The following is a 54773-nucleotide window of genomic DNA, read 5'->3' as shown; positions in this document are numbered from 1 at the left end:
TCATCACTTCAAACTCTTCGGGGGTGAGTGCGCCGGGCTTGAGCAGGATGCGGTCCGGAATGCCCACTTTGCCAATGTCGTGCAGCGGGGCGGACTTGAAGATCATGGCGATGGCAGCTTCGCTCAGATCCTCTGCAAAGCGCGGGTGGTTTTGCAGCTTGCGCGCCAGCGCCTCCACATAGTGCTGGGTGCGGCGGATGTGGTTGCCGGTTTCGTTGTCGCGCGTTTCGGCCAGCGAGGCCATGGCGCGGATCGTCACGTCCTGCAGTTCTGCCACCTGGCGGGTGCGGCGCGCCACTTCCTGCTCTAGGTAATGGTTGTGGTGGGCCAGCAGGTCTTTGGCTCGCTTGAGCTGCAGGTGGTTGCGCACCCGCGCCAACGTGATGGCGGGGTTGATGGGCTTGGTGATGTAGTCCACCGCGCCCAGCTCCAGCCCCACGGTTTCGTCGTCTGACGCGCTCATGGCCGTGAGGAAGATGACGGGAATGTCTTCGGTCTCGGGGTTGAACTGCAGCCGCCGCAGCACCTCGTAGCCATCCATGTCCGGCATCATGATGTCCAGCAGGATCAGATCGGGCTTGCTCTCGCCCGCCACAATTTGCAGGGCCCGCTCGCCACTGGGCGCTAGTTTGACCTTGTAGTCCGCGCGCAGCAGGCCGCTCATCAGCGAAAGGTTGTCGGGCGTGTCATCGACCACCAGCACCGTGCATTTGCCGTTGGGTTCGAGTGGGCTGTTCATGGCGGACCTCCTTGTGTGTTGTCGTTATCAAGCTTGCTGGCGTTCACGCGTTGGCCTTGGCATCAGCGTGTTGTACGGTGCGCAGGGCGGCCAGGGCTTCAACCAGCTGGTAGTTGTCCAGCGCGCGGTCCATTTCGGCATACACCGGGCCGAGGGCCGCACGCAGGGCAGGGGCCGATTCTTTGAACAGCTCGATGGCGTCTGAGTCGTCGTCGGCCAGCAGGGCATCGAGCCGCTCCAGCAACTGCGAGGTGGCTGCGGTGGCGATCGGTGTTTCTGGCACATCGGCCGGCTCAGCAGCCTCCCAGGGCAGGGCACTTTGCAAAGCTGCCACCAGGGCACTACAGGCGGCATCGGTTGGCTGAAGCAGGGCTTCGATGGCGCCATCGGGCTGGCCTTGTGCCAGGGCCTGTTCCGCCGCCTCGGCCAGTGCTGCCAGGGGGCTGGCACCGATGGTGCCTGCCGTGCCTTTGAGCGTGTGCATGCTGCGCTGCGCGGCATCGCGCTGCCCCGCCGCCAACTGGCTGCGCGTGGTGGCAATGGCCGATGCCTGCCCCGCCACAAACTTGCGCAGCAGGGCTACGTAGGCGGCCCGTTTATCGAGCACACGCCGCAGGCCTGCGGCGGTGTCCAGCCCGTGGATGCGCTCCAGCGGGTGGTCCGCGGGTGGCGTGGTGGCATCGGTGCTTAACGGTGTGCCATGTCCTGCGGTCGGGGCTGAGGAGGGCGCCTCGCTGGTGCGCGGTGCAATCCAGTGCAGAAGTGTGGCAAACAATTCGTCTGGATCAATGGGCTTTGCGATGTGGCCGTTCATACCCGCTTGCAGGCATTTTTCGCGGTCGGCGCTCATGGCGTTGGCCGTCATGGCCAGCACGGGCAACTGGGCCCAGGCGGGGTTTTCGCGCAGAAGGCGGGTGGCGGTCAGGCCGTCCATGACGGGCATTTGCATGTCCATGAGCACGGCGTCGTAAGCAGTTTGGGCGAGCTTGTCGAGTGCTATCTGGCCGTTGTCTGCCACGTCCACCACCAGGCCTGCATCGGTCAGCAGGTCGGCCCCCACTTGTTGATTGAGGTCGTTGTCGTCCACCAGCAAAATCCGAGCGCCCCGGATGGCCTGCAGCACCGATGCGCTGCTGGGCGGTCGGGAAGATAGGGGGGGCTGGCGCACTTCGGCGCTCAGGCCGCCCAGGGCCTGCATGGCCGCATCCAGCAACTCTGATGGACTGACGGGCTTGGTGAGCATGAGCTCAATGCCGCTGCGCTCCAGCTCTTTGCGCGCCTCTTCGCGCCCATGGGCCGTGACGATGACAGGCACGGGCGGCTGGGGCAGTAGTGCGAGCTGTTGGTGGGTCTCAAACCCGTCCATGCCCGGCATCTTCCAGTCGAGAAACGCGATTTCAAAAGGCGCACCGGCCGCTGCAGCGCTGCGGGCCAGGGCCACGGCCTCCTGGCCGCTGCGGGCGGTGGTGACGATAAAGCTCATGCGCGCTAGCAGCACCGACAGGATGTGGCGGGCCTGGTCGCTGTCGTCGGCCACCAGCACCCGGCGCCCGCGCAGGTCGGGCGAGGGCAGCAGAGGCTGCTGGCGGGCCTCGCCCAGCCCCAGGCGGGCGGTGAACCAGAAGGTGCTGCCTTGCCCGGGGGCGCTGGTAACGCCTACGGCGCCGCCCATGAGTTCTGCCAGGCTTTTGGAGATGGCCAGCCCCAGGCCGGTGCCGCCGTATTTGCGGGTGGTGGAAGAGTCGGCCTGCTCGAATGAGCGGAACAGCCGTGACTGCTGCTCGGGCGTGAGCCCGATGCCGGTGTCTTGCACCTCAAAGCGCAGCACCAGGGCGTTGTCGTCTGTGCTGTCCTGGCGCACGCGCACCACGATCTCGCCCTGGTCGGTGAACTTGACGGCGTTGTTGGCGTAATTCACCAAGATTTGCCCCAGCCGCAGCGGGTCGCCGCGCAGGTTGTCGGGCAGATCGGGGTCCACGTCAAACATCAGCTCCAGCCCCTTGGCAGCGCATTTGTCGCCAATCAGGTTGGCCACGTTGTCCAGCACGCCGCGCAGGTCAAAGTCGAGTACTTCCACTTCCAGCTTGCCTGCCTCGATCTTGCTGAAGTCGAGGATGTCGTTGATCAGCCCCAGCAGGTGGTGGCCTGAGCGCTGGATTTTTTGCACGTAGTCGCGCTGGCGCGCCGTCAGCTCGGTGCCCAGTACTAGGTGGCTCATGCCGATGACGGCGTTCATGGGGGTGCGGATTTCGTGGCTCATGTTGGCCAGAAAGTCCGACTTCATCTGCGATGCGTCTTCGGCCTTGGCCCGGGCAACCACCAGTTCTTCCTCGTGCTCGCGCAGGGCCTCATTGGCTTGCTGCAGCTCTGTGGTGCGCTGGGCCACGCGCGCTTCCAGCGCTTCTTCGTTGCGTTTGAGGGCTTCGAGCAGCTCGGCTTGGGCCTGCATGGCCTGGGACTTGGCGCGCTCGCGTGCCACAAACTGGCGCGCCATGGCAAACGCCAGCAAAAACGTGAGCAGTGCCTGAAAGCTGGTGAGCCCGGTGGTCAGCAGGGTTTGGTGCTGCACTTCTTCGTTGCGCTGGTCGCCGAGCAAGGCCGACAGGCGCGACGCGTTCAAAGCCAGCTCCTGCACCGTCTCGCGCAGCTCCGCCAGCTGCGTGCGCAAAAGGCGCATGTTTTTTTGGCCTGAGGGCACATCCACGCTCTGGCCAAAATAGCCATCGCCCGCGGCCACAAACTGCTGCAGCGCCCGCAATGCCTGCCCATAAATAGGCTCGTTTTGCATCAGGGTGCGGGCGGTGCCGCTTTCGAGCGCGCTGAAGCGGCTGAGGAACAGGTCGTAGCGCAGGGCCACGGCCTCCAGCGAGATGCTCTCTGGGGCCATCACAAACTGGTTCAGCGCGTGGTCCAGGCGCTCGTATTCCACGTTGAGCTGCAAAAATGACCACAGCGCATTCACGTCGCCACGGCGCATCACCGCTTCCACGCTGCGGTACTGCTGGTACTGCACCGCCGCAATGGCCACGTAGGCCAGCACCAGGCTGGCGATGATGAGTTTCAGGAAGTGCTTGCTGCGCAGCATGCGGTCCTCCTGATGGCGTTAACGGATGCGCAGCGCGTTGAGCTGCCAGGCGGCGCGGTTGTAGTACAGCTCGGTGCGCAGCTCGGTCTTGGTGTCAAAGGGGTAGATGATGAACAGCGGGCCTTTTTCTCGAATGGGCATGGGGCGGTTGTTCATCAGCCGGGCCACGATCACCTCATGCCGGTGTACATCGTCCATCGGGATTTCCGTCTTGTAGTCATTGAGTGCTACCGCCGTGATGGCATTGCCCTTGCTGCCCGCAGCGGCCAGCACATCACGCAGCAGAGGGCCTGTGAACGTGACGGCGTCGGGGTACCACGGGGTGCGGGTGGTGAAGGTGTGCTGGGGCAGCTTCTCCAGCATGGGCATATCAAACTGCGCCTTGGCACCCTGGTTGGGTGCGCTGATGTTGCCCTCTACCGTGAGCACCACGGGGCCGGTGGGTTTGTCTAGCGCCTGGGCAACATGGCTTACCAGCAACAGTGGCACGGCGCAGAGCAACGTGCGCAAGGCCCAAGCACACAGCGCGCTGTGTTTGCGGTGGTCGGCAGCCATATGACTCTCTCCCTGTACGTAGCGGCCTTGCTGCCTGGGTGGTGCAAGCTTCTTGGCGATATGTAAGTTATATCAGCCAATTGTTAACTACGTAAGGGAAATTTGCACGAGGGGCCGGTGCGTGGCATCCGGTGCAGGCACCGCAGCCAGCCGCCACTTGGGCGGCATGAGTGCGGGTTTTTGCTGTAAAAATAGTAGCTGCTAACGCTTTATTATTAGGCGTTAGCGCCCATTTTTATATTCAATGGCTGGCAACTGCGAGCTTGTCCCAGGCCGCCAGGGCTTCGGCGGTGTACATGAGCGAGGGGCCGCCGCCCATGTACACGCACACGCCCAGCATCTCTTCCACCTCTTGGCGTGTGGCGCCCAGTTTGAGCAAGGCCTTGACGTGAAAGCCGATGCACCCCGAGCATCGCTGGCTGACGCCAATGGCCAGTGCAATCAGCTCTTTGTGTTTGGCGCTCAGCGCGCCCTCGGCCATGGCGGCCTGCGCCAGTTGTGAAAAGCCCCGCATGGTGTCGGGCTGGGCCTTGCGGAAGGTAGACAGGCTTTCATTGATGCCTTGCATCAGGCCTGCGTGGTCGAACGTGCTCATGGAGGGGGCCTTTTCTGGCTTTTTTATGGGTTATTTGTTCAGAGGACACGTGTTGATGCCCAGCAGGGTGTACGCCGGGCAAAAGCGGAACAGCCCCGTGGCCAAGGGGATCACGCCCAGCCAGCCCCACCAGCCCACCGTGCCAGTTGCGGCCAGCGCAATCAGCACTAGGCCTGCCACGATGCGCAGCACGCGGTCCACGGTTCCTACATTGAATTTCATGGTTTCTTTCCTTCGGGTTGTTGGGGCGCTTTCGAGGGCGCCCGGGTGATGCCTCTGCAGCACGGCGTTACAGAGGGTTGTGTGAGGCCTGGCCGCGTTACAGGGCGTTCAGCGGAATCTTCAGATAAGCCACGCCGTTGTCCTCGGCCGGGGGCAGGGCGCCTGCGCGGATATTGACTTGCACGGCTGGCAGGATCAGCACGGGCATCTCCAGCGTGGCGTCGCGGCGGGTACGTAGGCTGACAAATTCAGCTTCCGTGACGCCATCGTGCAGGTGGATGTTGTGCGCCCGCTGGTCGGCCACCGTGCATTGCCACGTAGGCTGGCGGCCAGGCGGCGGGTAGTCGTGGCACATGAACAGGCGCGTGTCTGGTGGCATGCTCAGCAACTTTCGCACCGACTGGTAGAGGTTGTGCGCACTGCCGCCGGGGAAGTCGCAGCGCGCGGTGCCCACATCGGGCATGAACAGGGTGTCGCCCACAAAAACCGAATCCCCCACCTGAAAGGCCATGCAGGCCGGGGTGTGACCAGGCACCGACAGGGCCTGGGCTTGCAGTTTGCCGATGGCAAACACTTCGCCATCCTGGAGCAGGTGGTCGAACTGGCCGCCATCGGGCTGGAATTCAGACTCCAGGTGAAAGATGCCTTTGAATACTTTTTGCACCTGCGTGATGGCCGCGCCAATCGCAATTGTCCCGCCCACTTTTTCCCGCAGGTAGTGGGCGGCGGAGAGGTGGTCGGCATGGGCATGGGTTTCCAGAATCCACTGCACCGTGAGCGCCTGTTCTGACACAAAAGCCAGCAGCGCATCGGCTGAGCGGGTGGCGGTGCGACCCGACTTGGCGTCGTAGTCCAACACCGAATCCACCAGGGCGCAGTGGCCGCCGGCTTGGTCGTAGACCACATAACTCACCGTCCAGGTGGCTGCGTCAAAGAATGCTTTCACGGTGGGGTTCACGTTGAATGCCTCACGCTTTCAATTAAGTTGAAGATAGTATGTTGACGGATATATTGTTTGTCAATAGACTATCGTCAATGAAATTAAAAACCGGAGCCGATGCAGATGCCCATGACCGCTGAAACCCACGCCACCATGGACCTGGAAACCCTGCGCAGCTCGGCAGATGCTGCTTGCCGCCTGATGAAGGTGCTCTCCAATCCAGACCGCCTGTTGCTGCTGTGCCAATTGACCGAAGGCGAAAAGCGCGTGGGCGAGCTGGAGGCATTGGTGGGCATTGGCCAGCCCACGCTGTCTCAGCAACTGGGGGTTCTGCGGGAAGAGGGCCTTGTCAGCACCCGGCGCGAGGGCAAGAACATTTACTACGCGATTGCCAGCCCCCAGGCGCTGGCGGTGATGGGGGTGTTGTTTGAACAGTTTTGCGCCCCCGCTGCAGCGGCGGCAACCACCGAGGAGGCTTGAGCATGACCATCGATTGGAGCCATTTCACCCCCTGGATGTCGCTGGCCGGTGGGTTGATGCTGGGCGTGGCCGCCGCCGTGTTTGTGCTCGTCAATGGGCGCATCCTGGGCATCAGCGGCATTGTGGGTGGGCTGCTGCGGCCCCGTGCGGGCGATGTGGGTTGGCGGCTGTCGTTTGTGTTGGGCATGGTGGCTGCGCCTGCCTTGTGGTTCGCGCTGGCGGGCTCCGTTTCTGTGCGAGTGGATGCCAGCTGGGCCATGGTGCTGGTTGCGGGCTTGCTGGTGGGGGTGGGCACCCGTTACGGGTCAGGCTGTACCAGCGGCCACGGGGTGTGCGGCCTGTCGCGCCTGTCGCCGCGCTCTTTGGTGGCGACGGCATCGTTCATGGGCGCAGGGTTTGTGGCTGTGTATGTGGTGCGCCATTGGCTGGGCTGAGGCCCTGTGGTGCCCAATCTTGAATGCCTCATTTTGAAAGGCCTGAAATGAAAAGTCGTTTGTCAGAGTTCTTGGTGGGCCTGTTGTTTGGCCTGGGTTTGATCCTGTCGGGCATGACCGACCCCGGCAAGGTGCTGGGCTTTCTCGATCTGGCCGGGCTGTGGGACCCGTCGTTGGCCTTTGTCATGGGTGGGGCCATTGCTGTCGGTGCTGTTGCATTTGCCGTGGCCAAAAAGCGCACCCGCAGCTTTTTGGGCGGGGCCATGCATGTGCCTACGGCGCGGGATGTGGACAAGCGCCTGGTGCTGGGTAGCCTGCTGTTTGGCGTGGGCTGGGGGTTGGCGGGCTTTTGCCCCGGCCCGGCTATCGTCTCGGCTGCCGCAGGCCAGCCCAAGGCCTTGGCCTTTGTCGCCGCCATGCTGGCGGGCATGTGGCTTTTTGAAGTGTTGGAGCGCCGGGCCCAGCGGACTTCCAGCAAGGGGCATTGAAATGACACCTTCCTTCATCGCTGTGACGCAAGACTTTGCCGTGTCACCCCAATTGCAGGCGCAAGACATGGCGTACGTTGCATCGCAAGGCTACAAAACGGTGGTGAACAATCGCCCGGACGAAGAGGGCGGCCCCACCCAGCCGCTTGCGCAGACTTGGCCCGGGCTGCGCAAGCGGCGGGCTTGCAATATGTTTATCTGCCCGTGGTGGGTGGCGCCATCACGGCCGAGCAAGCACAGGCCATGGGCGAGTTGCTGCACACCATGCCTGCTCCCGTCCTGGCGTTTTGTCGGTCCGGGGCCCGGTCCGCCCAGCTGTTCAGCCTGGCGCAGGCCGGGCGTTGAGGGCCTGGGTTGTGCAGGTTGTGGGGTTTTCAGGCCGGGTCGTCCTGGCGGTCCAGCAGCGAGGCTGCGGGGTTGCTGCCTGAAGCCCTGAAGTAGCCCAGCACGCTCGCCACACTCCGGTGGCCCGTCATGGCCATGGTGTCTGTGAGGGGGATGTTTTGCTTGGCGGCTTCAGTCACAAAGCCTGAACGCAAAGAGTGCGCCGAGTACACATCGGGCAACCCTGCAGCAGCGACACGCTGGCGAACAATGTCGCGCACGGATGCCCCGGACAGCGGTGCGCCCACACTGTTGCCTTTCTTGACCTGCCTAAAGATGGCGCCTTCTTGAATGCCAGACGCCGTCAGCCATGCCTGCAGGGCTTCAGCGGCCAGGCCTTCCAGGGGCTTGTAATTCTCGGGCCGGTCTGCTGCGCTTTGGTTGGTCTTGGAGCGGGTGAGGGCGTAAGTGAACGATGTGGGCCCTGTCTTGCGCAGGCTTTTCATATCGGCTGCCGCCACTTCAGAGCGCCGCCGCCCACCCGTGGCCCATGCAAACAGCAGCAGAGCACGGTCGCGTTGCCCTTTCAGACTGGTGTCGCAGGTCTCCAGCATGGCCATCAGCGGCGCTTTGGTCAGCGCATCTTTCTTTTGCGGCAGGGCGCCGCGTTTGCCGTAGGCGCGCCTGGTTTTGCTCAGCAGCTCGCGCACTTTGGGGTCCTGGCAAGGGTTGTCCAGCCCGCGCAGTTGGTGTGCTTTGGACAGTACGGCCACGCGGTGCACCAGCGTATTGAGTGCCATCGGGCCCAGCTTGCCTTTGAAGCCCGCGCCCACCAGGGCTGCATCCAGCGCGGTCGGTAGCTCGTGCGCTAGGCCTGTCTCGGTGGTGCGTTGGGCGTGGTCCACCACAAACTGCAGCACCACGCTGGGCGTTACAGGCAGTGCAATGGGCCGCCCATAGCGCAGGTTGAACCAGGCTGCCCAGTACCGCAGCGCTGAGCGATAGCTGGCCAGCGTGTTGGCCGATTCCCCCTCGCGCAGCAATTCGTCCACGGCGCGAGCGGTCATTTCGGACAACTTGCTGGTCTCTAAAGCAGCCGTAGGGCTGTGCATCGGGTGGAACATGCTGCAAAACTCCTATGGTTTAATATTTAATACATATAATGTATTGTGTGATATGAATATGTTATTTTACTCTCGATAACAATCACTTATCGATGGTAATTTTAAGAGGAAGAAGCCATGCAGTTCCATAGCGTGCGAGGTGGCCGGGGTGTTCAGATGGAAGAGGTCTGGGCGGCCGCAGATACCGTGCTTGCCCAGGGTGAGCGCCCAACGATTGAGCGGGTGCGCCAGCAACTGGGGCGGGGCTCGCCCAACACGGTCGGCCCGATGCTGGACGGTTGGTATGGCTCGTTGGCAAAGCGCCTGGGCGCAGGGCCTGTGGAGGATGCGGGTGCTGGGGCCGAAGCAGATACGCTGCCAGCCCCCGTGCTGCGTGCTGCCAAAGCACTGTGGGCGCGCGCGCTTCAACAATCGCAAGAGCACGCCGCACACGGTTTGGCCGCTGCCCAGGCCAACGTAGATGCACAAGCCCAAACGCTCTCCGCAGAGCGGGACGCCCTGGCTCAAGATGCGCAGCGCTTGAAGGACCGTACCGAGGCCTTGGCGGCCGCGATGCAGGCCAAGGACCAGCAAATCAGCAATCTGGCTCGGCAACTGGAAGAAATGCAGCAAATGCTGGCGCTGGGCCATGCTGAGATAGAGGCGCTGCGCCGCACTCAGGCCGAGCAGGCCGCTGCTGCGCAGCTAGAGCGCCAAAACGGACGCGCCAAAGACGAGGACCATCGCAAAGAGCGTGAACGCCTGGAGCAACGCGCCACAGCACAAGAGCGCCGTTTGCTCGAAGAAATTGACCGGGCCCGCCAGGATGCCAAGCGAGTCGCTGCGCAATGGGCAGAGGACGCCAAGAAATCTGCCAAAACCCTGGCCGACGAGCAAGACCGCGCCAAGGCGCTGGAAGTGCAATCAAGTGCTTTGCAGTCAGAAAACGCTGGGTTGACCCGCGAGTTGGCCGTGGCACGGGATGAGATTTACGCTGCACGCACCCAGAACTCTGAGTTGGGCCGCGAAGCTGCGCAGCTTTTGCAAGAATTACGCACCCATTTGCCTACGCCGAGGCGGTTGCGTGTGGGCTCTGCCAAGACGGCCGTCCAGCCTTTGCGCAGAGGCCGTTGATGGATCGCAAAGGTTTTTTGGGGGCACCCGCTGTGCTGGTTGTGCCGTCGCTGGCCCATTGTTCAAGAGAGTGGTGGGCTCGCTATGAGTGGGATGGCATCCATCTCATTGAATATTTGGTCCTTTCGGCGATTTGTCATTTAACATAATATACATCGTATCTATTGGTGACCATCTCCCAACCATTTTCCAGAACGGCCTCGTTGATACAACGCCAACCAGCACATCGGCGTTGCACCAACATATCACCCCATTGCGGCCATCTTTCCCTATGATGGCCCATCTACCGCACCAAAAGGCGCCATGAACATCGACACCACGTCTTTGATTCGGGATATGGGCATGAACGCGGGCCTGTTGTGTTTTCTGGCCGCGCTGTACAGCATTGCCCTGAGCGCGCTGCGCCATCCCGACCTGAGTATCAGGAAGGCGCGGCAACGCTGGTTGCCCTGGATCACCGGGCTGATGTTTGGGTTCACCGGCATCCTCACCATGCTCGTGCCCCTGCGGCTGGCCGAGGGTGTGATCGTTGACGCTAGATTAGTGATGGCTGGCTTGGCAGGTGCCTACCTTACGCCCCTGGGGGCTGTGCTGTGCGCGGTCGTGCTGGGCGCATACCGGCTTAGCCTGGGTGGTATTGGAACTGGCCCGGCCATGGTCGGTATTGTGCTGACCACGGGCATCGGGTGGCTTTGGCAGCACTACAGGCCTTATTTTTCTACGCAGCGCTTTGGCACCTTGTCCGATGGGTTGTGGCTGGTCGGACTTGGCTTGAGCCTGGCGGCGGGAGGCATGCTGGCAATACAGACCTTGCCGCCTGAGGTCGCTCGGGCAGTGACTGCGCAGTCCTGGGTCGCTGTGGTGGTGATCTACCCCATAGGTACGGTCCTGCTGGGGTTTCTTCTGGACAACGTGCAGAAACTCAGCCAGCGCGAGGAAGCCCTGGAGCAGACCGCCGAAACCTTAAAAGCCATGCTCGCCGAAGCGCGTCAGGCCGCCAGCGTGTTCGTCAACAGTAAAGACACGATCGCCATCGTGCAACCGGACGGCACGGTGCTTGACGTCAACCCGACCTACACCAGCGTGCTGGGCTACTCGCGCGAAGAGCTGATTGGCAAGTCCTCCGCCGTTCTGCTCCATGACGAAGGCGGCGAAGCGCTTTTCTTGCGCCGCGTCGCACAGTCCATTGAGCGAGATGGTCGTTGGCACGGAGAGCTGGCGCGGCGTCGCAAGAACGGCGAAACCTTTGTCTCGGAGCTCACCATCGAAGGGATCAAGGACCCGGATGGCGTCGTGCGCAAGTGGGTGTCGGTGGGCAAGGACGTGACCGAGCAGCGCCGCCTAGAGCAGGCCCTGCAGCAGTTTGGCAACTACGACGCCCTCACCGGCCTGGCCAGCCGCCGCTTGTTCGCCAAGGAACTCAATGCGGCCCTTCACAAGCGCACAGACACCCCCGGCATCCTGGCGTTGTGCATGCTGGACATCGACCAGTTCAAAGACCTGAACGAGCAATGGGGACAGCCGCTGGCTGACCAGTTCCTGCGGGTTTTTGCGCAGCGCCTGAGGGCCGATGCGGGGCCAGACAACCTGATTGGCCGCATAGGCGGCGATGAATTTGCCATTGCCCTGACGGACTGCGCAGATACCGAGTCGGCCCTGCAGCGGCTGGAGGGCCTGCGCCAGTCGCTCGCGCGAACAGCTGTTTTAGACAACGTGCAACTGCGCCTGACCTGCAGCGCCGGCGTCACGTTCTATCCCGCCGACCCGGGAGACGCCGACGGTTTGCTGCGCCATGCAGACCTGGCGCTGTATGCGGCCAAGGAACAGGGCAAGGACCGGATCGCGGTGTTCGACATCCAGCAAGGCCAGCGGGTGCAAGCGCGCAGGCACACGGCCAAGTTGGTTGAAGACGCCTTGCTGCAAGGTGAGATGGAGCTGTACTTCCAGCCCAAGGTCAGGATCTCTGATGGGCAGGTTGTGGGAGCCGAATGTTTGATCCGGTGGCGCCACCCCGAGCGGGGGCTGCTGGCGCCCGGCGTTTTCATGGCGGATATTGTGGGCACGCCGGTAGCGAGCAAGCTGGACCATTGGGTGCTGGGCGCGGCATTCAAGGCCGGGCAAGCGTTGGTCGCCCAGGGCAGCCCCCTGCCCTTGAGCATCAATATCGCCGTTTCCACGCTGATCGACAGCAAGTTCCAGCAGGAGGTCGCCCGGTTGCTGCGGCAGCACCCTTCCCTGCCCCGGCCGTTTCTGGAGGTCGAGTTGCTAGAGACCGAGACTTTCAACGATCTCTCGGCCGTGGCCTATGTCATCCAGGGGCTGGACGATTTGGGTGTGCAATGCTCCATTGACGACTTCGGCACGGGATACTCATCGCTCACCTACCTGCAGCGCCTGCCTGCACAAATCGTGAAGATCGACCAGTCCTTTGTGCGCGAAATGCTCGTCAACGAGCGCGACCGCGCACTGGTGCGGGGCATCGTGAGCCTGGCGCATGCGTTCAATCGCAAGGTGGTGGCGGAGGGGGTGGAAACCCCGGCCCATGCCGAAGCCTTGCGCGATCTGGAGTGCGATGTCTTGCAGGGCTATGGCATTGCCAGGCCCATGCCACTGCAAGACCTGATGGGCTGGATCCGGGCCTGGCAGCCGCCACCGGAGTGGGGGGGCGCCCGGCAGCTGCGGCGCTGAAGGCCCGCGCCGACACCACACAACGCTTGGTGGCAGCGAGCTTCCCCTCAAGCCGCTACCATCCACGCCCATGAACCCTCCAAGCCTAGCCCTCTCGCCCCCGTCTTCTGTTCACTTTGGCCACCAGGGCCGCGTTTGTATCGTTACCGGCGGTGCCCAAGGCATTGGTGAGGCCTGTGTGCGCCGCTTTGCGGCCGAGGGGGCGCACGCCGTTATCGTCGATGTGGATGATGCACGCGGCCAGGCCTTGGCTGCAGAGCTGGGTGCGCTGTATGTGCGCTGCGATGTAGGCGACAAGGCGCAGGTGGATGCTCTGGTGGTGCAGGTGCTTGCGGCCTACGAACGCATCGATGTGCTGGTGAACAACGCAGGCATCTTCCGTGCGGCGGATTTTTTGGAGGTGACCGAGGCGGACTTCGATGCGGTGCTGCGGGTCAACCTCAAGGGGTCGTTCCTGGTGGGCCAGGCGGTGGCGCGGGCCATGGCGGCACACAATGGCGGCCGCAGTGGCGGCGCCATCGTCAACATGAGTTCGGTCAACGGCGTACTGACCATTCCCAGTATCTCCAGCTACAACGTGAGCAAAGGGGGGGTGAACCAGCTCACGCGTGTGATGGCGTTGGCGCTGGCGGACAAGAACATCCGTGTGAACGCCGTGGCCCCTGGCACCATTGCTACGGAGCTGGCTGCCAAGGCGGTGCTGACCAGTGAGGAGGCCAAAAGCAAGATCATGAGCCGCACCCCCATGAAGCGGCTGGGCGAGCCTTCGGAGATTGCCGATGTGGTGGCCTGGCTGGCCAGCGATGCCGCAAGTTACGTCACTGGCGAAATCGTGACGGTGGACGGCGGCCGCATGACGCTGAACTACACGGTGCCCGTGTGAAACGGTGGGCGCCGTGGGTTGGTCGTTACTATGGTATTGATAGCTGCTAGCGCTTATTGATAAAGCGCCAGTGCCCAATTTTCTTCAATATCATGCTTGCGCCACACGCCGCAGCAGCCCCGACATGCTTCGTGGCCACCCCACCCGGCCAAACCAGGCGCCACCCGCAATCGCCCAGGCGTTGACCAGCCCGTAGAGCACCAACGCCACGCCCTGCGCAGCGAAAACGGCCTGCAAGCCGCCGCCCCAATGCAAGGCCAGTCCACCACCGCCCACGGCCACGGCCAGGCGTGCGATGTTGCCGATCACGGGCCACAGCAGGCGCCCTGCCCCTTGCGAGGCAAAGTACAGCACCAGGCCCAGCCCGAAAAAGCCATACACCGGGCCCACCGTGCGCAGATAGAGCGCGCCAGATTCGAGCATGGCCGGGTCGCTGTTAAACAGCCGCAGCCAGGTGGCTGGATTGGTGGCTGCCCACAATCCGATGGCCTCGGCCATGGCAAAGGCCATCGCAGCACCGATCCAGGTGGCGCGCAGGGCGCGCTCGCGCTGGCCGGCTCCGATGCACGTGCCGACCATGGCCACCAGCGGGGCACCCAGGCCAAACACCAGGGGCACCAGCAGGTATTCCAGCCGCGACGCCGTGCCATAGCCTGCGATGGCCGCCGTGCCAAAACCGCCCACCAGCGCCGTTGTCACGCCAATCGCCAGGTTGGTCGCCACGGTAGAAACAGTGCCCACCAGACCCACGCGCAGGATGTCCTTGAACAGCGCCCAGCGAAAGCGGATGTGGGCCAGTGATGGCCGAAGCAGGCTGCGCGGCGACCAGAGGTAGGCCGCGAGTACCACGCTGCCCACAGCGTAGTACGCCATCAGTGCCAGCGCACCGCCCGCAATGCCCATGCCCGGCAGCAGCCCCCAGCCAAAGATGAGCAAGGGCGACAGCGGCACCAGGACCAAGGCGCCCAGCACCGTCACATAGGCAGGCACGGCCATGTTGCCCGTGCCGCGGATCACGGCCGAAAGGGTGTTGAACAGCCAGACCAGCACCGCGCCAGCGAACACCCAGTTGGAATACACCAGTGCGGCCTCCAGCGCCCCGCCCGTGCCGCCCATGCGGGCGTAGAGCCAGCGCCCTCCTCCCACCACGCCCACGGTGAAAACGAGCGCAAACACCGCCGCTATCACCAGTGCGTGCAGCACCAGCGCATCGGCATCCTGGCGCCGGCGGGCGCCCAGCGCGCGGGCAATCGCCGATGCGATGCCGCCGCCCATGGCGCCTGCGGACGTCATCTGCATCAGCATGACCACCGGAAACACCAGCGCCATGCCCGCCAAGGCGTCCGTGCCCAGTTGGCCCACGAAGTAGGTCTCGATGAGCCCGACGCCAGCTTGCGCCAGCATCACCAGCACATTGGGAGCCGCTAGCCGCAGCAGCGTGGGCGCGATGGGCGCCTCCAGCAGCATGCGGGTGCGCGGGTTCAGGGCCTCGGTCATGGGGCCCCCGCGCTGTCGGCTGCGGGCTTGCGCGGCACCACGATGCGCACGGTGGAGAGTTGCAGCACATCGCCATGCTGGTTGCGGGTTTCGCTGCGCACGGTGACCATGCCTCGGTCGGGCCTGGATTTGGAAGGTTGGATTTGCACAACCTCGCTCACTACATGCAGCACATCTGTGGCGCGCGTGGGGCGGGGCCAGCTCAGCTCGCCCCCTGCTCCGATGATGCCGCCCGCAATCGGCAGGCCGCTCGTCACTTGCAGGCGCATGGTCACGGCGGCGGTGTGCCAGCCGCTCGCGGCCAGCCCACCAAACAGCGTGGCGCGGCCCGCCGCTTCGTCGAGATGAAAGGGTTGCGGATCAAACTGGGCGGCGAACGCCTTGATCTGGCCCTCGTCCATGGCGTGCTCGCCGCTGGTGAACTGGTTGCCAACGGCAAGATCGTCCAGGTACAGCGGTTTTGACATTTCAGGCGATGCGGCGGCTGCCGCCAGGTGGGAAGTCATGGCAGTTTGCTTTCGGCGGTGGGGAAAATGAAGTGCGTCGGGTCAGGCGACTGCAGGCGCCGTGCTGCGCGCCAGCGGTGCTTCGCGGATAGGCAGGTTCACCAGCGCAGCCCCGGCAGCCAGCGCGATGTCGATGTACCAGACCCAGTCATAGCTGCCCGTGGCCTGGAACACACTGCCGCCCAGGTAGGCACCCAGAAAACCACCGATCTGGTGCGACAGCATCACGATGCCAAACAGCATGGCCATGTTGGCTGTGCCAAACATCTTGGCCACCAGGCCCACCGTGGGCGGGACTGTGGAGAGAAAGGTCACCCCCATCACGGCGGCAAAAATCATCACCACCGCCGGTGTTTTGGGCACCAAAAGGAAGACCAGCACCGCGACGCCACGCGTGGCATACAGCAGCGAGAGCAGCGACTTCATGCGCCAGCGCCCTACCGCCCAGCCCATGCCCAGGCTGCCAACGATGTTGAACAGACCAATCACCGCCAGGGCCCAGCCGCCCACTTCTGGGGGCAGCCCGCAGGCGGCGATCACGCCGGGTAAATGGGTGGCCAGAAAGGCCACATGGAAACCACACACCAAGAAACCCACCGCCAGATAGCGGTAACTGGGGGTGGCCAACGCCTGGGCCACGGCCTCGCGGGCCGTCAGTGCCTTTTGGCCGGATGCCGCCGCAGCCTGCGCTGCGAGCGCATTGGAATTCCCCTTGAGCGCCCACACCGCGGGCAATGCCAACAGCACCATCACACCCAGCCACTGCATGGCGCTGGCCCAGCCCAGGGCCGCCGTCAGGCTGATGGCGATGGGAGCCATGACGAACTGGCCAAACGAGCCGCCCGCGTTGACGATGCCGCTGGCCAGGCCCCGTTGGTGCGCGGGCACCAGCCGCGCCGTGGCCGCCATCAGCACGGAGGGACCGGCCATCCCTGCCCCACCCGCTGCGAGCACGCCGATCGCAAAAATCAGGCCCCAGGTGCTGGTCATATAAGGGGTGATGAAGGTGCCCAGCGCCACCAGCGCCACGCCCAGCAGAATGACCCGGCCGGTGCCAATGCGGTCGGCCACCGCACCCGCAAAGGGCTGCGTCAGGCCCCACCAGAGTTGGCCGAATGCAAACGCCAGGCTGATGCTGCCAATGCCCAGTGCGGTGGAGGTGTTCAGCGCCGAAAGGAACAGCCCCATGGTCTGCCGCGTGCCCATGGTCAGTGCAAAGGTGCCAGCCGCAGCCAGCAGCACAAGCCACAGTGCCAACGGCGCGGTGGCGCTGGTTTTGGGGCTGGCCTGAGCAGCTAGGCTGTGTGCTTTATTCGCCATGATCGGCCTCCTGGGCAGGCAGCGCCGCCAGCAGCGCGAGTGAATCATCGACCAGCGCATGCAGCGCCATCACCCGTTCCGCGCCCAGGGCGCTGTTCAGTGCCAGTTGCGCGGCTTTCCAGTGGCGCTGTGCTTGTGCCCGTTTATCACGGCCCGTGTCGGTGATGTGCACCAGGCGGCTGCGGGCATCGGCACCGGCCTCCAGCGTCACCCACCCCGCATCGATCAGAGGGCGCAGGTTGCGCGTCAGCGTGGAGGCATCCATCTTCATGGCCACAGCCAGATCGCTGGGGCGAATGGGGCCCAGCTTGAGCACATGCGACAGCAGCGAATACTGCGTGGTCTTGAGATCGCACTTCGCCATTTCGATGTCGTAACGGCTGGCGACGCGGCGCATCAGCTGGCGCAGCTTGAAGTTGGTACACCCCTGCGGCCCCCCCGCCAACGCAGGGGATGCAGCAGGTTCGTGGAGGGTGGTGTCGGCTTGCATGGATTTAATTGTATCTGCAATAATTGCATATGCAATATATTGATTTCCACCACCCCACCCACCAGGAAAACCCATGACCCAGCACAACCACCTTGAACACTGGCTCGCACAAGAGCGCGACATCCTCGCCACGCTGGACGCCGGCCTAGGCCCAGGTGTGGCCCGGCGGGACCAGATCGCCCCTCTGAATGGCCTGGAGCAAATGCAGGCCATGTTGCGTGGCGAGTTGCCATACGCCCCGATGGCCAGAACGCTGGACTTCTTTATTGTGGAAGTGGGCGAAGGCATGTCCATCTTTCAGGGCACCCCCCGCCTGGAGCACCTCAACCCCATGGGCACGGTGCATGGCGGCTGGTTTGCCACCCTGCTCGATTCCGCTCTGGGCTGCGCCGTGCACACACGCATGGAGCCAGGGCGCGGCTACACCACGGCTGAGCTGGGCATCAACTTGGTCAAGGCCATTACGCCCAAGGTGCAGCGCGTGCGTGCCGAAGCCCGAGTGATCCACAGCGGGCGCCAACTGGCCACGGCCGAGGCGCGCCTGGTGGGGCCGGATGGCACGCTCTACGCCCACGCCACCACCACCTGCTTGGTTTTTGACTTGCCTGCACAATCGAGAGGATGAAATTCCTCCACACGATGCTGCGCGTTGGCAACCTTCAACGCTCGATTGACTTCTACACCCAGGTGCTGGGCATGCAACTGCTGCGCCAGTCTGAGAACCCCGAGTACAAATACTCGCTGGCCTTTTTGGGCTTTGAGGGCGGCAACCCCGCGCAAGCCGAGATCGAGCTGACCTACAACTGGGGCGTGGAAAGCTACGAGATGGGCACGGCCTATGGCCACATCGCACTGGGTGTGCCAGACGCGTATGCCGCGTGTGAAAAGATTAGGGCCTCTGGCGGAAACGTGACGCGCGAAGCGGGCCCGGTCAAAGGTGGCACCACCGTGATCGCGTTTGTGACGGACCCCGATGGCTATAAGATTGAGTTGATCCAGCGCGCCGAGGGTGCGGCAGGCGCTGGCTTGCGCTGAAATACAAAAGGGCACCTGAGATAGATGCCCTTTTTGCTATTTTTTTAGTAGCTGCTAGCGCTTATAGAGCGGGCGCTGCAGGCCAATTTGGCTCAAAACCACTGGTGCAGTGGCTTGGGCTCGGCTCACTTCACCAGACCCAGCACATCCTTGAAGTCAGGGTGCTCGCAGGTGCGCAGCCACTCAAATGCCACCATTTCGGTGGTCACTAGCTCTGCCCCGGCGCCCGCCAGGCGGTCAAATGCAGCGTCGCGGTTGCGTTCGGTGCGCGAGCCGCAGGCATCGGTCACCACCCACACCTCAAATTCGTCTTCCATCAGGTCCAACGCGGTTTGCAGCAGGCAGACATGGGCTTCGCAGCCCGCGATCACGATGGTGCCGCGCTCTGGTGCTTGTTGGGCAGGCTTTTGCAGGTGTTTGGGCAGGCTGCGGGCGTTGCCGCCTTGTTGCGGCTTGGCAGGGGGGCGCAGCCATTCGCCCAGGCCTTCTTCGGCCGCGCTGAAATGCATTTTGGCCAAGGTGCGGGAGCACAGTGCCCGCAACTGCGCGTCGTTGGGCCCCAGGCGCGAGGGGTTTTGCTCGGTGCCCCACACCGGTACCTCCATGATTTGCGCCACTTGGGCCAGCAGGCGGGCATTGGCCAACACTGAGGGGCCTTCAAAGATGGCGGGCATCAGGCGTTCCTGGTAGTCCACCAGCACCAATTGGGATTCTTCAGCGTCGAGCAGCATGGTTGTATCGCCCCGGTGGCGTTGATTCATTGAAACAGGCGGCATTGTCGCAGCAGCTGAGCCGTGCGGGGGGCTTGGACTGCTGGCAGCGGTGGTTTTGTCCAAGGCGTCTTTGCGGAGGCCGACCTGCTTGATATCAATGTGATGGGTGCGCCAGATTGCAAAAAATGTCACCTGAGCGACAGCCTCCCCAGGGTGTGACGCCTGACTCAGGTCACGAATCACGGTTTTTACGGGCGGTTTTTTCACTTAACCGTGTTACCCTCCGCCCCCATGTCCAAATGGCTTTGCTCACTTCTCATCGTTTTTGCCTCGGCGGCCCATGCGGCCCCCGTTGACGCAAACTCCGACGAAATCGACCGCCTTTTGACCGATAAAGGCTTTTTCACCCAACTGGAACATGTGCGCCTGAGCATGGCAGACAAGGCACACACCGTGGCAGACCGTGCCTCGGACCTGGTGGTGAACGCCATGGGTTTCCTGGGCGTGCCCTACAAACGGGGTGGCAACAGTGCCGAAACCGGGTTTGACTGCAGCGGTTTTGTGCGGGCCATGTACCAGCAAACCGTGGGCCTGATCTTGCCGCGCCGTGCAGACCAGCAGGCGGCTTCCACCGAAGTCATCGACAAGAAAGAGCTGCAGCCGGGTGATCTGGTGTTCTTCAACACCATGCGCCGCACCTTCAGCCACGTAGGCATTTACGTGGGTGACGGCAAGTTCATCCACTCGCCCCGCAGCGGCTCGGAAGTGCGCGTTGAAGACATGCGCCAGACCTACTGGCAGCGCCGCTTCGATGGTGCCCGCCGCGTCACGCCGTCAGCCGCCAACCAATTTGCGGCGCAGCAAGCCGACGACAGCAAGTAAGCCAGCGCGCAGGCTTGCTGCCCTCGCAACCGCTGTCAGCGGCCCGCTCAGGGCTTGACGTCCATAGCCGTGATGGTGGAACGGATGGGCCCTCCGGTCACATTCAAGGGACGTGCTTCGGGGTTTTTCAATAGCGCCTTAGCTGCGGCCATGTCTTCCGTGTAACGGGCGCGGGCCTGTGCGTTGCAAGCCGTGCGTTCCGTCGCCGGTGCTGCCTTGCACTCCTCCAAGCTGATCTTGAGCCCACCACCCGCTTCCCGTATAGCAGTTTGGTAGCGCTGTTGCGGCGTGCTGTCTTCTTGGGCACCCCGTGCCAGAGATGCGTCCTCTGATGTCTGTGCATGCAGGGTGCTCATTGGTAGACACAGGGCCAAGGATGCTGCCGCGCAAGCGAGGCCAGAGCGGCCCAGGGGCAAATCGAGGTACTTCATTCCAACTCCTTTTCATCAGACGCGTGCGACCTGCACGCCATGGCCGCTATCATCCGGCGTTGTGCTGCCTAGGCCTGCCAGCGTGTGGCTTTAGCGCGTGCCAGACAAGGCCTACCCATGCCGCATGGCATGGATCGCGTCCCTGTCTGACAACCCGGCCCATTCCCGGGCCTTACATTCCAGAACTCGTTTTTTTGAAAGAAATCTCCATGCTGTCTTTGTTGGGAACCCTGCTTGTGGGCTTGGTGGTGGGATTGATTGCGCGGGCCGTCAAACCGGGCGATGACAAGCTCGGCTGGATCATGACGGCCCTGCTGGGGGTGGCGGGATCGTTTTTGGCCAGCTATGTGGGCGCGGCCATGGGGTGGTATGCACAAGGCGCAGCCGCTGGCTGGTTCGCCTCGGTGATCGGCGCAGTGGTGCTGTTGGTGATTTACAGCCTGGTCAAAAGCAAAGGCTAAGCCAGCCCTGCTGCAAGGCCAGTGTGGCTGTGCAAGATGCAGACTAGGGGGCAGACCGGGCGCCCTGCCTTTGTCCGCCCCATGCCTGCCATCTTTGCGCGCTAGGGTGCTGTGCAGACAAAGCTGCTGGCATCCTCTACGCTGCCTGTGCCCTTGTATTTGGCAAACTGTGGGTAAGGGCACAGGGGCCGCGTGCGGTTCGGAAAATCAGCGCTGCTGGCCAGGGCCTTGGCGGTGATGCTCTGCGGTGCAATGCCTTTTTCCACCCAATCCACCATGGTCTGGATGGAGTCGAAATTGTCAGTGGCTGGCCCGCCAGCGCAGTGGTTCATGCCGGGTACCAAAAAGGTCCTTGCAAAGTTCTGGGTGGCTGCCATGCCGCCGTTGTTGGCCGCCAGGCGCTCGTAGTAGTCGATGGTGTCAAACGCCGAGAAGATGGGGTCTGACATGCCGTGGATGAACAGCATCTTGCCCCCGCGCTGCTGGAAGGCGGCCAGCTTGTCATCGCGGTACGTGTCGTAGATGGCTGAGTAAGCCTCCATGCGGGCAGGGTCCGTGTCAAAGTGGAACTTGAGCGGGTCGAATTCCACATCGGGGGGCGTGAAAAATTCGTTGGTCAGCGCGTCCACCATGAGGGTGATGTAGCGGGCGTCGGGCGTGGCTGTGGTGGAGTTGCCCAGCGTCCAACTGCGCCAGCCCGAGGCTGCCAGACCGGCGTCCCAGGGCTGGCCCGTGTACAACGCTTTGCCTGCTGAATTGCGTGGACCGGCAAACACATTTTTGAGTGCGCCCACTTGCGCTGATGACAGGCAGCGGTCGGTCTTGCTGCCGCTGCATTGCAGCACGGCGGGGTCGAACGCCTTGCAGGCCTGGAAGTTTTGCGCCAGGCCATCGACCACCCCGTCGGCGGCGTCGCATGTGGCATTGACGGCATTGGCTACCAGCTTGAGATCGCCATTGCTGAAGGCCTGCGACAGGATGCGCTTGCCGCTGGCGTCTTGCGGAGCGATGGCATTGAACTGGATGGTGTTCCACATGGCGGCCACCGTGGCGCCGCTGGACACGCGCATGGCGGGCGCCCCTGCGGTGATGCCGTCAAAGTAGTCTGGAAACCGCTGCGAGAACATCATGCCCTGGCGTCCACCGCCCGAGCAGCCCGAGAAGTACGAGCGGTCTGGCTTGCGGCCATAACGGGTGCTGATGAGCGACTTGGAGGCCACCGCCGTTTTGTCGTACGAGTTGTAGGCGTGGTCAATGCGCGCCTGTGGGTCGGCACCAAAGCTGGCGCTGGTGCCGCTGTGCCCCGCATCGGTGGACACCACGGCAAATCCTTGCCGCAGGGGGGACGCGGTGCCGCCCGAGATGCTGGAGCTGAGCGATGTGTCGCGTAAGACGCCATCATTACCCCCACCACCAATGAACAGAAACCGCCCATTCCATTGGTCCGGCAGGCTCAGCTGGAAGCCGATGGCGTAGTTTTTGCCATCCACGCCCACGCGGGGGTTGATGCTGCCGGTGACCACGCAGTGCCCAGGCAGAAAGCTGCCCGACGTGGCGCCTCCAGGGCGGCGGGTTTCCGCAGGTACGTAGCTGGTGGCCAACGTGGTGCCGCCGAGCTGGGCCTTGGCGACCAGGTCGGCACAAGCGGCCGCCGGATTGGCTGCGTCGGTGACCAGCATGGCGCTGCCGCCGCCGCAGGCACTCAATGCCAGCGTCAGCGGTGCCAGCAGTGCTGTGGGCCAGAGGCTGGTGCGCATTGCTGGGCCCGTTTTGCTGGGCGTGGTCTGAATGGCCCGGCGATTTTTTGGGCGTCCTTGGGGCATGGCGGTGACTCCTCGTATTGTTGTGTTTTGCGGAAGCTGGCGCAGGATCAGTCGGCCTTGAACCCGGTCGCAGCCACGGCCTTGCCCCAGGTCACGGCATCGGCCGCAATTACACGGGCAAACTCCTCACGGCTGGTGCCCGTTGCCCGAAAGCCTGCTTCTTCCAGCTTGACCTTGCCATCGGCCGATTGCACGGCCTTTATCACGTCGGCCTGCAGGCGCGCAAGGATGTCGGGTGGCGTCTTACTGGGCGCCACGATGCCAAACCACGAATTGAATTCCAGGCCGCTATACCCCTGCTCCTTCATGGTGGGCACATCGGGCAGCGCGTTGGACCGGGTGCCCCCTGTGGTGCCCAGGGCAATCAGCTTGCCCGCCTTCACATTGGGGGCCGCCAGGCCCACGCTGGCAAAGACGCCCTGGACATCGCCGCCAAACAAGCCTCCCAGCGCGTCGGCCGTGCTTTTGTAGTGCACGGGCTCGGGCTTGAGCTTGACGGCTTCGCCAAACATGAAGGCGCCAAAGTGGCCCGGGGTGCCCGCACCAAACGTGGCCAGGAACAGCCCCTTTTGCTGCTGTGTCCAGGCCACAAAATCTTTGACGTTGCGCGCGGGCACCTTTTGCGGGTTGACCAGCAAGGCAAAGTCTGCGGTGACAACTTGGCTGACTGCGGCAAAGTCCCTTTGCGGGTCGTAGGGCAGCTTGTTGTAGCTGCTGGGGGCAATACTGAGCTGGCCCGTTTCGCCCAGCATCAACGTGTAGCCATCGGGGGCTGCGCGTGCGGCCTCGCTGGCGGCAATCAAGCCGCCCGCGCCGGGCTTGTTGTCAACGATCACACCCAAGTTGCCCCAGCCCTCCGAGAGCTTTTGCGCCAGCAGCCGGGCCACGATGTCCGGCCCCGTGCCTGCGGCAAAGCCCACGATGATGCGCACGGGCTTGTTGGGGTATGGCGCCGTTTGCGCCCAGGCCCCAGTGAAGGGCGCGAGGCTGGTGGCCAGCACCGCAGCCATGCTGGCAAGCTGGAGGGCGCTGCGGCGGGTGGTTGGGGCGGGGTGGGGTTGGTGTGTCATGGCAAAGGTCTCCTGGTGTTTTTCGAGTGCTGGGTGTGATTGCTGTGATGGGCCCATGGCGGGCCGAGAAGCTGATCGTTCTGGCATGGGCTGAGGTGTCTACATCACCTCCCAAAAGCGCATGGCCACTGCATCCGGGTAACGGGCGCCGCTGCCGGTGAATAGGCGCTCGGCAATCCAGCGCAAGGTGGGGGACGCGGTTTCAAACTGGGGGCTGCAGCGAAAGTAGATGAGTGCAGGGTCCACCAGCTCGCCACGTGCCAGCTGCGCCATCAGCTCCGGCGGGCCTGAGCGCAAGGCGCGGTTTTGCACATAAACGAGGTCACCGGCATCGGTCTCCAGCGTGTAGCGGGCGTCCAGCTCGGCCAGGGTGTCGCTCACGATGAGCTGAAAATCGGCCCCTCCCGCCAGTACCCGCGCTTGCCAGCCATCGCCCGTGGCGTGGCCACCGGTGATGGGGATCAGGCGGCGCAGGCCATGCACGGTGCGGCCCACCTCTTGGGGTGCGCCCACCTGCACGCGCAGGTCGGCAAAAAAGCGCAAACGGGGTTCAGGCAATGGGACAGGTTCGGTCATAGTGGGCTTTGAGGTTTTGGCAAGGTGCAACGCAACCTAGCGTAAGCCCTGTGGCGCTTGATTCGCGTCATCCCTGAAGATGACACGATGACTTTCAACTGCCGTTGCGCTGCATACCACCCATGAGGCACTGGCTCCCAGCAAGCACCTTGGGCGATGGTATTGCGCCGCCGCCCACTCACGGCACGGTCGCTGCCCTGGGCGGCATGGTCCAGCGGTTGGGCGATGCCGGCTTTGCCAGCGGCTTGCTGCAAGAGCTGGCCCCTGTGCTGCCCGCAGCGTCGTGGTCGGTGTACCGCACAGGGCGCCATTGCCAACCCACGCTATTCATGTCTGCCAGCCACGGCATTCCAGACACCACGCGAGATTGCTGGTGGGCCTACCTCTCAGGCCCTTATCGCAGCGACCGCACTTGGGGGGAATCGGTCGCAGCCGCTCCCAGCACCCGCTTGTGCCACCTCACCGCCAGCGAAGTGGGCGGCGAACACCAGGCGCGCGTGTATGAGGCCCACGGCATGGCCGAGCGGGTCTCCATCGTCGAGCACGAAAACGATGGCGCCGTGTTTGCCGTCAACTTTTACCGCCATCAGCACCAACGGCCGTTTCTGGACCGGCAGATCAGCGACTTTGAAACCGTGGCCCCCGTACTGCTAGCCCTAGCGCGCAAGCACATTGCCCTGGCCCAGCAACAGCCTGTGGCCTTGCCAACCACCCCTACCCCGCCCCATGCTTTGCCCCAGCAATTGCCTGCGCTGCGCGAGCGCCTGCTGCGTGCCCACGCGGGCCTGACCGAGCGCGAGCTCGACGTGTGCACTCGCCTGCTGCAGGGTATGACGCAAGAGGGTATTGCCTGCGACCTGGGTCTGAGCCTGCCCACCGTCAAAACCTACCGAAACCGCGCCTTTGGCCGCCTGGGCATCCATTTTCGCAACGAGTTGTTTGCGCTGGCGCTGGGCCACTGAGCCTTGGCAGGCGGCGCTGTCGCCGGGCACCCCTCCTCTTTTCAAGGGGCCTTCGCCCTTCATCCCCTCTTAATCTTGACCGCTTCCAATGCAGTTCGTGGGCAGACAGCCTGCGCCTTCTCGGTTCATCTTCTTTGAAAGTTACCCATGAAACTGCACATCACCGCACTCGTTCTGGCCCTTGGTTCTGCTGCTGCCTTTGCTGGCCCCACCTGCAATGTTCCGCAAGACAAATGGATGAAAGAGGCCGACTTCAAGGCCGGGCTGGAAAAGCAGGGCTACCGGATCCGCACCTTCAAGGTCAGCAAGGGCAAGTGCTACGAAATCTACGGCTTGGACAAAGCAGGCAAAAAGGTGGAAATCTATTTCGACCCCGCCACTGGCGCTGAACTTGAACGCAAGTAAAGCAACGTCGCGCAGACCGATCCCGGCCATTGCCAAGCGAGTTGCCCATGAACCCTAGCCCTTCTGATCAAGCTCCCTCAGCCACCAGGGTGTGGGATTTGTTTGTTCGCATTTTTCACTGGAGCCTGGTCACTTGCGTGGTCTTGAACCAGTTTGTGCTGGAAGACGGCAAAACTGCGCATGAGTGGGTGGGCTACACCGCCAGTGCACTGGTGCTGGCGCGCCTGGTGTGGGGCTTCGTGGGCAGCAGGCACGCGCGGTTCAGCGACTTCTTCCCCACCCCTGGCCGACTGGCCCGCCATGTGCAGGCCCTGCGCCAGGGTCAGCACTTGCACTATGAGGGGCACAACCCACTGGGCGCCTTGATGATGCTGGCGTTGATGGCACTTGTGCTGGCCCTGGGCGCCACGGGCTGGCTGCAAACCACTGACGCATTTTTTGGCGAAGAATGGCTGATGGAACTGCACGAAAGCCTGGCGCAAGCGCTGCTTTGGGCTGCAGGATTGCACGCGGTGGCGGCCATTGCCATGGGGAGGCTGGAGCGCGTGCGCCTGGTGCGCGCGATGGTCACGGGTGTGAAGCAGCGTTTTTGAGACAAGGGCCCCAGGTGCGACTGCTGCTGTTGGAAGACGACCTGACGTTGGGCGAAGGCCTGCGGGATTATCTTGGGCAGGACGGTTACTTGGTGGACTGGTGCTCCACACTGGCACAAGCCCGGGTGTTGGCCTCCGATCCTTACGACGCGTGGCTGCTCGACTGGAATTTGCCCGACGGATCAGCCTTGGACTGGCTGCGGGGACTGCGATCCAAAGGGGCCAAGACCCCGGCGCTGGTGCTCACCGCGCGTGATTTGCTCAGCGACCGCATCCACGGCCTGGACAGCGGGGCGGATGATTTCCTGGTCAAGCCCTTTGCCCCTGAAGAACTGTGCGCCCGCCTGCGCGCCCTGTTCCGGCGTATGGCGGGTGGCACCCCTTGCAAGACGTTTGGAGCCGTGGAAGTGGCTTTGGCCGACAAGACCGTGCGCCTGCACGGCCAGCGGGTGGAGCTGACGGCCCGCGAATGGGCGGTGCTGGAGGCCTTGGTGCTGCGCGCCGGGCGCACCGTTTCAGCCTCCGACCTGGAGGCGCTGGTGCTGGGGTTGGACAGTGAAATCAGCAGCAACGCCCTGCAAGTGCACGTTTTTCACCTGCGCAGCAAACTGGGCAAAGGGCTGATTCAGACTATGCGTGGCTTAGGTTACCGGATAGAGGCACCCCATGCCATTGGCTGATGGCCTGCGCGCGGCCCATCCTCCGTCCATTCTTGGCCGGTTGACGCAATCGCTCTTGTGGACTGCCATTGCTTTTGGTTTGCTGACCACCCTGGTTGTCTGGCTGGTGATGGCCCATGAGATGGGTGAGCTGATGGACCAGGAGCTGCGCGAGACTGCCGAGATTTTTCATGGGATGTTGGCGGCCCAGCCTGCCGAATCGGCAGGTGGCCCGTTGAACGCCACTGCCGGCCCGCACTTTGGGTACGAGGAGCACTTGGTCCGGCAAGTGATCGACGCAGTGACGTTCGAGGTGCGGCAGCGCTCACACAAGGCACCTGCACAGCCTTTGCTGGCGAAGGCAGACGCCAAAGCCCTCTGGACTGCCGATGGTCAATGGCGCGCTTTTGCCTTGCCCTTGAGCCCACAGACCACGCGCTATTTGGTGGTAGCGCAAAGCCGCAATGAGCGCGATGAGGCACGCAGCGAGGTGGTGCTCTACACGCTGGGCGCAGCCCTTTCGTTGGGGTTGCTCTCGGCGTTGTGGATGAGCTGGCGCATCCGCCAGGAACTCAGCCCGCTGGGGGCCCTGAGCCAGCATGTGCAACGCTACGACCCCCTGCGCCCCGAGACGACGCCCCGCGCTGAGCCCAGGGCGGAGCTGGTGCCTATCGAAGCTTCGGTGGCTGAGCTGGGGCAGCGGCTGGCCCGGCGTGTGGTGAGCGAGCGTGCCTTCACCGCCCATGCTGCCCATGCCTTGCGCACGCCTGTGGCGGGTATTGATGTGCAACTGGCCCTGGCCATCAAGGAGGCCCCCGAAGCCATTCGCCCCCGCCTGGTGCGGGCCCGCGAAGCCGCTGGGCGTCTGGGGCGTGTGATGCAGGCGTTGCTGATGATGTTTCGCAGCGGCATCGAGCCAAAGCGCCAGCCGATTGAGCTGGAACCATTTATCCGGTCGCTCTCGTTCCACGATTTGAACATTCAGATCCAAGCGCAAGAGCCTCTCTTTGCCGACCCCGATCTGCTTGCGGCCGCTTTGCTGAACCTGCTGGACAACGCCCAGCGTTTCCACGCGCGCACAGTTTCAGTCACGGCATGGAGCAGGGGCGCAGAGACTGTTCTGCGCCTGCAGGATGACGGCGACGGCTGCACCCTGCAAACCAAGTCGGATCTGCAGCAGGCGCTGCGGCAGCAAGCTTACGCACAGGGCAGTGCCATGCGTGGGCTGGGCTTGGTTTTGACCGATCTGGTGGTCCGCGCACATGGCGGGCATACTTCTTTACCCGATTGTGCCCAAGGCTTTTGTATTGAGCTTTGTTGGCCAGATCCGGTGCTGGGCCCTTTGGCCCCGCAAGGCCAAAGAGCCACCCCATAAAAATGCCCCGAGAGAGAGACCCCCGATGAGAACCCAACTTCAACCCCCTCACCCCATAGGCACGGTGCGCCTGTGCGCAGCGCTCTTGGGCCTGGCAAGCGCCCTGGCCGCACATGCCGAGGCACCGATGCACACCGACGACGCAGGCACCCTGGACCAAGGCGCGATGAAGCTGGAGGCTGGCATCGGCCGCGATGGCAAAACCCGGGGGGGCGAGCTGCTGTGGGGCGCAGGGGTTTTGCCCAACCTGGAAATGGAAGTCTCGCTGGCACGGGCCAAAGACCGCAGCACCGCACCATCGACCACGTTGCGAGGGCGTGGGCTGGGGCTGAAATGGGTGCCATGGCAAAACGAAACGGGATGGTCCCTGGGGGCGCGGCTGGATGTGGGGCACACCCGCGTGCGCGACCATGCCACCCCGGTGCGTTTGACCCACCGCGAATACGCGCTCACCGGCTTGGCGACCTACCGCTTTGCGAACGAGCAGGTGCTGCACCTCAACGCGGGGCGCAAATCCACCAAGATGGATGGCGTGCGTGTCAACGCTGCCACCTGGGCCGTGGGGTACGAGCTGCCGTTGGCGCAGCGGCTGCAGTTCACCTCTGAGGTGTATGGGGAGCGGCACACCCGCCCCGACAAGGCCGTGGGCCTGCGCTATGAAGTGGCCGATGGGCTCAAGGTCTCTGCCGCTGTGGGCCGAGGCAATGGCCGCACCTTCAGCCAGTTGGGCATGGCCTGGGAGTTTTGAGCCTGGTTCTGGTCGCCGGTGCTGGGCCTCTGGCCAGCACGGCACAATCAGCAGCCTATGTCTGCCCCTGGCGCCCACCCTGCAGAGCCCATTCCGCCCCGGTCTGACCGCGCTGCCCTCGTGCAGGCGTGGTTACAGGCCCTGCGCAGCCAGGCCAGCAGCGCCCAGCTGCAAGCCCTGGCGCCGCTGAGCGACGCCGAGGCCGCCCGCGTGATGGCACTGCTGCGTGGCGATGCCCACGCGGCGCAGCCCGGGCCATGGCCCAGCGCCACAGCTGCGGCCAAGCCCAAAGACGCCGACACGGGTATTGCCCCAGGCCATTTCACCCCCCGCATCACCCTGATGACGCTGGGCCGGGGCGATGGCCTGCTGGGCCTGCAACCGCAGGGCAAGCTCGGGCCGCGCGGCGACAGCGTGACGCTGGTGCAGATTGACTGGACCTACCGCACTGATGGCGGCGCCACTTGGCAGGCGCCTGCGCCTACCTCGATCCTGAACGCCCGCCCTGCCCCTGTGCAGGACCTGTTTGACACCGGCGGCCCTGTGGTGCGCATGCAGCGCAACCTGGCGGCTGAATCCGACGCCATGGACCGTGTGTGGGACCTGGGACTGATCCCCGTGGACGCGAGCAAGCTGCAATGGCGCCACCGCGCCGCTGTAGCCACGCTGGGCCCCGTGTGGACGCTGCCGCAAGAAGCGCACTTTGGCGACTTCTGGGCCGAGCAGATTCCCCAGCTGCGCGCTGAGGGGTGGAGCGTGGTGGTGCGGCCCGGCTTTGCGCACGAAAGCGTGCCCGTGCTGCGCTGGAAGCTGCACATCGCCCCCGACACGGGCGAGCTGCTGGGCAAGGAAGTGGACGGCCAGTTGGGTTCGCGCGAACGCCCCGTGCAAAAGCTCATGCTGCCCGAGCGCGAAGGCGCCTGGCTGCTGACGCTGGGCATTGAGATTGACGGCCAAACCCTAGACCTCGCCCCGCTGCTGGCCGACCTGCTGCGCCGCGATGCGCGCTGGCTCAACGCCCAGCAAATGGCCGCCATTGACGACCTGGCCATCATCAAGCTGCGCGCCCCGGGCGGTAAACGCATTGAGGCCCCCGCCGGGCCGCTCAAGGCCATTGTGGGCGCGATGGTGGACCTGCTGACCGACCCTACCCGTAACCAGCGCAAGGACGGCGACCCGCTGCACCTGGGCGCCTGGGAGGCCCGCCGCATCGAGGCCCTGCGCGCCGGGCTGGTGCAGGCCCACCGCGTAGGCACCGTGAACGGCTGGAGCAACGACTGGCAACTGCAGGGCGACGCAGGCCTGGCCCACCTGGCCCAGCGCCTGCGCCGCATCGGCACGCCCCAGCCTGTGGCCGCACCGCAGGGGCTGCAAGTGCAACTGCGCCCGTACCAATTGGAGGGCCTGGCCTGGCTGCAATACCTGCGCGAACAAGGCTTGGGCGGCATATTGGCCGACGACATGGGCCTGGGCAAAACCGCACAGGCCCTGGCCCATGTGCTGGCTGAAAAGGAAGCCGCTCGTCTGGCCCGGCCCGCGCTGGTGGTGGTGCCGACCTCGCTGCTGTTCAACTGGCAGGCCGAAGCCGCCCGCATGGCCCCCGGCCTGCGCGTGCTGGTGTTGCACGGGGCCCGCCGGGGCGAGCGCTACCTGCAGATTGCTGACCACGACCTGGTGCTGACCACCTACCCCTTGCTCTGGCGCGATGTGGACGCGCTGGCCGCGCAGCCCTTTCACTTGCTGATCCTGGACGAAGCACAGATGGTGAAGAACGCCGGCAGCCGCAGCGCCCGCGCCCTGCGCCGCCTGCAAGCCCCGCATCTGCTGTGCCTGACGGGCACCCCGCTGGAAAACCACCTGGGCGAGCTGTGGGCGCAGTTTGACTTCTTGATGCCCGGCTTTCTGGGCGATGTGCGCAGCTTCAACGCCCGCTGGCGCAAGCCCATCGAGGAAAACGGCGAAACCCTGCGCGCCCAGCTGCTGTCACAGCGCGTGCGCCCTTTCATCCTGCGCCGCCGCAAACAGGACGTGGCCACCGAACTGCCGCCGCGCACCGAGACCATCCTGCGCGTGCAACTGCAAGGCAAGCAGCGCGAGCTGTATGAGGCTGTGCGCACCACGGCCGACAAGCAGGTGCGCCGTGCGCTGGAGCGACAAGGCTTTGAGGGCTCTCAGATCGCCATCCTCGACGCCCTGCTCAAGCTGCGCCAAGTGTGCTGTGACCCCAGATTGGTAAAAGGCATAAAACAAGCCCCCCACGCTCCGCCGCTGCGCGGGTCGCGGCCCCCCGAGGGGGACGCTTTTTTGTCTTGGGGCGGCCCGGCGGCAAAAAGGACCGCGCAGGCGATGGAGCGCGCCAAGCTCGAACTGTTGGCCGACATGCTGCCCGCCCTGGTCGATGAAGGCCGCCGCGTGCTGGTGTTCTCGCAGTTCACCGAAATGCTCACGCTGGCGGCAGAGTCGCTCAGCGCACTGGCCCTGCCCTACCTCACCCTCACGGGCCAGACGCCGTCGGGCCAGCGCGGTGCCGTGGTCAAGAGTTTTCAGGCACAGGACGAAGCCAGCGCGCCCATCCTGCTGGTGAGCCTCAAGGCCGGGGGCGTGGGCCTGAACCTCACCGCCGCCGACACCGTGATCCACCTCGACCCGTGGTGGAACCCTGCCGTGGAGGAACAAGCCACCGCCCGCGCCCACCGCATCGGGCAAGACCAGCCGGTGTTCGTCTACAAGCTGGTGGTGGAAGGCAGCATTGAAGAACGGATGCTGGAGCTGCAGGCCCGCAAGGCCGCACTGGCCCAGGGCGTGCTGGGCCACGATGCAGAGGGCGCGGTGAAATTTAGCGAGGCTGACCTGCAAGCCCTGCTGGCGCCACTGACCGAGCCAGCCAACAACCCTCTGGGCATCCCCGGCGAAGACGCGCTGCGCTGGGGCGGCACCGGCAAACGGCGGCCTCGGCCCCTGCAGCCACCCGAAGCCGAATGAAATGGCCAAGGGCGCCGAGCCGCTTGGTTTGGCAGCGGGCCAAGAACTTGTTCAAGGCTCATAGGGCTTCCAGTTTCATTGATTTTGGCCTCTGGCGCCCGATAAATAAGCGCTGGCAGCTATTGAAAATATAGCAAATGGCAGTCCCTGCAGCTGAGCTGTATCAGGGGTTACCTTGCGTCAGCTCTATGCCAATTTCGGTGTGCCCGCCATCGCTGCGGGCCGTGGGTTGGCCGCCGTGCATGCGCGCGATGGCGGCAGTGATGGCCAGCCCCAGGCCATGGTTCTTTTGCCCATGGGCCCGCGAGGCCGTTGCCCGAAAGAATCGGTCAAAGATGCGCTCCAGCACCTGGGGCGCCACCGCATCACCTTGGTTGCCCACCACCAATCGGACCTGATGGCCCGCCAGCGGGGTGATACGAACCTGCACCTCGCTGCCAGGCTTGGCGTATTGGGTGGCATTGGCCAACAAGTTCGACAGCGCCCTTCTGAGCAGCGGTTCGTCAAACCGCCCCGTGTCGTCGCCCTCAATGCGCAGCCGCAGCCCCGCCTCGGCCAGGGCCGCTTCGTGGTACTCGGCCACCTGTGCCGCCAGGGCCGCAAGGCTGGGCACAGGGGTGCGCCGGGCCAGTGCGCCGCGATCGGCCTGCGACAGGAACAGCATGTCGTTCACCATGCCCGCCAGGCGGTGCAGCTCTTCGAGGTTGGAGGCCAGCACCTCGCCCATCTCAAACCGTTCAGGGTGGCGCAGCGCCAGCTCGTTGCTGGCCAACAAGGTGGCCAAGGGGGTGCGCAACTCGTGTGACACGTCGGCGTTAAAGCCCTCCAGTTGCTGGTAGGCCAGGTCCAGCCGCCCCAGCAGGTCGTTGAACTGTGCCAGCAGCGGCACCAGCTCGGAGGGTTGCCCTGTAACGCCCAGGCGAGTGCGCAGGTTGCTGGCCGACAGAGACTGCAGCTGCACTGCCAGCTTGCGCACCGGCAGCAGCCCATAGCTGACGATGGAGAACCCGCCCAGCGAGATCAGCAAGGCCCCGACCAAGGCCGCCACCGCCAGCGTGATACCCAGCCGTTGCAGGTGGCGTGCATCGGAGGTGATGTCCATGGACAGCGAGACCTTGAAGCCCTGACCACCGCCCTCGGGCGGCGGCACCTCAAACGCTCTGCTGGCACGCAGCGCGCCATCGGCATCTGGCAGCACAGCCGGAAACACCAGCGCCCCACTGGGCGTGCGCACAATGAGGCGGAAGTTCTCATGCCCGATGACAAAGTCATTGAGGGGGTGCTGCGGCGGTGCGCTGGCAACCCTTGCGTCGGCACGCGGCGGGGCATGTTCGTCGGTGTTCAGCAGCAGGTGCCGCACGATCGCCTCTTTTTGCGCCAAGGCTTCGTCCTGCCGGGCCGTTTGGTTCAAGGCGATCACCAGGTACACAACCAGGCAAACTGCGCCCAGCCCCACCAGGCTTTGCACCGCCAGCCACAGTGACAAACGTGCGCGCAGTGAGTGGGCCCGTGGGGCCAGCGTGTGGCGTGAGGGTTGCGCCATCGCTATCGAGCCTCCATCACATACCCCATGCCCCGCACCGTGTGCAGCAGGGGTTTCTCAAAAGGCAGGTCCATCTTGGTGCGCAGCCGGCGTATGGCCACTTCCACCACGTTGGTGTCGCTGTCAAAGTTCATGTCCCACACCTGCTCGGCAATGGCGGTGCGTGACAGTACCTGGCCTTGGCGCCGCAAAAACAGCGACAAGAGCAAGAACTCCTTCGCCGTCAGGTCCAGCCGCTGGCCAGCGCGTGTGGCGCGGCGGCGTATCAGGTCCAGTTGCAAATCTGCCAGACCCAGTACAGTGGGCTCGCCTGCGTCGCGTGCCCCCAGGGTGCGGCGCAGCAGGCCTTGTACCCGCGCGCACAGCTCAGAAAACGCAAACGGCTTTACCAGGTAGTCGTCGGCACCGGTTTGCAAGCCGCGCACCCGGTCTTCCACACTCGCGCGGGCTGTGAGCATGAGGATGGGGGTGGCGTGGGTCTGGCGAAAGGCACTCAGCAGCGTGAAGCCATCAATGCCCGGCAACATGCCGTCCAGTATCAGAAGGTCGTAAGCCCCTTCCAGTGCCTGGTGCAGTCCGTCCACGCCGTTATGGGCCAGGTCCACGGCGTAGCCCGCTTCGCCCAGGCCCTTGCGTAGATATTCGGCGAGTTTGACCTCGTCTTCGATGACCAGAATTTTCATGCGAGTGTTCTTTGGCAGGCAAGCGCCATCCCTGCGCTGCGTTGAACAGGCGCTGTGGGACGGCGATGCCAAGGCTTATGCGGGTGTGGCAACCCCAGGATGTGCAGGCTCGGCCGACACGTCTTCGTCTTGCTCATCGGGCTTGTGCGCCAGGCGATACAGGATGGGCAGCACCAGCAGCGTGAGCAGCGTGGACGACAAAATCCCTCCGATTACCACCGTGGCGAGCGGGCGCTGGACTTCAGCCCCGGTGCCAGTGGCGATCGCCATGGGAATAAAACCCAGGGATGCCACCAGTGCGGTCATCAGCACGGGCCGCAGGCGGGTCAGCGCGCCTTCGCGGATGGCGGCGTCCAGTGAAACGCCCTCCTCTCGCAGCGTTCGGATGTACGAGATCATTACCAGCCCATTGAGCACCGCCACCCCGGACAGCGCGATGAACCCCACGGCAGAGGAGATCGACAGCGGGATGTCGCGCAACCACAGCGCCAGAATGCCACCGGTCAAGGCAAAAGGAATGCCCGTGAACACCAGTAGCCCGTCCTTGGCGTTGCCGAACATCGCAAACAACAGCACGAACACCAGCAGCAGTGAGACCGGCACCACGATCTGCAGCCGCTGCGAAGCCGACTGCAGGTTCTCAAACGTGCCACCCCAGCTCGTCCAGTAGCCTGCCGCAATTTTGATCTGGGCCAGGCCCTGCTCGGCCTCTGCCACGAAGGAGCCCACGTCGCGACCCCGCACATTGGCGCTGACCACGATGCGCCGCTTGCCGTTTTCGCGGCTGACCTGATTGGGGCCCGGCGCCAGCTCAAACGATGCCACTTCGGCCAAGGGGATGAAGTGGGTTCGAGCCTCTGCGGCACCTGTTGCACGTGGCAGGGCGATGGGCAAGCGCTTCATGCCGTCCAGGTCGTTGCGGATCGACTCTGGCAGGCGCACCAGGATGTCAAAGCGCCGGTCACCTTCGAACAAGGTGCCCGCCTCCCGTCCGCCGATGGCGGTGGCTACCGTGTCCTGGATGTCGGCCACGTTCAAGCCATAGCGGGCGGCTTTTTCGCGGTCAATGTTCACGGTGAGCATCGGCAGCCCAGTGGTTTGCTCGACCTTGACCTCGGAGGCACCCGGGATCTTCTGCAGCATGGTTGAAATCTCTTCGGCCGAGCGGTTCAAGGTGTCCATGTCGTCACCAAAAATCTTGATGGCCACATCGCTGCGCACGCCGGAGATGAGTTCATTGAAGCGCAACTGGATGGGCTGCGAGAACTCGTAGTTATTGCCCGGGATTTTGCCCACCACCTCCTGGATGGCGGCCAGTAATTCATCGCGTGTGCGGCGTGGCTCGGGCCACTGGTCCATGGGCTTGAGCATGATGTAGCCGTCCGAGATATTGGGCGGCATGGGGTCAGAAGCGATTTCTGCGGTGCCTGTGCGGGCGAAGACGCGGTCGATCTCCGGGACCTTGGCCTTCAGCGCAGCCTCGATCTGGCGCTGCATGGCAACCGACTGCGACAGGCTGGTGCCCGGTATGCGCAGGGCCTGGATGGCAAAGTCGCCCTCATTGAGCTGGGGTACGAACTCGCTGCCCATGCGGGTGGCGATCAACCCGCACAGGACCACAGCCACCCCTGCCACGGTCAGCACCACAGCCTTGGCGGACATGACTCGCTCCAGCAAAGGGGCGTAGATGCGTTTGGCATGGCCGAGAAGGAAGTTCTCTTTTTCATCCACCCGCTGGCCGATGAACAGTGCCACGGCTGCCGGAATGAATGTGACCGATAGAACCATAGCGCCCACCAGCGCCGCCACCACGGTGAACGCCATAGGGTGGAACATCTTGCCCTCGACCCCCGTGAGCGCAAAGATCGGCAGGTACACCACCATGATGATGAGTTGGCCAAACAGCAGTGCGCGGCGCGATTCCTTGGAGGCCAGAAACACTTCATGGAAGCGCTCCGCCCGCGTCAGAGGCCGCCCCACGTGGGCCTGCGCATGGGCCAGGCGCCGCACGCAGTTCTCCACAATCACCACCGCCCCATCAATGATGATGCCGAAGTCCAGAGCGCCCAGGCTCATCAGGTTGGCACTGACCTTGTACGTGACCATGCCCGTGAAGGTGAACAGCATGGACAGCGGAATCACCGTGGCAGTGATGATGGCCGCACGGATGTTGCCCAGGAACAGGAAGAGGATGACGATCACCAGGATCGCGCCCTCCAGCAGGTTCTTCTTGACGGTGCTGATGGCCTTGTCCACCAGCACGGTGCGGTCATAGACGGTGACCGCATGCACCCCTTCGGGCAGGCTGCGGTTGATCTCGCGCATCTTCTTGTCAACGGCTTGCGAAACGGTGCGGCTGTTTTCTCCAATCAGCATGAACACGGTGCCAAGCACCACCTCGCGGCCGTTGTCGGTGGCTGCGCCGGTGCGCAGCTCCCGGCCAATGCCCACGTCCGCTACGTCGCGCACCCGCACAGGTACACCGCTGGCACTGCTCAATATCACATTGCCAATGTCCTCCAGCGATTTGACCTGGCCCGGAGCCCGGATCAGGTACTGCTCGCCGCGCTTTTCGATATAGCCTGCGCCCACGTTGCCGTTGTTGCGGTCCAGCGCCGTCACGACGTCTTGCAGCGTGACGCCCAGTGAGGCCAGCCGCTCGGGAACGGGCGCAATCTGGTACTCCTTGGCAAACCCGCCGATGGAGTTGATCTCCGTCACGCCAGGCACATTGCGCAACTGGGGCTTGATGATCCAGTCCTGGATTTCGCGCAGGTCTGTGGGGGTGTAAGGGTTGCCGTCGGGCTTCTTTGCACCGTCTTTGGTTTCCACCGTCCACAGGTAGATTTCGCCCAAGCCGGTGGAGATAGGCCCCAGGGCCGGGGTGATACCTGCAGGCAGCTTGTCACGCGCCTCCTGGATGCGTTCGTTCACCAGCTGGCGCGCAAAGTAGATGTCGGTGCCGTCCTTGAAGATCACCGTGACCTGCGATAGCCCGTAGCGCGACAGCGAACGGGTTTGCTCCAAATGGGGCAAGCCGGCCATGACGGTTTCTATGGGGTAGGTCACGCGTTGCTCGGTCTCCAGTGGCGAGTAACCCGCTGCCTGCGTGTTGATCTGGACCTGGACATTGGTGATGTCTGGAACCGCATCGATGGGCAGCTTCTGGTAGTTAAAGATACCCAGGGCCCCCATGGCCAGGGCCGCGAGCAGCACCAGCCAGCGTTGCTCGATGGAGAAACGAATCAGTTTTTCAAACATGTGTGTGGCTCCGAGGTCAGTGCGCGTGTTCTGCCGAGGCCTTGCCCAGCTCGGACTTCACGACAAAGCTGCCGGCCGCGGCATAGCGGGTGCCTGCCTGCAGGCCCTGCAGCACCTCTACCCGCTTGCCATCGCTGCGCCCCAGTTGCACGGGCTGGGCAATGAAGCCGCCCTGAACCTTGACGAAGACAGCGGTCTTTTCGCCCACGGTCTGCACAGCGTCAGCCGCAATGGTCACGGGTACCGATGCCACGTCGGACACCACATCCACGTTCACAAACAGGCCGGGACGCCAAGCCCCCTTGGGGTTGGCCAGCACCACGCGGGCCTTGGCGGTGCGGGTTTGCTCGCCAATCAGTGCCCCCACAAACGCCACCGTGCCGGTGGCAGACGCATCAAAGGCCGTGGCCTTGATGGTGACTTTTTCGCCCACCCGCACCTGTGGCAGGTCTTTGGCGGGCACGTTGATTTCAGCCCACACCTGGCCCAGGTCCGAGATGGTGAACACGGCTGCGTCTTCCTTGACCGACTCGCCCTGGCTCAGGTGCTTTTCGATCACGATGCCGTCAAAAGGGGCGCGCAGTTCAAGGCGGTTCAGGCCCGCGCCAGATGCCGTGGACAGCCCCAGCGCACTGAGCTTTTGGTGGGCGTTGGCCACGGCAACCTCGGACTCGTTCAGGGCTTGCTGGGCCTGCAGGTAGTCCTGCTCGGCAGAGACTTTCTGTTCCCAGAGCTTTTTCTCCCGGTCGTAGGTGGTTTGGGCCAGTGCCAGGCGCTTTCGGGCAGTCTGCAGTTCGCTGCGCTGCTCTGAGGCCGTGGGGCTGGCAAGGGTGGCCAGGATTTGGCCCTTTTTGACGACCTGCCCCAAATTGGCATTCACGTGCTCCACCACGCCCGCCAGGCGTGGCACTACATGGGATGTGCGGTCTTCGTTCAGGCGAATTTCGCCAGGCAGCACCAGTGCAGACTGAATGGTTGCGGCAGAGGCTGTGTCGATCGAAATGGCGGCCGCCTGGATCTGTGCATCGGTCAGCTCGACCTTGCCCTCCTCTTTGCTCATCACAAATTTCAAAGAGTCTTTGCCCCTGCGGGCCACCATCTCGATGTCAAATGCGTGGGGTTCCTCCACGACCTCGCGGCTGACCCACCCGCCCTTGTCCTGCACAAAGCTCAGGGCCTGCTTCTCGCCGCTGGGGCGCACGACCGTGGCGGCTACCGTGGCTGCGCTGAGTGCCAGCGGCTGGTCTTTGTCCAACAACCACAGGCGCAGCCGTGGCTCGCCGCCGTCTTCGGACAGCAGGGCCTCCAGGGTCAGGTCACCTTCCTTGAAAAGCTGGCCGCCGTGAGCGCCTTGGCTGGGGCTTTTCTCATGGTGCTCTCCGTCGGCATGGCCTTTTTCGTCCTCATGGTCTTTGCTGGCTGTTTCAGCATGGTGTTCTGGGTCGCTGTGGCCTTTGGCCTCGGCATGGGTGCCGTGCCCATGTCCATCGTCTGCGGCGGCTGCCGCTTTGGTCTTGCCGCCTTGCAGGATGACGGTGCCGGCCGCTGCCCCCACTGCCATGACGACGGCCATGGCGATCAGGTGCTTTTTGCTGATGCGTGATTGAAAGAGGTTCATGTGCGATGTCATTGCGAAGATGGGGTGAAGGCGGTGCGTAGGGCGTTGCCCAGAAGGCGGTCTATGTCGGCTGCGGCGCGGTGTGACTCCGCGAGGGCCTTGAGGTATTGCGACTTGGCGCTGAAGTAGGTGCGTTGCGCGTCCAGCACTTCCAGAAAGCTGAATTTGCCGTTCTCAAAGCCCACGGTGGCCGCGTCGTAGGCTGACTTGGCCCCTGGCAGTACGTCGGCCTGCAGCGTGCGCACTTCGGTGGTGATGGTGGACAAACGGTCGTGTGCTTGGCTCAGCTCACTGCCCAGGCGCACGGTGGCGGCCTGCAGTTCATCCCGGGCCTTGTCTTCCAGCTGGAGGGCTTCCAGGAGGTTGCCCTGGTTGCGATCGAACACGGGGATGGGCACCGACACACCCAGGAGCACCATGTTGCGCTGCGTCTCATTGCTGCGCTTGACGCCCGCGCTCAGGGTGATGTCCGGGGCCCGCTTGCTTTGCTCCACCGCTGTCAGGGCTTGGCGCCGCTCCACCTCTGCCCTGGCCAGCAAAATGGCGGGGGCCGATGCGGCCTGTAAATGCAGGGAAGCGAAGTCTGGCACCGGTGGCAAAGCATCGCCTGTACCCTGGAGCTGAAAGGCACTGGCCTGGGGTGCCCCCAGCAGGGCATACAAGCGGGTCTGTGCATTGCGTTCATCGCTGGCAGCCTGTGCCAGCTCCAGCCGAATGCCAGCTTCCGCCACCCGGGCTTTGGTCTCTTCCACGGGGGAGACCTTGCCGGCCGCAACGCGTTTGGCCACGGTGTCAGTGGCGGCCTTGGCCAGCGCTGCGCTGTCCTGGGACAGGGCCAGCCGCTCCTGTGCCGCCAGCGCATCCCAGTACGCGGTGGCTACGTTGGCGCGCACAGCAGCTTGCACGTCTGCGAGTTGGACCAAGGCTTGCTCGCGGGCCTTTTCTGCAGCCCTGGTGCGCGCGCTGCGCTTGCCCCCCAGCTCCAGCGGCACATTGAGCTGCCAGCTCTGGCTGCGCGTGGCAGAGCGCGTGTCTTCCAGTGCGTAGGCCAGCTCAGGGTTGGGCCGGGCGCCGCCCTGAATCACTTGCCCTTGCATAGCCTCCACCAAACGCTTGGCGGCTGCGACATCGGCATGGCTTGCCAGCGCAAGCTCTACGGCCTGGGGCAAGGTCAGCGCCGTGGCCGTGTGCGTGGCAAAGCGCTGGGGCAGTTGTGCCCCCCCTGCCCCTTCCTGGGCCATTGCCACCGGGGCTGTGGCCCACAACATGGCGCTTGCAAGGGCTGCAAGCGCAAAACTCTGTTGACCCTGGGCAAGCCCCTGGCCTTTATTTGCATGATTTCGCTTCAACATCCGATTCTCCAGTGAACTCAAAACACGAAGAAATCGGCGGGGTGGCCAGCGCCAGGCTGGCCGGACAGGCTCACTTTTTCAGATGCGGCACGCGCAAGAGCACCTGCCGCAGCAATGCGGCCAGGTCAGAAAGAAGGAAGGAGCAGCCCCGCCGATCAGGCGAGGCGCAGCCACTGAGGGCGCTCTGGCGGAATGGGGCTGAGCTGGGCCAAAGGCTCCACAGCAGGCCCCGCCCAGGCACTGCTGCGAGGAGGCCCAGGCTTGGCCTCTGGTTGGTGGACGAAACCCAAGCCAAGACCATGGCACATGCGGCAGTCGGGGTCGGGCTGGTCGATGCCTCTTTCCGTGCCTGTATCGCTGACCTTGGACGGGGCTTCAGCGCTGGCCGATGCATGCTGGTGCTCGTGGTGTCCCAGGTGCTGCACGGCAGGGGCCGCCGTGGTGCGCTCGTGCTGGCAGTAGGAAGCCACCGCAGCCCAGCTGAACTGGAGCGGTAGCAGCAACAACAGACAAGCGATGATCCAGCGGCTCATTTTTTCAGTTTAGCAAAGCCACATGGCGCCCCCACGGGGCGGTTGGGTAAGGCATTCAGCGCCCAGTGGCAACGCCGCGCAGCAAGCGCAGGCCATTGAGAACGACCAGCAGGCTGGCCCCCATGTCGGCAAACACCGCCATCCACATCGAGGCATTGCCAAACACCGCCATGGCCAAAAAGGCCCCTTTGATGCCGAGCGCAAACACGATGTTTTGCCACAGCACATTGCGCGTGCGGCGCGAGAGGCGGATGACCTCGGGGATGCGGCGCAGGTCGTCGTTCATGATGACGATGTCGGCCGCCTCCATGGCCGTGTCCGTGCCAGCGGCACCCATGGCAATGCCAATGTGCGCGCGCGCCAAAGCGGGGGCGTCGTTGATGCCATCGCCCACCATGGCGGTGGGGCCCAGGTCAACCTGCATGCGCTCGATGGCGGCGAGCTTGTCCTCGGGTAACAGGTTGCCTTGCGCCGTGTCGATGCCCGCTTGCTGGGCGATGGCCTGGGCTGTGGAAGGGTTGTCGCCCGTCAGCATGACCGAGGCCACGCCCAGCGCGTGCAGCTGCGCTATGGCCTCACGGGAGCTGTCCTTGATCGTGTCGGCCACGGCAAACAGCGCCAACACCTCATTTTCATTGGCCAGCAACGTCACCGTGCGGCCTTGTGCCTCGTGCACTGCCAGCAGCTTCTCCAGGGCCGCAGAGGATAGCCCCCGCTCTCGCACCAAACGGTGGTTACCAAGCCACAGCGTCTGGCCTTGCAGCTGCGCCAGCTTTGCCTCCACCCCTCGGCCCGGCAGGGCCTTGAAGTGGCTCACGCTGCCGGACCCGGCGGGCAAGCCCTGGGCGATGGCTTTGGAGACGGGGTGGTCGGAATGCCCGGCCAGGTCTGCGGCCCAGGCCAGCACGGCGGCTGTGGGTTGCTGGGTGCTCAGCACCTCTTGGGCGACGAGCTTGGGCCTGCCTTCCGTGATGGTGCCGGTCTTGTCCAGCGCGATGGCTTTGAGTTTGTAGGCGTCTTCCAGGTACACACCGCCCTTGATGAGGATGCCCCGGCGTGCGGCGGCGGCCAGGCCACTGACCACGGTGACAGGGGTGGCAATCACCAGTGCGCAGGGGCAGGCAATGACCAGCAGCACCAGCGCCTTGTACAGCGCCTGCGTCCAGGTGAAGTCCAGCAATACCGGGGTGAGCACGGCCACCAGCAAGGCCATGACAAACACGACGGGGGTGTACACCGCAGCGAACCGGTCCACAAACTGCTGAGTGGGGGCCCGTGAGCCTTGGGCCTGCTCCACCGACTGGATGATGCGTGCCAGGGTGGTGTTGTTGGCAGCCGCCGTCACGGTGATTTCGAGCGTGCCGGTTTCATTGATGGTGCCCGCAAACACCAGGTCGCCCTGGGCTTTGTCTACTTGAATGCTCTCTCCCGTGACGGGGGCTTGGTTGACGGCGCTGGTGCCGCTGGCCACCGCCCCATCGAGCGGGATGCGTGCGCCGGGCTTGACGCGCACGGTGGCCGCCACGGGCACGTCGGCTGCGGGCTGCGAAGCCCAGCTGCCGTCGCTCTGGCGCACCTCGGCGGTGTCTGGGGTCAGCGCCAGCAGGCTTTTGATGGCGTTGCGGGCGCGGTCCACCGCTCGGCCCTCAATCAATTCAGCGATGGCATACAAGGCCATCACCATGGCGGCTTCGGGCCACTGGCCAATGAGGAAGGCACCGGTGACCGCCACGGTCATCAGGGCGTTGATATTCAAACGCGCCTGCTTCAGGGCGGCCAAGCCCTTGCGGTAGGTGGAGAAACCCGCCAGCCCGATGGCGCCCGCCGCCAGTGCCATGCCCAGGCCTTTGAACACGGTGGTGTCGTGGGAGAAGAAAGACAGGGCCTCTGCCGCAATCGCCAAGCCCAGCGCCAGCACCATGCGCCACAGGCCTTCGGTGGCGCCATGGGCCTGCGTCCCTGCATCGTCTGTGCCAATGGGCTGCGGATCAAAGCCCGCCTTGCGGATGGCAGCCACAGCGGCCGGGATGGCATCGGCCGGTGCGTCAATCGTCAAAGTGCGTGCGCCCAACTGAAACCCCAAGCCGCGTATCCCGGGGATGGAGGCCAGCGCGCGCCGGATTTCGCTTTCTTCGGCAGCGCAGTCCATGGCGGCGATGCGAAACACCGTGCCTTGGGTGGCTTGCGCAGCCGGTGGTGCGTCGCCCGGCTGGGTGGGGGTGTCGTGGTGGTCGCCGCAGCAGCTGTGTGCAGTGGCGTGGGTGTGGAGGGCTTCAGTGGACTTCATGGTGTGCGTTGTATGCAGCCTATTGGAAACCTTGAAGTGACTTCAATGTCAAGGGGCTGAGGCGCATTCGGCTCGGGACTTTTGGACCCACGGCAAAACCAGGCGCAATGCACTTCAATAAGAATCGGGGCACCAAGGCCCAAACCAACGCCAGGAATGTCCTGCATAACCCTCGCGAGACGGTGGTAGTGCGGATAGGGATGGGTCGCAAGGCGCCTTTTGTTGCCAATAGCTGAGCTATTGGCAACAAAAGCAACGCAGCGAACCGCCCGAGGCCGCGCTGCCAAAGACCGCAGGGAGTTATGCAAGACATCCCCAGCGGCGGATTATGTTGTCCAGCCGGTGGCGCCTTTTTAAAGCCGTGGGGGCGTGGCATTGGAAAATCAGCCCAGCATAATCCCATGGAAAATCATGGATCGATTACTTTTCACCATCGATTGAGCTGGCATTGCTATTGCGCTGGCCTGGGCGCATGGCCTCTGCACGCACTTGTTCTCGGGTCAGCGTGCTGCCTTTGGCTTGGTCTCTTGTGTTTTGCAAGGCATTGCCACGCGACAGTGCAGCCAATGATCCATCGGCGCGGGACTTCTGCAGTTCCCTGATGACGTCTGAGCGTTCAAGCCCGCTGGGCTTCACGTGCCCCGGAAATTCTTTGTAACCCGCCTCCCCATCCACCAAGTGGTATTGGGTGTTGGCAAACGAAATACCTGGCACGGACAATGCCATTGCAATCAAAACGATATTCAAGTTTTTGGAGATAGGCATCAAGGCTTCCTTTCGATTTAAAACATGCCAACCGCGTTGGTTGGGCTGGCATGGTTTGAATGTTAGAAAACCAGGGCATTAATCTGCCAGACAGGTAGATTACGTTTTTGTCATGATGGGCATCGGGTCAAGCGGAGTTGGCAGCGTGTTCCAAGGACAGCATCCTATGGGCTAGTTGCATGGATGATTTCGTAGCCTAGCGGCCGTGTATTAAGCGCTACAAGCTATATATTTGATAGCAAATTGTCAAAAACCTGGGTAACCCCCAAACCGCGATGCCGTGGCCTGATCGCTAGGATGTGCGGCTGCACAGTTTGGGTGCAAATCTGCCGCCATAGACGGGCCATTCACGGCCTATGCCAGGGAACCTTTCACGTGCCCAAAAGAATCAGCGTCTGGTTTCACTCCAGGGTGCTCAGCAATACCCTGTCCTTATCGAGCAGCGAACGCTGGAAAGCCAGCCTGGGGGCACTGCTGTGCCTGGCAGCCTGCGGGCTGCTGCTGCGCAGCTTGCCGCTGGATGCGCACTGGCTGCTCGCCCCTGTGGGGGCCAGTGTGGTGATTTTGTTCGTGCAGTTTCACAGCCCGGTGGCGCAGCCGTGGCCGTTGCTGGGCAGCTACCTGGTTGCCACCCTGGTGGGGCTGGCCTGCTCGCACTGGGTGGCGCAGCCCGCGTGGGCCGCGGCCCTGGCGGTGGCTCTGTGCATTTGGCTCATGGCCCGGCTCAATTGCGTGCACCCGCCGGGGGGCGCGCTGGCTTTGTTGCTGGTGCTCAACGGGCCTTACACCCCCGCGCAAATGCTGGCTGTGGGCGAGCTGATTGGCATCAACGCTGTGGCCTTGCTGGTGGCCACCTTGCTGATCAACAGCTGGGTTTTGCGCCGCCGTTACCCGCACAGCAGCACACCGCCTGGCCCGGGCCACCGCACGCAAGACCGGACGCCCATAGAGCGCATGGGGCTGACCCACACCGACCTGGAGAGCGCCGTCAAAACGCTCAACACCTTTGTGGACGTGCAGGAAGACGAACTGGTCGAGATTTACAACCTGGCGGTTGACCATGCGTTTGGGCGCCATGTGGGGTTGACCTGCGCGGACATCATGTCGCGCGATGTCATCACCGCCCACTTTGACACCGACCTGGCCGTGGCCTGGCAGTTGCTGTGCAAGCACAAGATCAAGTCGTTGCCGGTGATCGACCGGTTTGACCGCCTGATCGGCATCGTGACGGTGGCAGATTTTCTGCGCCAGATCGATGCCCAGGCCACACCCAAAGACCTGGCAACACTGGTGCAGGCGCTGCTCAAGCGCACCCCGGGGCCTTATGCCGACAAGCCCGAGGTGGTGGGCCAGATCATGAGCCCGGAGGTTTTTACCGCCACGCCGCAAACACCGCTGTCTGAGCTGATTCGCCAGATCTCGCAGCGCGCCCTGCCCCATGTGCCGGTGATTGACGCGCGGCGCAAGGTGGTGGGCATGGTCACGCAGTCTGACCTGCTGGTGGCGCTGTACAAGAGCATCGCACTGGACCAGGCCAGCCAGTCGGCCAAGGCTTGAGCGCCGGGGCGGCCTACTGCTTGTAGTGACCCGACACCTCGCAGTGCCCGCTCAGGCGGTTGCAGGGTCGCGCAGCTTGCGCCACAGCGTGCGGGCCATCCAGAACACGATATTGCCTCCGAAAGCGCCAAACACCAGGGCCAGCCCCAACTGCAAGGCCAGTAGCCCGGGGCGCAGGCTGCGGTCCACGACCGACTCGTCGGGCTGCGCGGGGTTGACCCACACCAGCACTGGCTGGCCTGTGCGCTGGGCGCCTTGCAGCTTGTGCCCCAGTCGCTCTTGAAAGCTGCCGATGTTGTCTGCACGCGAGGTGATGGAGGCGCGGTTCCCGGTGTATTCCACCCCAGCCATCTGGTAGCGATAGCGGGTGGATACGCTGTAAGAGGTGCCCCCTTTGCTGGAGGTGTGGCTCTGGAGGGTGGCTGATTCCACCTGCGCAGACACGCTTTGCCACGTTTGCATGCGCGCCCAGTCGTACACCATGGGTGCGGTCATGAAGAGCAGGATGCCCAGGCCTGCGGCAGCAAATGGCACGGCGAACACGGCAAGCACGAGCAGCCCAAGCAGGGTTGGCTTTTTGTCGGCACCAGCGGGTCTTTTCATCAAAGGGGCTTTCTGTGGTGGGCTCAGGGCTCAGGGCTCAGTGTGTGTCGGGCGTTCGCTGCCTTGCGTTCCAGACGCAAGCTGCGCCAGGTGATTAGCAACACCCACCACATGCCCAGGCCGAAGCCCGTAAAGCCCAACGCCACCACCAGCTCCAGCGCCAACAAGTCCAGGCGCAGGCTGCGGTCGGCGATGGACTCGGAAGGCTGCGCAGGATGCACCCACACCTGCACCGGGTTGCCCGTGCGTTGCGCGGCCTCCAGCCTTTCACCCAGCTGCTGCTGGAACAGGCTCAGGTTTTCGTCGCCCGTGTGCAGCGAGGCTCGCTGCCCCCGGTACACCTGCCCATTGACTTCGTAGCGGTAGCGCACCTCCACTCCATAGGCCGCTCCACCGTGTTGCCCTGGATCGCGCACGGTGGTGGCAGACTCCACCACCGCTGGTGTGGCCTGCCACGACTGAGCACGCACCCAGTCCACCACTTTGGGGCCAACACCAAACAGCAGCATGCTCAGACCGATCACGACAAAGGGCAGCAAAAAGAGCGCTGCCAAGCTGAGTGTGAGCGGCGATGCCCCAGGCCCTGGGCGCCAGCGGCCTGCGCTGGTGGTGGGCTGAGGTGGGTGCGGTGTTGAGGTGCTAGGCATAAGGAGTTGTGAGAAGGTGCGCGGGTTTGGGCCCCACTTCAAGCCGATTGCGTGGGCAGCCCGGTGGCATCTGACAACGTCTGCAGCATTTGGTCGGCCACCGCTTTGCCGCCCAGGCTGTCGGCCACGGTGATGGATTTGCCACTTTTCAGCACGACCCGAATCCGGTACCACACGGTGTGCTCTGCACCGGATTGCGAGCTGTAGCTCTGCACGAGTTGCAACCCCCGCAAATCGCTGCGGGGCACGTGATGCCAGGCGAACATGAGGCCCAGCAGGCGCCGCTCGGTGCGCAGGCCCTGGCCATCCAGTTGCACGCGCAGGCTGTTGCACAGCGCAAAAAAGCCCCACAGCAGCATGGCCCCGCCCACGCCGCCAAACAGCACCAAAAACACCACAGGCGCCTGCATGCCCTTGGCCGCCATGCCAAAGCCAAAGAACACCCCGCCCATCACCAGCCACAGCAGGTTGTGGCGCCACAGGCGACCGTAGGGCTGGTACAGGCGCACGCCCCCGGCCACGCGTTCGAGGTCGCTCACGGCATTGAGATCGGCTTGGCGCTGCGCCAGCGCCTGCGGGTGGTCGGCCGCATCCTGGGCCAGCCAAGTGGATTCGGTGCGCGTGGCGTACACCGGCACCTCAAATCGGCGCGAGAACTTCAGCGCTGGGTCAGTGCTCGTGAGCAGCACCGTCCAGTGGTGCTCGCTATCGCCCACAGGGTCTTCCGACTGGGGCAGCCCTTCGGGCACATTCAGACGAAACGACACGCGGCTGCCCAACCCTTGTGGATGCACTTGCGCCACACCTTCCGTTTGCCAAACCATTTGCTCACGCGACTCGGTACTGTTGTCCCCCGCCGAGCGGGTCTGATAGTGGTACGCGCAGCGCAGCGTGACATCAAACCGCAGGTCGGCGCGATAGGCGACTGCAGGCAGATCAATGGCGGCCCCTACATGCCCGCCAATGGAGCCGGGAAACGGGTCCATCACCAAGCGCACGTCTCCGTGGCTGTGCGCGTCCCGTGTGGCGCGCACAGCGGCCGCGATCAAGCCGACGGCTACCAGCAACATGACACCGATGATCCAGACCACCGCCGTCTCGCCGCGAGCCAAAGCCTTGGGAATCTGCACATGGGCCAAGGGGGTGGAGATCAGGCTCCAGACCACGGCAAAGCCCCACAGGATGATGACCTCCCACCGCTTGTGTGAGCGGATGCGGTTGCTGGCCCATGCTTTGCGCAGCAGCCAGGGCCGATCTGGCTGCGAACCGGGTGTATCTTGCGATGGGCCCATCACGGTCCCCCCTCGTTTGGTGTTTTGTTTGGTGTTTTTGTGGTGCGGGCCGCGGTGTGGCAACGGCCCAGCGGTTGCGCTGGTGCGCCGCCGCTCTTGCCAAGCCCAGTCTAGCGCTCGACCCATTTTTAAAGTCAAAATGGCACATGGCGCTTATGGAATAAGCGCTGCGAGCTATCAAAAAAATAGCATTAAACCCAGGCGCCCCCTGACATCTGCGACATGACTATCTCCCCCCAGGCCTATGCGCCCCGCTACTGGCTCATGAAGTCCGAGCCCGAAGAGTGCTCCATCGACGACGCCCTGGCCGCCCCTGGCGCCACTGTGCCCTGGACGGGCGTGCGCAACTACCAGGCGCGCAACTTCATGCGCGATGGCATGCAGGTGGGTGACGGCGTGCTGTTCTACCACTCCAGCTGCCCTGAGCCCGGCATTGCAGGCATTGCCCGGGTGGCCAGCGGCACCCGGGCCGACCCCACGCAGTTCGACCCGGCGTCGCCCTACTTCGACCCCAAGTCGCCCGCCGACGCCCCCCGCTGGCTGCTGCTGGACGTGCAGGCCCTGCGCAAAACACGCCTCGTCAGCCTGGCAGCGCTGCGCAGCACCCCGGCGCTGGCCAGCATGCGGGTGCTGCAAAAGGGCAGCCGCTTGTCCATCACACCGGTGGAGCCTGACGAGTGGGAGGCCGTGGCGCAACTGCTGGCCCGCTGAGCGTTGCGGCGGGGCTGCACACGCTGTTGCTTCGCTGATGTCGTGTTACTCGGCCTGGTACACCAACACTTTCAGCGCCCTGCCCTCGTCCACGTCGGCAAACACGGCCGGGTTGGCCACGCGCTCGACAAACTTCAGCTCGGGCGCGAGTTCCTGCATCTGGTTTTGCAAAAAGTCCACGCCCAGCTCGGGCGCGTTCAGGCAGAGCAATGCGTGGCCGCCGGGGGCCAACAAGTCGGGCAGGCGGCGCATCAGGCGGGCATAGTCTTTGGTAGCCACAAAGCTGCCTTTTTGGTAGCTGGGCGGGTCCACAATGACGAGGCCGTAAGGCCCGCTGCGGGTGATCTTGCCCCAGCTGCTGAAGATGTCGTGCGCCAGAAAGCTTGCCCCGGTGGTGATGCCGTTGAGCTGGTGGTTCTGCTGGCCAATGCCCATGGCCCCGTGGCTCATGTCCACGTTGACTACCTGCTTGGCCCCGCCCTGCAGCGCCACCACCGAGAACGCGCAGGTGTAGGCAAACAGATTGAGCACCTTCAGCCCATAGCGGTCCTGTCTGCGGGCCTCGGCATAGTTGCGCACCCAGCGGCGGCCTTCGGCCATGTCCAGGAACAGGCCATGGTTCTGGCCGCGCAGCACATGGGTTTTGAAGCGCGCACCGCCCTCCGTCACGGTGTGCGGGTCAGGCACCTCTCCTTGCATCAGCCGCGTTTCGGTGCGGCCCTGGGTGCGCAAGGCTTCGTTGCGGCACTGAAACACCCAGTTCAGCGGCTGCCCAGGCGCGATGGCCCCCCAGCGCTCAGCCAGCGCAGCGCCGATGGCCGCCAGTTGCCCTTCGGTTGCGTCGTCCGCAGGCAAAAAGCTGGTGAGCACAAAGACGGGCGGGTAGGCGTCCAGCGTCCACTGCTCGCAGCCTGGGTAGCGGCCCCCACGGCCATGGAAGATGCGCTGGGCGTCGGTGGGGAGGTGCATCTGGGCGATGGCGTCGAGCAGGGCTTGCATTCGGTGTGGTTTCGGCTGTGGGTGGCGTGGGTTTCTCAATACGCTGCAGCCGTTTCAAGGCCCGTACGGCAAAGGCTGCGGGTGCTTGTCACGATCAGCGCAGGGATTTGAGGGGCCTGAAGCTTACTTGCTCTTGCCCCCTTGCAAGGCCTCCAGCGCTACATGCTGCAGCAGCATGATGGTTTTGCCGTCCTCAATGGTGCCCGCACGGATGCCCGCCAGCGCTTCGCTCAGCGCCATTTCGACGACTTCGATGTCTTCGCCTTCACTCGCCAATCCGCCGCCCGCTTGAACACGGTCTGCAACTTCGTAGTCGGCCACAAAGAAGTGCAGCTTTTCGGTGACAGAGCCCGGGCTCATGTAGGCCTCAAACACCTTGCGGGGGGCGCGGATGCGGTAGCCGGTTTCTTCTTCGGCTTCGCGGCGGATGCAGGTTTCCGGGTCGTCGCCATCGAGCAGGCCAGCGCAGGCTTCCAGCAGATGGCCATCGGCGCAGCCGTTGAGGAACGCTGGCAGCCGGAACTGCCGCGTGAGCACCACCGTGCCGCGCCGTGGATTGAACAGCAGCAGCGTGGCGCCGTTGCCCCGGTCGTAGGCCTCACGGCTCAGGCGCTGCCACTGGCCGTCGCGGCGTTGCAACTCGAACGTGACCTTGCGCAGCACATACCAGTCGTTCGACAGCAACTGCACGTCCAGCAGGCGCACATGCTCAGCCTGGGCGTTGATCGGTGCGGGTGAGGGGCGGCTCATGCGGCAATCCCTTGGTGGCTCGCCGCCCGCACCGGCAATTCGTCGATGTGGTGGTACACCGGCAGGCCCCGCATTTGCGCCCGGGCCACGTCCATGTCCGCGCCCTGCGATGCGCCGGGCAGGCGCAACACGGCATCGCAGCGCGCCAGCAGCCGCTCGGCCACCGGGTACTGGTAGGCGTGGAACACTGCATCGCCGGGCTCCCGCCCACCCGCCGCATGGACGATGGGCAACGCCAGCCATTCGCCCAACAACGGAAGATGGCCGCGCTCGTAGATGGGCAGTGCCGCAGCCTCCAGCCGGGCACGGTTGGCTGCGATTTTGGTCGGGTCGCCGTCGGTGCCCGACAGGTAGGGGCCGGCAATCAGGACCAGCAGTGGGCAATCGGGTGCATCGGTGTCAGGCATTGGGTTGTCAAAAGATTGATTCGTGCAATATCATGCACTTTCAATTAAATTCGTGCAATCACATTTCCGCGCCCCACCGTTCTGACAAACCACGCCATGCTCACCACCCAGCGCAAGCAACTCATCCTCCAGCGCCTTCAGCAGGAGGGCCAGATCGTGGCCAAGGCATTCAGCGAAGAGCTGGGCATCTCAGAAGACACGGTGCGGCGCGATCTGCGCGAGCTGGCCGCTGAAGGCCAGCTGCAGCGCGTGCACGGTGGTGCGCTGCCCGCTTCTGCCGCCATCGGTGATATGCAGGTGCGCGCTGCTTTGGCCCCCGACGAAAAAAGGGCCCTGGGCCGCGCTGGCGCAGCGCTGGTGCAACCAGGCCAGGTGGTGATCCTGGACGGAGGCACCACGTCACTGCAAGTGGTGCAGCACCTGCCGCTTACCCTGCGCGCCACGGTGGTCACCCACAGCCCCACCATTGCGGTAGCACTGGCTGGCCATGCGCAGATCGAGGTGCTGATGCTGGGCGGCCGCCTGTTTCGCCATTCGATGGTGAACGTGGGCGCCAGTGTGGTGGAAGCCGCCGCCCGGCTGCGCGCAGACCTGTACCTGATGGGCGTGACCGGCGTGCACTCCACAGCGGGCTTGACCACGGGCGATTTTGAAGAGGCCGCCGTCAAACGGGCACTGCACGAGCGCGCAGCCGAGACCGTGGTACTGGCCTCTGCAGACAAGCTGGGCGCGGCGTCGCCCTTCACGATTGCCCCCCTCAGCGAACTTGCGGCGCTGGTGGTGCCCGCCTCCACCCCAGCCGCCTTGCGCAAGAAGCTTCAGGCGGACGGCGTGAAGGTCAGCACCGCCACAGCCTGATCAGCTTGCAGACGCCGCGCTCTGGCGCAAATGGGCCACCAGCGCCTGTGCAAAGCCGGACAACACCGCGCCCTTGCGCACGCAAATCTGCAGGTCGCGCTGCGCCCAGGGCTCGTTCATCTCCAGCACCACGGGCGGCTCGCTCAAGCCTGCCACCTGCAAGGCGGCACCCCGTGGCACAAGGCCAATGCCCACACCCGCCCCGACCATGCGGCACACGGCCTCAAAACTGCGCACCTGGATGCGTACATCGAGGTGGCGCCCCAGTGCCGCTGCGGCGTTCATCGTGAAAGTGTGGATGGCTGAGCCCGCGTGCAACATGACAAACGCATGGTCGATCACCTCGGCAAACCCCACGTGCGAGCGCCCTGCCAGCCCATGGCCTGCAGGCACGATGAGCACCAGGCGGTCCTGCCGGTACGGAACCAGCTCCACCCCCACGCCCGAGCCGCTGTCTGCCAGCACGCCCACCTCGATCTCCCCACCGGCCACCGCCACCACAATTTCTGCGCTGGTGCGCTCCTCCAGCGTCACGCTCACCTGCGGGTGGTGCTTCAAAAAACCGGCCAGGTCGCCCGGCAAAAAGGTATGCGTGGCGTGCGTGTTGGCCCACAGGCTGACATGGCCGCGAATGCCCGATGCAAACGGCTGCAGGTTGGCGTGCATTTGCTCGATGCGCGCAAACACCTCGCGGGCATTGCGCAGCAGGGTCTCGCCCGCAGGCGTGAGGGCCAGGCCCCGGGTCTGGCGCTCAAACAGCGGCGTGTTCAGGGCCTCTTCCAGCCGCCGCAGCCGGTGGCTGGCCGACGAGGGGGCCAGGCAGGCGCGCGCGGCGCCGCGCGTGAGGTTGCGCTCTTCGGCCATGGCTACAAACAGGCGCAAATCCACAAGGTCGTAGTTCACAAACGGGCTCCTGGCGGGGGGTGACGGCGGCATGCAGCGTTCGTTTTTAACGAACGCATGCTTGGGGAATGGGCAATTGTGCCGTCAGTGCGCCTATAGGATCATTGCCCATCGTTGAATCCTTGCCACGGTAAGCGTTCGCCCTGTTCGCATAACTTTCCCATCTTGACGCTGCCCCGCCCCATGCCCTGGAAACACTGGTCCGCCGAACGCCTCGGCATTGTTCTGGCCGTTTTGGCTGCCCTGGGCTTTTCCTTCAAAGCCATTTTTGTGAAGCTGGCCTACGCGGTGCCGCAAGCGGTGCCGGTGGATTCGGTCACCTTGCTGGCCCTGCGCATGGCGTTTTCCGTGCCCGTGTTTGCCTGGGTGGGCTGGCGCGCCAGCCGCGCCCTGGCCCCGCTGCCCCGGCGCGACTGGCTGGCGGTCATTGCGCTGGGCTTGTTGGGGTACTACGGCTCCAGCATCCTCGACTTCATGGGCTTGCAGTACATCACCGCCAGCCTGGAGCGGCTGATTTTGTTCACCTACCCCACCCTCACCATCCTGATTGGCGTGCTGTTCATGGGCAAACGGGCCTCGCGGCGCGAGGTGGGGGCGCTGCTGCTGTCCTATGCAGGCATTGGCCTGGCGTTTGCGCACGACTTGCACATTGCGGGGGACACGCGCGCCGTGCTCATCGGGGCGGGTTTTGTGTTCGGCTCGGCGGTGTCTTACGCGTTCTATCAGGCGGGCAGCGAGCCCGCCATCCGCAGGCTGGGCGCAGCACGCTTCACCGCCTTGGCCATGTTGGTCTCCACGGGTGCCACGCTGCTGCACTTTGGGGTGTCGCAGCCTGTGGGCGCCTTGGTGCAGCCCGCCCCGGTCTACCTGCACGCGCTGGGCATGGCCCTCTTCTCGACCGTGCTGCCCGTGTTCATGACGTCGGCCGCCATCCGCCGCATCGGCGCAGCCAAAACCGCACTGATCGGCACGCTGGGCCCGGTGCTCACGATCTTTTTTGGCTGCTGGATATTGGACGAACCCTTGTCCTGGCCGCAGATGGCGGGGGCGGCGCTGGTGTTGGCGGGGGTGTTGTTGATCAGCAAGCGGGGGGAGCCTGCAGTGAGTCCATCCCCGAGTGTTGTTCATCCGTTAGCTAAGCCGGGCACCCCATCTGCCTGAGCCACCGCTTCAACGCAAGCCCAGCCGCGTCATTTTCTTGATCAGCCCCACCCGCGAGATTCCCAGCCGCCGGGCGGCCTCCGACTGATTGCCAGCCACCGCCGCCAGCGTGTCGCGGAGCATGCGCACTTCCAGCTCCATCAGGGCTGCGTCCAGTGGCCCGGTGCTGCCCTGCGTGCCAAGTGTGGCGTGGTGGGCAGGGGCAATGTCGCTTGCGTCGGTTAGGTCGCCGCTGGCCAGTTGCAGCAGCTCGGCATCTACCTCGCGCTGCGCGGGCATCAGCAGCGCCCCGGCTGACTCCACCACGGCTTTGAGTTCGCGCACATTGCCCGGCCAGTCACGCGCCATCAGCCACGCCAGGGCGCTGGGCGAGAGGCTGGCACGCTGCGCCACGCGGTGCAAAAACCGCGTGGCCAGCAGCGGGATGTCGGCGGGCCGCTCTGCCAAAGACGGTGTGCGCAGCACCACGCCCTTGAGGCGGTAAAACAGGTCTTCGCGGAACGTGCCTTCGCGCACCATCGCTTCCAGATCGCGGTGGGTGGCCGCAACCACGCGCGCATCCGCACGCTTTTGGCTGCGCCCGCCCACGGGCACAAAGGTGCCCTCTTGCAAAAAGCGCAGCAGCTTGACCTGCATGGGCGGTGG

Annotated in this window: 53 protein-coding genes and 1 pseudogene (2 of these 54 cut by a window edge); 22 read left to right on the top strand and 32 right to left on the bottom strand. The window is 64.0% G+C overall.

Translation table 11 applies throughout. From position 1 onward, the window contains the following. The 6 genes from C8C98_RS19015 to C8C98_RS18990 all read right to left on the bottom strand — a co-directional run. Nucleotides 1-739 carry the 5' portion of a two-component system response regulator gene (locus C8C98_RS19015; protein WP_121455546.1) on the bottom strand. 452 nt of this gene lie to the left of the window's left edge, so 739 of the gene's 1191 nt are visible here — the first part of the coding sequence; the start codon lies at nucleotides 737-739; the stop codon falls past the left edge of the window. Between the two features lie 43 nt (nucleotides 740-782). Next, nucleotides 783-3824 (bottom strand): hybrid sensor histidine kinase/response regulator, encoded by a 3042-nt coding sequence (locus tag C8C98_RS19010; RefSeq protein WP_121455545.1) that lies wholly within the window; start codon nucleotides 3822-3824, stop codon nucleotides 783-785. An 18-nt stretch (nucleotides 3825-3842) separates the two neighbouring features. Beyond that, nucleotides 3843-4379, bottom strand: a complete 537-nt coding sequence (locus tag C8C98_RS19005) for a molybdopterin-dependent oxidoreductase (protein ID WP_121455544.1) — start codon at nucleotides 4377-4379, stop codon at nucleotides 3843-3845. A gap of 241 nt (nucleotides 4380-4620) precedes the next feature. Next, nucleotides 4621-4974: a carboxymuconolactone decarboxylase family protein gene (locus C8C98_RS19000; protein WP_121455543.1), complete on the bottom strand. Its 354-nt coding sequence runs from the start codon at nucleotides 4972-4974 to the stop codon at nucleotides 4621-4623. A gap of 30 nt (nucleotides 4975-5004) precedes the next feature. Next, entirely contained in the window at nucleotides 5005-5196 is a 192-nt protein-coding gene (locus tag C8C98_RS18995; RefSeq protein WP_121455542.1) for a DUF2892 domain-containing protein, read from the bottom strand. A 97-nt stretch (nucleotides 5197-5293) separates the two neighbouring features. Then, nucleotides 5294-6154, bottom strand: a complete 861-nt coding sequence (locus C8C98_RS18990; RefSeq protein WP_121455541.1) for an MBL fold metallo-hydrolase — start codon at nucleotides 6152-6154, stop codon at nucleotides 5294-5296. Nucleotides 6155-6265: 111 nt separating this feature from the next. On the opposite strand from C8C98_RS18990, the gene C8C98_RS18985 reads away from it, so the two are divergent. The 4 genes and pseudogenes from C8C98_RS18985 to C8C98_RS18970 all read left to right on the top strand — a co-directional run bounded on the left by C8C98_RS18985 (nucleotide 6266) and on the right by C8C98_RS18970 (nucleotide 7883). Then, complete coding sequence (locus C8C98_RS18985) at nucleotides 6266-6616, top strand: helix-turn-helix transcriptional regulator (RefSeq protein WP_121456392.1); 351 nt, start codon at nucleotides 6266-6268, stop codon at nucleotides 6614-6616. Between the two features lie 2 nt (nucleotides 6617-6618). Beyond that, nucleotides 6619-7050, top strand: coding sequence for a YeeE/YedE family protein (locus tag C8C98_RS18980; RefSeq protein WP_121455540.1), 432 nt, complete (start codon nucleotides 6619-6621; stop codon nucleotides 7048-7050). A 47-nt stretch (nucleotides 7051-7097) separates the two neighbouring features. Beyond that, the gene (locus C8C98_RS18975) at nucleotides 7098-7538 is read left to right on the top strand and encodes a YeeE/YedE family protein (RefSeq protein ID WP_121455539.1); all 441 of its coding nucleotides are present in this window, start codon (nucleotides 7098-7100) and stop codon (nucleotides 7536-7538) included. A gap of 1 nt (nucleotide 7539) precedes the next feature. After that, nucleotides 7540-7883 (top strand): annotated as a pseudogene (locus C8C98_RS18970) (TIGR01244 family sulfur transferase). A gap of 29 nt (nucleotides 7884-7912) precedes the next feature. Here C8C98_RS18970 and C8C98_RS18965 read toward each other — a convergent pair. Next, nucleotides 7913-8929 (bottom strand): site-specific integrase, encoded by a 1017-nt coding sequence (locus C8C98_RS18965; protein WP_121456391.1) that lies wholly within the window; start codon nucleotides 8927-8929, stop codon nucleotides 7913-7915. 174 nt (nucleotides 8930-9103) lie between these two features. Here C8C98_RS18965 and C8C98_RS18960 point away from each other — a divergent pair, with 174 nt between their 5' ends. The 3 genes from C8C98_RS18960 (at nucleotide 9104) to C8C98_RS18950 (ending at nucleotide 13670) form a co-directional block, all read left to right on the top strand. Then, nucleotides 9104-10099: a DNA-binding protein gene (locus C8C98_RS18960; protein ID WP_121455538.1), complete on the top strand. Its 996-nt coding sequence runs from the start codon at nucleotides 9104-9106 to the stop codon at nucleotides 10097-10099. Between the two features lie 303 nt (nucleotides 10100-10402). Beyond that, nucleotides 10403-12787: a bifunctional diguanylate cyclase/phosphodiesterase gene (locus C8C98_RS18955; RefSeq protein ID WP_121455537.1), complete on the top strand. Its 2385-nt coding sequence runs from the start codon at nucleotides 10403-10405 to the stop codon at nucleotides 12785-12787. 70 nt (nucleotides 12788-12857) lie between these two features. Then, complete coding sequence (locus C8C98_RS18950) at nucleotides 12858-13670, top strand: SDR family NAD(P)-dependent oxidoreductase (protein WP_121455536.1); 813 nt, start codon at nucleotides 12858-12860, stop codon at nucleotides 13668-13670. Nucleotides 13671-13760: 90 nt separating this feature from the next. On the opposite strand, the gene C8C98_RS18945 is transcribed toward C8C98_RS18950, so the two are convergent. The 4 genes from C8C98_RS18945 to C8C98_RS18930 are packed head-to-tail and all read right to left on the bottom strand — an operon-like array spanning nucleotide 13761 to nucleotide 17483. Then, nucleotides 13761-15167, bottom strand: a complete 1407-nt coding sequence (locus tag C8C98_RS18945; protein ID WP_121455535.1) for an MATE family efflux transporter — start codon at nucleotides 15165-15167, stop codon at nucleotides 13761-13763. Continuing rightward, a complete protein-coding gene (locus C8C98_RS18940; RefSeq protein ID WP_233574605.1) occupies nucleotides 15164-15673 on the bottom strand; it encodes a MaoC family dehydratase in 510 nt (169 codons plus the stop codon). Before C8C98_RS18940 ends, C8C98_RS18945 begins: the two co-directional genes overlap by 4 nt. A 42-nt stretch (nucleotides 15674-15715) precedes the next feature. Next, nucleotides 15716-16993 carry an MFS transporter gene (locus tag C8C98_RS18935; protein ID WP_121455534.1) on the bottom strand — a complete coding sequence of 426 codons (1278 nt, stop codon included), beginning with the start codon at nucleotides 16991-16993 and terminating at the stop codon, nucleotides 15716-15718. Beyond that, nucleotides 16983-17483 carry a MarR family winged helix-turn-helix transcriptional regulator gene (locus C8C98_RS18930; protein WP_121455533.1) on the bottom strand — a complete coding sequence of 167 codons (501 nt, stop codon included), beginning with the start codon at nucleotides 17481-17483 and terminating at the stop codon, nucleotides 16983-16985. Before C8C98_RS18930 ends, C8C98_RS18935 begins: the two co-directional genes overlap by 11 nt. Nucleotides 17484-17556: 73 nt before the next feature. Here C8C98_RS18930 and C8C98_RS18925 point away from each other — a divergent pair, with 73 nt between their 5' ends. Both C8C98_RS18925 and gloA read left to right on the top strand, forming a co-directional pair. Continuing rightward, complete coding sequence (locus C8C98_RS18925; RefSeq protein WP_121455532.1) at nucleotides 17557-18108, top strand: PaaI family thioesterase; 552 nt, start codon at nucleotides 17557-17559, stop codon at nucleotides 18106-18108. Next, a complete protein-coding gene (gloA, locus tag C8C98_RS18920; RefSeq protein ID WP_099655450.1) occupies nucleotides 18105-18518 on the top strand; it encodes a lactoylglutathione lyase in 414 nt (137 codons plus the stop codon). The genes C8C98_RS18925 and gloA overlap by 4 nt, the downstream gene beginning before the upstream one ends. A 125-nt stretch (nucleotides 18519-18643) precedes the next feature. Here the strand turns inward: gloA and C8C98_RS18915 are convergent, their stop codons facing one another. Next, nucleotides 18644-19249, bottom strand: coding sequence for an isochorismatase family protein (locus C8C98_RS18915; protein ID WP_121455531.1), 606 nt, complete (start codon nucleotides 19247-19249; stop codon nucleotides 18644-18646). A 273-nt stretch (nucleotides 19250-19522) separates the two neighbouring features. Between C8C98_RS18915 and C8C98_RS18910 the strand changes: the two genes are divergently transcribed. Beyond that, complete coding sequence (locus C8C98_RS18910) at nucleotides 19523-20113, top strand: C40 family peptidase (RefSeq protein ID WP_121455530.1); 591 nt, start codon at nucleotides 19523-19525, stop codon at nucleotides 20111-20113. A gap of 47 nt (nucleotides 20114-20160) precedes the next feature. Here C8C98_RS18910 and C8C98_RS18905 read toward each other — a convergent pair whose 3' ends face one another. Further along, complete coding sequence (locus C8C98_RS18905) at nucleotides 20161-20544, bottom strand: hypothetical protein (protein WP_121455529.1); 384 nt, start codon at nucleotides 20542-20544, stop codon at nucleotides 20161-20163. 209 nt (nucleotides 20545-20753) lie between these two features. Here C8C98_RS18905 and C8C98_RS18900 point away from each other — a divergent pair, with 209 nt between their 5' ends. After that, nucleotides 20754-21005 carry a GlsB/YeaQ/YmgE family stress response membrane protein gene (locus C8C98_RS18900; RefSeq protein ID WP_121455528.1) on the top strand — a complete coding sequence of 84 codons (252 nt, stop codon included), beginning with the start codon at nucleotides 20754-20756 and terminating at the stop codon, nucleotides 21003-21005. A gap of 101 nt (nucleotides 21006-21106) precedes the next feature. Here the strand turns inward: C8C98_RS18900 and C8C98_RS18895 are convergent, their stop codons facing one another. From C8C98_RS18895 to C8C98_RS18885, 3 genes are all read right to left on the bottom strand, one after another. After that, on the bottom strand, nucleotides 21107-22828 hold the full coding sequence (locus tag C8C98_RS18895) for a tannase/feruloyl esterase family alpha/beta hydrolase (RefSeq protein WP_233574604.1): 1722 nt from the start codon (nucleotides 22826-22828) through the stop codon (nucleotides 21107-21109). Between the two features lie 47 nt (nucleotides 22829-22875). After that, entirely contained in the window at nucleotides 22876-23898 is a 1023-nt protein-coding gene (locus tag C8C98_RS18890) for a tripartite tricarboxylate transporter substrate binding protein (RefSeq protein ID WP_121455526.1), read from the bottom strand. 99 nt (nucleotides 23899-23997) lie between these two features. Further along, the gene (locus tag C8C98_RS18885) at nucleotides 23998-24474 is read right to left on the bottom strand and encodes a DUF3237 domain-containing protein (RefSeq protein WP_099741156.1); all 477 of its coding nucleotides are present in this window, start codon (nucleotides 24472-24474) and stop codon (nucleotides 23998-24000) included. Between the two features lie 122 nt (nucleotides 24475-24596). Here C8C98_RS18885 and C8C98_RS18880 point away from each other — a divergent pair, with 122 nt between their 5' ends. The 7 genes from C8C98_RS18880 to C8C98_RS18850 all read left to right on the top strand — a co-directional run bounded on the left by C8C98_RS18880 (nucleotide 24597) and on the right by C8C98_RS18850 (nucleotide 32198). Further along, nucleotides 24597-25436: a LuxR C-terminal-related transcriptional regulator gene (locus tag C8C98_RS18880; RefSeq protein WP_199726618.1), complete on the top strand. Its 840-nt coding sequence runs from the start codon at nucleotides 24597-24599 to the stop codon at nucleotides 25434-25436. Nucleotides 25437-25583: 147 nt separating this feature from the next. Then, on the top strand, nucleotides 25584-25841 hold the full coding sequence (locus C8C98_RS18875; protein ID WP_121455525.1) for a PepSY domain-containing protein: 258 nt from the start codon (nucleotides 25584-25586) through the stop codon (nucleotides 25839-25841). A 47-nt stretch (nucleotides 25842-25888) separates the two neighbouring features. Continuing rightward, nucleotides 25889-26434, top strand: a complete 546-nt coding sequence (locus C8C98_RS18870; protein WP_121455524.1) for a cytochrome b/b6 domain-containing protein — start codon at nucleotides 25889-25891, stop codon at nucleotides 26432-26434. 14 nt (nucleotides 26435-26448) lie between these two features. Next, a complete protein-coding gene (locus C8C98_RS18865) occupies nucleotides 26449-27114 on the top strand; it encodes a response regulator transcription factor (protein ID WP_121455523.1) in 666 nt (221 codons plus the stop codon). Then, nucleotides 27101-28468: a HAMP domain-containing sensor histidine kinase gene (locus tag C8C98_RS18860; protein WP_121455522.1), complete on the top strand. Its 1368-nt coding sequence runs from the start codon at nucleotides 27101-27103 to the stop codon at nucleotides 28466-28468. Before C8C98_RS18865 ends, C8C98_RS18860 begins: the two co-directional genes overlap by 14 nt. 25 nt (nucleotides 28469-28493) lie before the next feature. Next, nucleotides 28494-29216, top strand: coding sequence for a hypothetical protein (locus tag C8C98_RS18855; RefSeq protein ID WP_233574603.1), 723 nt, complete (start codon nucleotides 28494-28496; stop codon nucleotides 29214-29216). 57 nt (nucleotides 29217-29273) lie between these two features. Further along, nucleotides 29274-32198: a DEAD/DEAH box helicase gene (locus C8C98_RS18850; protein ID WP_121456387.1), complete on the top strand. Its 2925-nt coding sequence runs from the start codon at nucleotides 29274-29276 to the stop codon at nucleotides 32196-32198. A gap of 163 nt (nucleotides 32199-32361) precedes the next feature. Here the strand turns inward: C8C98_RS18850 and C8C98_RS18845 are convergent, their stop codons facing one another. The 8 genes from C8C98_RS18845 to C8C98_RS18810 all read right to left on the bottom strand — a co-directional run bounded on the left by C8C98_RS18845 (nucleotide 32362) and on the right by C8C98_RS18810 (nucleotide 44240). Further along, nucleotides 32362-33741 carry a heavy metal sensor histidine kinase gene (locus C8C98_RS18845; RefSeq protein WP_121455521.1) on the bottom strand — a complete coding sequence of 460 codons (1380 nt, stop codon included), beginning with the start codon at nucleotides 33739-33741 and terminating at the stop codon, nucleotides 32362-32364. A gap of 2 nt (nucleotides 33742-33743) precedes the next feature. Beyond that, nucleotides 33744-34424, bottom strand: a complete 681-nt coding sequence (locus C8C98_RS18840; RefSeq protein WP_121455520.1) for a heavy metal response regulator transcription factor — start codon at nucleotides 34422-34424, stop codon at nucleotides 33744-33746. A 75-nt stretch (nucleotides 34425-34499) separates the two neighbouring features. Next, nucleotides 34500-37685: a CusA/CzcA family heavy metal efflux RND transporter gene (locus tag C8C98_RS18835; RefSeq protein ID WP_121455519.1), complete on the bottom strand. Its 3186-nt coding sequence runs from the start codon at nucleotides 37683-37685 to the stop codon at nucleotides 34500-34502. Between the two features lie 16 nt (nucleotides 37686-37701). Continuing rightward, entirely contained in the window at nucleotides 37702-39303 is a 1602-nt protein-coding gene (locus C8C98_RS18830) for an efflux RND transporter periplasmic adaptor subunit (protein WP_370450422.1), read from the bottom strand. An 8-nt stretch (nucleotides 39304-39311) separates the two neighbouring features. Continuing rightward, a complete protein-coding gene (locus C8C98_RS18825; RefSeq protein ID WP_233574602.1) occupies nucleotides 39312-40571 on the bottom strand; it encodes a TolC family protein in 1260 nt (419 codons plus the stop codon). Between the two features lie 239 nt (nucleotides 40572-40810). Continuing rightward, the gene (gene czcI / locus C8C98_RS18820; protein ID WP_121455516.1) at nucleotides 40811-41188 is read right to left on the bottom strand and encodes a cation efflux protein, CzcI family; all 378 of its coding nucleotides are present in this window, start codon (nucleotides 41186-41188) and stop codon (nucleotides 40811-40813) included. Between the two features lie 55 nt (nucleotides 41189-41243). Continuing rightward, complete coding sequence (locus tag C8C98_RS18815) at nucleotides 41244-43475, bottom strand: cation-translocating P-type ATPase (RefSeq protein WP_121455515.1); 2232 nt, start codon at nucleotides 43473-43475, stop codon at nucleotides 41244-41246. A gap of 420 nt (nucleotides 43476-43895) precedes the next feature. Beyond that, the gene (locus C8C98_RS18810; protein ID WP_147436415.1) at nucleotides 43896-44240 is read right to left on the bottom strand and encodes a DUF4148 domain-containing protein; all 345 of its coding nucleotides are present in this window, start codon (nucleotides 44238-44240) and stop codon (nucleotides 43896-43898) included. A gap of 375 nt (nucleotides 44241-44615) precedes the next feature. Between C8C98_RS18810 and C8C98_RS18805 the strand changes: the two genes are divergently transcribed. After that, nucleotides 44616-45797 (top strand): HPP family protein, encoded by a 1182-nt coding sequence (locus tag C8C98_RS18805; protein ID WP_158600185.1) that lies wholly within the window; start codon nucleotides 44616-44618, stop codon nucleotides 45795-45797. Between the two features lie 51 nt (nucleotides 45798-45848). On the opposite strand, the gene C8C98_RS18800 is transcribed toward C8C98_RS18805, so the two are convergent. The 3 genes from C8C98_RS18800 to C8C98_RS18790 are packed head-to-tail and all read right to left on the bottom strand — an operon-like array spanning nucleotide 45849 to nucleotide 48339. After that, nucleotides 45849-46400 carry a DUF3592 domain-containing protein gene (locus C8C98_RS18800; RefSeq protein ID WP_121455512.1) on the bottom strand — a complete coding sequence of 184 codons (552 nt, stop codon included), beginning with the start codon at nucleotides 46398-46400 and terminating at the stop codon, nucleotides 45849-45851. A gap of 23 nt (nucleotides 46401-46423) precedes the next feature. Further along, nucleotides 46424-47047: a DUF3592 domain-containing protein gene (locus C8C98_RS18795; RefSeq protein WP_121455511.1), complete on the bottom strand. Its 624-nt coding sequence runs from the start codon at nucleotides 47045-47047 to the stop codon at nucleotides 46424-46426. Nucleotides 47048-47085: 38 nt separating this feature from the next. Next, on the bottom strand, nucleotides 47086-48339 hold the full coding sequence (locus C8C98_RS18790; protein ID WP_147436413.1) for a hypothetical protein: 1254 nt from the start codon (nucleotides 48337-48339) through the stop codon (nucleotides 47086-47088). A gap of 222 nt (nucleotides 48340-48561) precedes the next feature. On the opposite strand from C8C98_RS18790, the gene C8C98_RS18785 reads away from it, so the two are divergent. Further along, the gene (locus tag C8C98_RS18785) at nucleotides 48562-49050 is read left to right on the top strand and encodes an EVE domain-containing protein (RefSeq protein WP_121455509.1); all 489 of its coding nucleotides are present in this window, start codon (nucleotides 48562-48564) and stop codon (nucleotides 49048-49050) included. Nucleotides 49051-49095: 45 nt separating this feature from the next. Here C8C98_RS18785 and C8C98_RS18780 read toward each other — a convergent pair whose 3' ends face one another. From C8C98_RS18780 to C8C98_RS18770, 3 genes are all read right to left on the bottom strand, one after another. Next, nucleotides 49096-50049 carry a class I SAM-dependent methyltransferase gene (locus C8C98_RS18780; RefSeq protein ID WP_121455508.1) on the bottom strand — a complete coding sequence of 318 codons (954 nt, stop codon included), beginning with the start codon at nucleotides 50047-50049 and terminating at the stop codon, nucleotides 49096-49098. Nucleotides 50050-50172: 123 nt separating this feature from the next. Further along, on the bottom strand, nucleotides 50173-50799 hold the full coding sequence (locus tag C8C98_RS18775) for an NUDIX domain-containing protein (protein ID WP_121455507.1): 627 nt from the start codon (nucleotides 50797-50799) through the stop codon (nucleotides 50173-50175). Further along, the gene (locus C8C98_RS18770; RefSeq protein ID WP_121455506.1) at nucleotides 50796-51206 is read right to left on the bottom strand and encodes a DUF4406 domain-containing protein; all 411 of its coding nucleotides are present in this window, start codon (nucleotides 51204-51206) and stop codon (nucleotides 50796-50798) included. Before C8C98_RS18770 ends, C8C98_RS18775 begins: the two co-directional genes overlap by 4 nt. Nucleotides 51207-51302: 96 nt before the next feature. On the opposite strand from C8C98_RS18770, the gene C8C98_RS18765 reads away from it, so the two are divergent. Then, nucleotides 51303-52064: a DeoR/GlpR family DNA-binding transcription regulator gene (locus C8C98_RS18765; RefSeq protein WP_121455505.1), complete on the top strand. Its 762-nt coding sequence runs from the start codon at nucleotides 51303-51305 to the stop codon at nucleotides 52062-52064. Here the strand turns inward: C8C98_RS18765 and C8C98_RS18760 are convergent, their stop codons facing one another. Further along, a complete protein-coding gene (locus C8C98_RS18760; RefSeq protein WP_121456386.1) occupies nucleotides 52065-52967 on the bottom strand; it encodes a LysR family transcriptional regulator in 903 nt (300 codons plus the stop codon). Between the two features lie 183 nt (nucleotides 52968-53150). On the opposite strand from C8C98_RS18760, the gene C8C98_RS18755 reads away from it, so the two are divergent. After that, nucleotides 53151-54128 carry a DMT family transporter gene (locus C8C98_RS18755; RefSeq protein ID WP_121456385.1) on the top strand — a complete coding sequence of 326 codons (978 nt, stop codon included), beginning with the start codon at nucleotides 53151-53153 and terminating at the stop codon, nucleotides 54126-54128. Between the two features lie 9 nt (nucleotides 54129-54137). Here C8C98_RS18755 and C8C98_RS18750 read toward each other — a convergent pair whose 3' ends face one another. Further along, nucleotides 54138-54773 carry the end of a sigma-54 dependent transcriptional regulator gene (locus C8C98_RS18750; RefSeq protein ID WP_121455504.1) on the bottom strand. It continues 849 nt past the right edge of the window, so the window shows 636 of its 1485 coding nt (coding positions 850-1485); its start codon lies off the right edge, out of view — the gene reads right to left on this strand; it ends in the stop codon at nucleotides 54138-54140.

Source organism: Acidovorax sp. 106 (assembly GCF_003663825.1).
Lineage (GTDB): Bacteria > Pseudomonadota > Gammaproteobacteria > Burkholderiales > Burkholderiaceae_C > Acidovorax.
The sequence above is the reverse complement of the archived record's forward strand: the minus strand, read 5'-3'. Positions and strand labels throughout refer to the sequence as shown.

What these genes read in the sequence shown, in the direction of transcription:
- C8C98_RS19010 (WP_121455545.1), bottom strand. Translation starts at nt 3,824, where the DNA reads ATGCTGCGCAGCAAGCACTTCCTGAAACTCATCATCGCCAGCCTGGTG.
- C8C98_RS19005 (WP_121455544.1), bottom strand. Translation starts at nt 4,379, where the DNA reads ATGGCTGCCGACCACCGCAAACACAGCGCGCTGTGTGCTTGGGCCTTG.
- C8C98_RS19000 (WP_121455543.1), bottom strand. Translation starts at nt 4,974, where the DNA reads ATGAGCACGTTCGACCACGCAGGCCTGATGCAAGGCATCAATGAAAGC.
- C8C98_RS18995 (WP_121455542.1), bottom strand. Translation starts at nt 5,196, where the DNA reads ATGAAATTCAATGTAGGAACCGTGGACCGCGTGCTGCGCATCGTGGCA.
- C8C98_RS18985 (WP_121456392.1), top strand. Translation starts at nt 6,266, where the DNA reads ATGACCGCTGAAACCCACGCCACCATGGACCTGGAAACCCTGCGCAGC.
- C8C98_RS18980 (WP_121455540.1), top strand. Translation starts at nt 6,619, where the DNA reads ATGACCATCGATTGGAGCCATTTCACCCCCTGGATGTCGCTGGCCGGT.
- C8C98_RS18975 (WP_121455539.1), top strand. Translation starts at nt 7,098, where the DNA reads ATGAAAAGTCGTTTGTCAGAGTTCTTGGTGGGCCTGTTGTTTGGCCTG.
- C8C98_RS18965 (WP_121456391.1), bottom strand. Translation starts at nt 8,929, where the DNA reads ATGACCGCTCGCGCCGTGGACGAATTGCTGCGCGAGGGGGAATCGGCC.
- C8C98_RS18960 (WP_121455538.1), top strand. Translation starts at nt 9,104, where the DNA reads ATGCAGTTCCATAGCGTGCGAGGTGGCCGGGGTGTTCAGATGGAAGAG.
- C8C98_RS18955 (WP_121455537.1), top strand. Translation starts at nt 10,403, where the DNA reads ATGAACATCGACACCACGTCTTTGATTCGGGATATGGGCATGAACGCG.
- C8C98_RS18950 (WP_121455536.1), top strand. Translation starts at nt 12,858, where the DNA reads ATGAACCCTCCAAGCCTAGCCCTCTCGCCCCCGTCTTCTGTTCACTTT.
- C8C98_RS18945 (WP_121455535.1), bottom strand. Translation starts at nt 15,167, where the DNA reads ATGACCGAGGCCCTGAACCCGCGCACCCGCATGCTGCTGGAGGCGCCC.
- C8C98_RS18940 (WP_233574605.1), bottom strand. Translation starts at nt 15,673, where the DNA reads ATGACTTCCCACCTGGCGGCAGCCGCCGCATCGCCTGAAATGTCAAAA.
- C8C98_RS18935 (WP_121455534.1), bottom strand. Translation starts at nt 16,993, where the DNA reads ATGGCGAATAAAGCACACAGCCTAGCTGCTCAGGCCAGCCCCAAAACC.
- C8C98_RS18930 (WP_121455533.1), bottom strand. Translation starts at nt 17,483, where the DNA reads ATGCAAGCCGACACCACCCTCCACGAACCTGCTGCATCCCCTGCGTTG.
- C8C98_RS18925 (WP_121455532.1), top strand. Translation starts at nt 17,557, where the DNA reads ATGACCCAGCACAACCACCTTGAACACTGGCTCGCACAAGAGCGCGAC.
- gloA (WP_099655450.1), top strand. Translation starts at nt 18,105, where the DNA reads ATGAAATTCCTCCACACGATGCTGCGCGTTGGCAACCTTCAACGCTCG.
- C8C98_RS18915 (WP_121455531.1), bottom strand. Translation starts at nt 19,249, where the DNA reads ATGCTGCTCGACGCTGAAGAATCCCAATTGGTGCTGGTGGACTACCAG.
- C8C98_RS18910 (WP_121455530.1), top strand. Translation starts at nt 19,523, where the DNA reads ATGTCCAAATGGCTTTGCTCACTTCTCATCGTTTTTGCCTCGGCGGCC.
- C8C98_RS18905 (WP_121455529.1), bottom strand. Translation starts at nt 20,544, where the DNA reads ATGAAGTACCTCGATTTGCCCCTGGGCCGCTCTGGCCTCGCTTGCGCG.
- C8C98_RS18900 (WP_121455528.1), top strand. Translation starts at nt 20,754, where the DNA reads ATGCTGTCTTTGTTGGGAACCCTGCTTGTGGGCTTGGTGGTGGGATTG.
- C8C98_RS18895 (WP_233574604.1), bottom strand. Translation starts at nt 22,828, where the DNA reads ATGCCCCAAGGACGCCCAAAAAATCGCCGGGCCATTCAGACCACGCCC.
- C8C98_RS18890 (WP_121455526.1), bottom strand. Translation starts at nt 23,898, where the DNA reads ATGACACACCAACCCCACCCCGCCCCAACCACCCGCCGCAGCGCCCTC.
- C8C98_RS18885 (WP_099741156.1), bottom strand. Translation starts at nt 24,474, where the DNA reads ATGACCGAACCTGTCCCATTGCCTGAACCCCGTTTGCGCTTTTTTGCC.
- C8C98_RS18880 (WP_199726618.1), top strand. Translation starts at nt 24,597, where the DNA reads ATGAGGCACTGGCTCCCAGCAAGCACCTTGGGCGATGGTATTGCGCCG.
- C8C98_RS18875 (WP_121455525.1), top strand. Translation starts at nt 25,584, where the DNA reads ATGAAACTGCACATCACCGCACTCGTTCTGGCCCTTGGTTCTGCTGCT.
- C8C98_RS18870 (WP_121455524.1), top strand. Translation starts at nt 25,889, where the DNA reads ATGAACCCTAGCCCTTCTGATCAAGCTCCCTCAGCCACCAGGGTGTGG.
- C8C98_RS18860 (WP_121455522.1), top strand. Translation starts at nt 27,101, where the DNA reads ATGCCATTGGCTGATGGCCTGCGCGCGGCCCATCCTCCGTCCATTCTT.
- C8C98_RS18855 (WP_233574603.1), top strand. Translation starts at nt 28,494, where the DNA reads ATGAGAACCCAACTTCAACCCCCTCACCCCATAGGCACGGTGCGCCTG.
- C8C98_RS18850 (WP_121456387.1), top strand. Translation starts at nt 29,274, where the DNA reads ATGTCTGCCCCTGGCGCCCACCCTGCAGAGCCCATTCCGCCCCGGTCT.
- C8C98_RS18845 (WP_121455521.1), bottom strand. Translation starts at nt 33,741, where the DNA reads ATGGCGCAACCCTCACGCCACACGCTGGCCCCACGGGCCCACTCACTG.
- C8C98_RS18840 (WP_121455520.1), bottom strand. Translation starts at nt 34,424, where the DNA reads ATGAAAATTCTGGTCATCGAAGACGAGGTCAAACTCGCCGAATATCTA.
- C8C98_RS18835 (WP_121455519.1), bottom strand. Translation starts at nt 37,685, where the DNA reads ATGTTTGAAAAACTGATTCGTTTCTCCATCGAGCAACGCTGGCTGGTG.
- C8C98_RS18830 (WP_370450422.1), bottom strand. Translation starts at nt 39,303, where the DNA reads ATGAACCTCTTTCAATCACGCATCAGCAAAAAGCACCTGATCGCCATG.
- C8C98_RS18825 (WP_233574602.1), bottom strand. Translation starts at nt 40,571, where the DNA reads ATGTTGTGGGCCACAGCCCCGGTGGCAATGGCCCAGGAAGGGGCAGGG.
- czcI (WP_121455516.1), bottom strand. Translation starts at nt 41,188, where the DNA reads ATGAGCCGCTGGATCATCGCTTGTCTGTTGTTGCTGCTACCGCTCCAG.
- C8C98_RS18815 (WP_121455515.1), bottom strand. Translation starts at nt 43,475, where the DNA reads ATGAAGTCCACTGAAGCCCTCCACACCCACGCCACTGCACACAGCTGC.
- C8C98_RS18810 (WP_147436415.1), bottom strand. Translation starts at nt 44,240, where the DNA reads ATGCCTATCTCCAAAAACTTGAATATCGTTTTGATTGCAATGGCATTG.
- C8C98_RS18800 (WP_121455512.1), bottom strand. Translation starts at nt 46,400, where the DNA reads ATGAAAAGACCCGCTGGTGCCGACAAAAAGCCAACCCTGCTTGGGCTG.
- C8C98_RS18795 (WP_121455511.1), bottom strand. Translation starts at nt 47,047, where the DNA reads ATGCCTAGCACCTCAACACCGCACCCACCTCAGCCCACCACCAGCGCA.
- C8C98_RS18790 (WP_147436413.1), bottom strand. Translation starts at nt 48,339, where the DNA reads ATGGGCCCATCGCAAGATACACCCGGTTCGCAGCCAGATCGGCCCTGG.
- C8C98_RS18785 (WP_121455509.1), top strand. Translation starts at nt 48,562, where the DNA reads ATGACTATCTCCCCCCAGGCCTATGCGCCCCGCTACTGGCTCATGAAG.
- C8C98_RS18780 (WP_121455508.1), bottom strand. Translation starts at nt 50,049, where the DNA reads ATGCAAGCCCTGCTCGACGCCATCGCCCAGATGCACCTCCCCACCGAC.
- C8C98_RS18775 (WP_121455507.1), bottom strand. Translation starts at nt 50,799, where the DNA reads ATGAGCCGCCCCTCACCCGCACCGATCAACGCCCAGGCTGAGCATGTG.
- C8C98_RS18770 (WP_121455506.1), bottom strand. Translation starts at nt 51,206, where the DNA reads ATGCCTGACACCGATGCACCCGATTGCCCACTGCTGGTCCTGATTGCC.
- C8C98_RS18765 (WP_121455505.1), top strand. Translation starts at nt 51,303, where the DNA reads ATGCTCACCACCCAGCGCAAGCAACTCATCCTCCAGCGCCTTCAGCAG.
- C8C98_RS18755 (WP_121456385.1), top strand. Translation starts at nt 53,151, where the DNA reads ATGCCCTGGAAACACTGGTCCGCCGAACGCCTCGGCATTGTTCTGGCC.